Source organism: Mesorhizobium sp. WSM4906 (assembly GCF_029674625.1).
Taxonomy (GTDB): domain Bacteria; phylum Pseudomonadota; class Alphaproteobacteria; order Rhizobiales; family Rhizobiaceae; genus Mesorhizobium.
The window spans coordinates 4,417,655-4,474,107 of the sequence record NZ_CP121355.1; the positions used below are offsets into that span (position 1 = coordinate 4,417,655).

The window sequence follows — 56,453 nt, forward strand, 5'->3', positions numbered from 1 at the left end:
ATAGCGGCAGGCGAGGGCGCCGACATCATCGACATCAACATGGGCTGCCCGGCAAAGAAGGTGACGGGCGGCTATGCCGGCTCGGCGCTGATGCGCGATCTCGACCACGCGCTGTCGCTGATCGAGGCGGTGGTCGGCGCCGTTTCCGTGCCGGTGACGGTCAAGATGCGGCTCGGCTGGGACGAGGACGCGCTCAATGCGCCGATGCTGGCGCGACGGGCAGAACAGGCCGGCGTGAGGATGGTGACGGTGCATGGCCGCACGCGCTGCCAGTTCTATCAGGGCAAGGCCGACTGGCGCGCCATCGCGCGCGTCAAGCAGGCGGTCTCGATCCCGGTGGTCGCCAATGGCGATGTCGGCTCACCGGAGGAAGCGGCGGCAATCCTCGAACAATCCGGCGCTGACGCGGTGATGGTCGGCCGCGCCCACTACGGCGCGCCGTGGATCGCTGGCAGCATAGCTGCGGCCGCCGTTGGTATGTCTGCGCCAGGCATTCCCGCAACGCCGGACGCGCTCGCCGATTACGCCGTTGCACACTACGAGGACATGCTCTCGCTCTACGGAGTGGAAAGCGGGCTGCGTCAGGCGCGCAAGCATCTCGGCTGGTATCTGGATCGCCACGCCACCGGCGTTTCGGCGGAGCAGCGGAAGCGTATTCTGACCTCTTTCGAGCCGGCCGAAGTCATCCGTGGATTGCGCCAGGCCCTTGCCGACATTGGCATGTCGACTGAGATGCGGAGCGCGGCATGAAGGCGAGTGTCCCACAGGCGGCCGGCATGGAGGATGCCGCAAACATCGTGCTGAACACCATCCGCCGCCCGGTGATCATGGTCGACGCCGACGGCTTCATTACTTTCGCCAACGCGGATGCCGAGGACTTCTTCCGCTCCAGCGCGACCATGCTCGCGCGCAACACCTTGTCCAAGCTGGTGCCGTTCGGCAGCCCGTTGCTGACGCTGGTCGACCAGGTGCGCGAGCGCCACGCGCCGGTCAACGAGTATCGCGTCGACGTCTCATCGCCGCGCCTCGGCATCGAGAAGATGGTCGACCTTTATGTCGCACCGGTGCCGGAATTCCCAGGCTCGGTCGTCGTGATGTTCCAGGAGCGGTCGATGGCCGACAAGATCGACCGCCAGATGACGCATCGCGGCGCCGCGCGCTCGGTCACCGGCCTGGCGGCCATGCTGGCGCATGAGATCAAGAACCCGCTTTCCGGCATCCGCGGCGCGGCGCAACTGCTCGAACTGTCGGCCTCCGACGAGGACCGCGCGCTGACCCGGCTGATCACCGACGAGACCGACCGCATCGTCTCGCTGGTGGACCGTATGGAAGTGTTTTCCGACGAGCGGCCGATCGAGCGCTATCCGGTCAACATCCATGTCGTGCTCGATCATGTGAAGGCGATCGCCAAGAACGGTTTTGCCAAGCGTATCAAGATCTTGGAGGAATATGATCCATCGCTTCCTCCTGTCTATGCCAACCGCGATCAGCTGATCCAGGTGTTCCTCAACCTGGTGAAAAACGCAGCCGAGGCGATCGGCGCCGATCCGCAGGGCGAGATCGTGCTGTCGACGGCCTTCCGGCCCGGAATCCGCGTTTCCGTTCCGGGAACGCAGGACCGTGTTTCGCTGCCGCTGGAATTCTGCGTGCATGACAATGGCCCCGGCGTTTCCGAGGACATTCTGCCGATCCTCTTCGATCCGTTCATCACCACCAAGCCGAACGGCTCGGGCCTTGGCCTGGCGCTGGTCGCAAAGATCGTCGGCGAGCACGGCGGCATCATCGAATGCGATTCGACGCAGCGCGGAACCACCTTCCGCGTCCTGATGCCGGCCTGGAAGGAGACAACGCCCGGCGCCGGCGACGAAGCAGAAGGAGACCGCAAATGACCGTTCGCGGCAATATTCTCGTCGCCGACGACGATGCGGCCATCCGCACCGTGCTCAACCAGGCGCTGTCGCGCGTCGGCCACGAGGTGCGCGTGACCTCGAACGCCTCGACGCTGTGGCGCTGGGTGGCGGCCGGGGAGGGCGATCTCGTCATCACCGATGTGGTGATGCCGGACGAAAACGCCTTCGACATGCTGCCGCGCATCAAGAAGGCGCGGCCGGAACTGCCCGTCATCGTGATGAGCGCGCAGAACACCTTCATGACCGCCATCCGCGCTTCCGAGACCGGCGCCTACGAATACCTGCCGAAGCCCTTCGACCTCACCGAATTGCTCAACATCGTCAACCGGGCGCTGGCCGAGCCGAAGCGGCCGAAGCTCGACTCGCGTGCCGACGAGCAGCCGGAGACGATGCCGCTGGTCGGCCGCTCTGCCGCCATGCAGGACATCTACCGCATGCTGGCACGCATGATGCAGACCGACCTGACGGTGATGATTTCGGGCGAATCCGGAACCGGCAAGGAGCTGGTGGCGCGAGCGCTGCATGAATATGGCCGCCGGCGCGGCGGGCCGTTCGTGGCGATCAACATGGCCGCGATCCCGCGCGACCTGATCGAATCGGAGCTGTTCGGCCATGAGAAAGGCGCCTTCACCGGCGCCCAGAACCGCTCCACCGGCCGCTTCGAGCAGGCCGAAGGCGGCACGCTGTTCCTCGACGAGATCGGCGACATGCCGATGGAAGCACAGACGCGACTGCTGCGAGTGCTGCAGCAGGGTGAATACACGACCGTCGGCGGCCGCACGCCGATCAAGACAGACGTGCGCATCGTCGCTGCCACCAACAAGGACCTGAGGACGCTGATCAACCAGGGCCTGTTCCGCGAGGACCTGTTCTATCGCCTGAACGTCGTGCCGCTGCGGCTGCCGGCGTTGCGCGAGCGCTCCGAGGACATTCCAGACCTGGTGCGCCACTTCTTCAAGCAGGGCGCCAGCGAAGGCCTGCAGACCAAGCGCATTTCCGCGGGCGGCATCGAGCTGATGAAACGCTACCCCTGGCCGGGCAATGTGCGCGAGCTGGAAAACCTGGTGCGCCGGCTCGCCGCGCTCTATTCGCAGGACGAGATTTCGGCCGAGATCATCGAGGCCGAGCTCAAGACCGGCGAGAGGCCTGTCGTGCCGGACGGCGGCGCGCTGATCCCCGACGATCTGTCGATCGGACAGGCGGTCGAGCATTTCCTGCAGCGTTATTTTGCATCTTTTGCCGGCGATCTGCCCCCGTCCGGGCTCTACCAGCGCATCCTCGCCGAGGTCGAATATCCGCTGGTCCTGGCCTCGATGACGGCGACGCGCGGCAACCAGATCAAGGCGGCCGAGCTTTTGGGCCTCAACCGCAACACGCTGCGCAAGAAGATCCGCGAGCTCGGCGTCAACGTCTACAAGGCCTCAAGGCAGATCTAAAGCATGTCTCCCGAAAGTGGGAACCGGTTTCGGGGCAAAGACATGCGTAAAATCAAAAACCTAAAAGCGCGGGAGCGAATCTGAAAGATCGCGACGCGCTTTCGATGCCGGCCATTCTTTGCCGGCCGCCTCTTTGTTCCACCCGTCAGCAGACGGGTGGAACGCTTTGTTTCCACTTCATATAATTGGTTCAGAGATGGTCTCTGATAGTGTCCGCGATCATCACGTCAAGGCTGCTGGCCTTCACGCCGAGGAGACGCTCGGTATCGGAAGCATCGACCAGCAGCGGGCGATCGAAGAGATATTTCATTTCCGCGAGCTCATGCATGCCCAAGGCTTCCATCTCGGCGATGGAATAGCAACGCATTGGCGCAACCTCCCTTCCGAGCATCGTCGCGGTTCTGCGGATAAGATCGCGGGGCGAAGCGTATTGCGACGGGACATGGAAGGCTCGACCCCATTCACCCGTGTAGGAGGCTGACGCGACGAGCGTCCGGGCGACGTCCTTGATGAAAGCCCAGGCATGATCGGCGTCGAGGTCTCCCAAGAAGGCGACAGGCTTTCCTTCAACGATGGATGGCAGCGCGAGAAGCGAGAAGTAGGTGACCGCGCCGTGCCCCAGATAATCGCTGGAACGCACCTCGATAGCCGGCACGTTGGCGCGAGATACACGCTGCCACATTATCGTCCGAACAGTCCCCTTCCTCGATGTCGGGTCGAGAGGCAGGTCCGAGCGAAGGGGACTGTCGGCGTTTCCGCCGTAGCCGTAGAGGTTTCCGAGCAGGATGACCTTCGCGTCGACGGCCTCCGCCGCGCGCACCGTGCCGTCGACGATCGGAAAGAAGTCGGTCGGCCACCGGTGGTAAGGCGCCATGGCACACATGAAGATGGCATCCGCACCTCGGCTGATGCGTGAAAGTTCGGCGGCATCGGTAGCGTCCGCCTGCCTCGCGCGCACGCCGGGCAAGTCGATATCGCCGACACTCCTGCTTGTCAGGATGACGTCATGTCCTTGCTCACCGAGCAGGCGAGCCGTCTCACGCCCGACCGGGCCTGCTCCGACGACAACATAGTAACTCATATGAACCTCTTTGCGTTGGCAAACGAGGCGCAGGTCTAAAGGGCTTCGGCATTGAAAATCGCGCAGGAACCGCCAAATGTTGAACAGGTTCTGCCATGATTTTGAGGCTCGTTTCACATGGATCCGCAGTTCGCTTCGGCCCGGGCCTCGGCTGGCATATCAATCGCTTTCCGGCATGTTGAAGCAGGCACCTATCGACTGCCGCGGGCCGATCATCACCGCATCATGATCCATGCCAGCGCGACGACGCGCACCTATTGCAATGACGCCGGGCGATATTTCTTACGGCGAGCTGGTGACATTGATTTCGTACCCGCGGGACAGGAGGGCGGGTTCGAGGCTGAAACCTCATTCGAGACGAGGGAGGTTCGCCTGCCGCCCGCCATGCTCGAGGGTGTGGCGTCGGAGATTGAGGGCAGTGCAAGGGCGCGTCGTTTCGACATGCGGCACCTGCTTCGGGACGAACGTATCGAATACCTCGTCCGGGCACTGGAAACCGACCAAAACGCAGGCTCGGCAGGTGGGGCTCTGTTCGCCGAAAGTGTCGGCATCGCGCTTGCGGTCCGGCTGATTGGTCTCGACGATTTGGAGACGGATCGAACGGTTCGGCTGTCGGATGCGCAGTTCAAACGCATGCTGGACTATGTCGAGGCACATCTTTCCGAACCGCTCACGATCGATACGCTGAGCCGCATCGCCAGCGCCAGCAGCTCGCATCTCAGGACCTGGTTCAAAGCGGCGACCGGCATGACTCTTCACCGCTATGTGCTGCGGCGCCGGGTTGAGCGTGCCCGCTCCCTGATTCTTGGAAGTGACCTCAGCACCAGCGAGGTGGCCTATCTGACGGGCTTCGCGCATCAGTCGCACCTGGCGCATTGGATGCGCCGCGAGATCGGGCAAACGCCGCGCAGCTTGCGACGGACGCGACCGAAGCAGTGACGCGAGCCATCGCATCGCCGGGCCGCCTCGTTCGGCGGCAGTGGATCACCGGCATGGTTCCTTTTACGTGAGTGAGCCGGGGAAAGATTTCCGTCCTGGCCACACTTGTTGCATAATCGCCACAATGCGTTGCATACATCCGACGCAATGACCGACTCTAGACGGCGACATGGCTGCTGAGGCTCCAACACTGAACCAACCGGTTTTCAGCCGGGCCGACGTTCGCGACGGCCGCCGGCTGCTGGCGCTGCCTGGCGTGGTCGCGATCGTAGGCGCAATGATCACGGCAGCGATCTCGTTTGCCATTCTGGTCGGTGCGACGCCGATCGCACCCAACGCCAACACGACCTGGGCGCTGATCGCGCTCAATGCCGTCTTCGTGCTGTTCTTGATCGCGCTGGTCGCCCGCGAGGTGCGTCGCATCGTCATGGCACGGCGGCACGGCAGGGCCGCCTCGCGGCTGCATGTGCGCATCGTTGCCATGTTCGCGCTGGTCGCCGCCATTCCGGCGATCATGGTGGCGATCATCGCCTCGATCACGCTCGACATCGGCCTCGACCGCTGGTTCGAGATCCGCACCAAGACCATCGTCAATTCGTCGCTGTCGATCGCGGACGCCTACGTCCAGGAAAATGCGCGCAACTTGCAGGGCACGACGCTGTCGATGGCCTATGATCTCGACGCTTCGCGCACGCTCTATGGTCTCGACCGCACCGGGTTCCTCGACCTCATGAACAAGGAAGCTGTCGGCCGCGGGCTGGCGCATGCGGCGCTGATCAAGCCCGACGGCTCGTTCGTGATGAGCGCCAAGACCGATGCCGATTTCGCCATGCCGGAGCCGCCGCCAGGCGCTGTCGGCACGGCCGCCGACGGCAAGCCGGTGCTGATCGAGCCGCGCACCCGCAACATCATGGGCGCCATCGTCAAGCTGCGCGAGATCGAGGGTCTTTACCTCTATACGATCCGCCTGGTCGACCCCGAAGTGATCCGTGCGCGCCAAATCGTCAAATCCAACACCGACGAATACCGCAACCTCGAGGACAACCGCCGCACCTCCCAGGTGGCCTTCGCGCTGCCCTATCTGTCGCTGACGCTGATCATCATCTTATCGGCGATCTGGACCGGCATTGCGGTCGCCGACCGGCTGGTGCGGCCGATCCGCCAGTTGATCGGTGCGGCCGACGAGGTGGCGACCGGCAATCTCGACGTCGCCGTCCCCGTGCGCCAATCCGACGGCGACGTCGCCTCGCTCGGCGAAACCTTCAACAACATGATCCTCGAGCTCAAGTCGCAGCGAAACGAGCTTCTTTCCGCCAAGGATCTGATCGACGAGCGGCGGCGCTTCTCCGAAGCCGTGCTTGCCGGGGTCACCGCCGGCGTTATCGGTGTCGACTCTTACGGCATCATTACCATCGTCAACCGCTCCGCCGAGACCATGCTGGCGATCTCTGCGAGCGCGGCGCTCGGGCAGAACCTCTCGGCTATCCTGCCGCATGTCGGCCGCGTCTTCGAGATCGGGCGCCAGTCCGGCAAGCCGGTCTATCGCGAGCAGGTGACCTTCTTCCGCACCGGCATGGAACGGACCTTCAATGTCCAGATCACAGTCGAGGCGGACGACGAGGGCGCGGAAGAAAAATCCTATGTGGTCACTGTCGACGACATCACCGATCTGGTCCAGGCGCAGCGCTCGTCGGCCTGGGCGGACGTCGCGCGGCGCATTGCACATGAGATCAAGAATCCGTTGACGCCGATCCAGCTGTCGGCCGAGCGCATCAGGCGCCGCTACGGCAAGGTCATCACCGAGGACCGCGAGGTCTTCGATCAGTGCACCGATACCATCATCCGCCAGGTCGAGGACATCGGCCGCATGGTCGACGAATTCTCGGCCTTTGCCCGCATGCCGAAACCGGAGATGAAAGTCATCGATCTGCGCGAGTCGTTGCGTGAGGCGTCATTCCTGGTGGAAGTCAGCCGCTCCGACATTGCTTTCCAGCGCGATTTCGGCAACGAGCCGCTCAAGGGCACCTTCGACAGCCGTCTGATGGCGCAGGCCTTCGGCAACGTCATCAAGAATGCCGCCGAGGCCATTGACGGACTTGATGCGATAGATCGTTCCGACGGCACAATCCGGATTCAAGCCGGGCGCCAAGATGGCGCCATAAGAATCGACGTTATCGACAACGGCAGAGGGCTGCCGCGCGAGAATCGGCAGAGGTTGCTCGAGCCCTACATGACGACGCGCGAAAAAGGCACTGGCCTTGGCCTCGCTATCGTCAAGAAGATCGTGGAGGACCATGGCGGCCGGCTCGAGCTGCACGACGCGCCGCCGGATTTCCACGGCGGCCGGGGCGCGATGATCTCGATCATCCTGCCGCCGGCGGCGGTCGTTGCCGCGCCGCCACGCGGCGAAGGCCGCAACCAACACGAACGAGAAACTGAAAAGGTCGGTAATGGCGTCTGATATTCTCATCGTCGATGACGAGGAAGACATCCGCGAGCTCGTCGCCGGTATCCTGAGCGACGAAGGTCACGAAACCCGCACGGCACACGATGCCGACAGCGCGCTTGCAGCAATTGCCGATCGCGCCCCGCGGCTGATTTTCCTCGATATCTGGCTGCAGGGCTCGCGTCTCGACGGCCTGGCGCTGCTCGACGAGATCAAGACGATGCATCCGAACATGCCGGTGGTGATGATCTCCGGCCACGGCAACATCGAAACGGCGGTCTCGGCCATCCGGCGCGGCGCCTATGACTTCATCGAGAAGCCGTTCAAGGCCGACCGTCTCATCCTGGTTGCCGAACGCGCGCTGGAAACGTCCAAGTTGCGACGCGAGGTCTCCGACCTCAAGCTGCGCAGCGGCGAAACCTTCGACCTGATCGGCATGTCGTCGGCGATGAGCCAGTTGCGGCAGACCATAGAGCGCGTCGCGCCGACCAACAGCCGCATCATGATCGTCGGCCCGTCCGGCTCCGGCAAGGAACTGACGGCGCGCGCCATCCACGCGCTGTCGGCGCGCAAGACGGGGCCGTTCGTGACGCTGAGCGCCGCCACCATCACGCCGGAACGCATGGAGGTCGAGCTGTTCGGCACCGAATCGAACGGCACCGAGCGCAAGGTCGGCGCGCTGGAGGAGGCGCATCGCGGCATCCTCTACATCGATGAGGTGGCCGACATGCCGCGCGAGACGCAGAACAAGATCCTGCGTGTGCTGGTCGAGCAGCAGTTCGAGCGGGTAGGCGGCACCAAGCGGGTCAAGGTCGATGTCCGCATCATCTCCTCGACCTCGCAAAACCTGGAGGCGATGATCGCCGACGGCCGCTTCCGCGAGGACCTCTATCATCGCTTGGCGGTCGTTCCGGTCATGGTGCCGGGCCTGGCCGAGCGGCGCGAGGACATTCCGTACCTCGTAGACAATTTCATGAAGCAGATCGCGCGCCAGGCCGGCATCAGGCCACGCCGCATCGGCGACGACGCTTTGGCCGTGCTGCAGGCGCACAACTGGCCGGGCAACGTCCGCCAGCTCCGCAACAATGTCGAGCGGCTGATGATCCTGGCGCGTGGCGGCGACGTCGATGCGCCGATCACCGCCGACCTTCTGCCCTCGGAGATCGGCGACGTCATGCCGCGCACGCCGAACCAGTCGGACCAGCACATCATGGCGCTGCCGCTGCGCGAGGCGCGCGAGCAGTTCGAGAAGGACTATCTGATCGCCCAGATCAACCGCTTCGGCGGCAACATCTCGAAGACAGCCGAGTTCATCGGCATGGAGCGCTCGGCCTTGCACCGCAAGCTGAAGTCGCTGGGCGTATAGCTATCGCTTGGTCCACCCGATTGTTCATTACGGCAGCGGCGGAATCGCCTAAGAAAGCCGGACATTTCCCTGAGGTAGCTCATGCCGCGCATTGCCTATGTCAACGGGCGCTACGTCGCCCATGCTGAAGCCCGCGTCCATATCGAGGATCGCGGCTACCAGTTCGCCGACGGCGTCTACGAGGTCTGCGAGGTGGCGCGTGGCTATATAGTCGACATGCCGCGCCATCTTGCCCGGCTCAAGCGCTCGTTGAAGGAATTGTCGATCGCCTGGCCCGTCTCGGAGGGCGTGCTGCCGATGCTGCTGCGCGAGGTCGTGCGCCGCAACCGCGTCGCCACCGGCCTGGTCTATGTCCAGGTGACGCGCGGCGTCGCCAGCCGAGAATTCTTTTTCCCATCGGCCGACACCAAGTCGTCGCTGGTGATAACCGCCAGAAAGGCCGATCCCGCCGCGGCGGCCAAGCGGGTGGAGACCGGCATCAAGGTCATCACCGTGCCCGAGAATCGCTGGGACCGCGTCGACATCAAGAGCACCGGCCTCTTGCCCAATGTGCTCGCCAAGCAGAAGGCCAAGGAGGCCGGCGCCCAGGAGGCTTGGTTCGTCGACGCGGACGGCACCGTCAAGGAAGGTGGTTCGTCCAACGCATGGATCATCACCAGGGACGGCGTTCTGGTGACGCGGCCGGCCGAGCACGGCATCCTGCGCGGCATCACGCGCACGACGCTGTTCGACGTCGCCGCCAAGCTCGGTTTGAAGATCGAGGAACGCGGTTTTTCGGTCGCCGAGGCCAAGGCGGCGCGCGAGGCTTTCATCAGTTCCGCGACCACGATCGCCATGCCGGTGGTCGAAATCGACGGCGCGCCGATCGCAAACGGCCACCCCGGTTCCATGACACTTTCGTTGCGGCAGGCTTTTTTTGACATTGCGGAAAAAAGTCCAGCCTGATAACCGCAAAGGTGGAATGAACCTCAACTATCTCGTTCTGCTTGTCGTTTAGGCGGCAAGAGGGGGTTTGCGCGCTTGACAGTTGCCGCGTAATTTGGCGCATTGGCCCGCAGACCGAAGGGGATCGGCGAAAGACAAAAACAATGGCGGAACGATCGCAAAACCTTCAGGACCTGTTCCTGAATTCAGTTCGCAAGAGCAAAAATCCACTTACCATCTTCCTCATCAACGGTGTGAAGCTGACCGGCGTCGTCACTTCGTTCGACAATTTCTGTGTGTTGTTGCGGCGCGACGGGCATTCCCAGCTCGTCTACAAGCACGCCATTTCCACGATCATGCCGAGCCAGCCGGTTCAGATGTTCGATGGCGAGGAAAGCCAGGGCGCCTGATTGGCACGTGAGAAGGACGCGGACCGCAGCGTTCGCGGGAAACAAGGACATCAGCTCGGGCCGGAAGCCAAAGATCCGACCCGAGCGGTTGTCATTGTGCCGGTGCTTACGCGCCAGCCGCGCGGCGACGACGATTCGAGCCGTCCGCGTCTGAGTCGCTCGGCGGACGCCCGCCACGACGAGGCGGTCGGGCTCGCCAGCGCCATCGATCTCAATCCGGTCCACACGGCGGTGGTGACGGTCGCCGATCCGCGCCCGGCAACGCTGCTCGGCAGCGGCAAGGTGGCGGAGTTCGCCGACATCGTGAAGGAGCGCAAGGCGGAGCTGGTCATCGTCGACCATCCGCTGACGCCGGTGCAGCAGCGCAATCTCGAGAAGGAGCTGAACGCCAAGGTGCTCGACCGCACCGGCCTGATTCTCGAGATCTTCGGCGAGCGTGCCAGGACCAAGGAAGGCACCCTCCAGGTCGAGTTGGCGCATCTCAACTACCAGAAGGGCCGGCTGGTACGCAGCTGGACCCACCTCGAGCGGCAGCGCGGCGGCGCGGGTTTCCTCGGCGGTCCCGGCGAAACGCAGATCGAGTCGGACCGGCGCATCCTGCAGGACAAGATCACCAAGCTGAAGCACGAGCTGGAAACGGTTCGGCGCACGCGCGACCTCCATCGCGCCAAGCGCAAGAAAGTGCCATTTCCGGTTGTGGCGATCGTCGGCTACACCAATGCCGGGAAGTCGACGCTGTTCAACCGGCTGACCGGCGCAGGGGTGCTGGCCGAGGACATGCTGTTCGCCACGCTCGATCCGACATTGCGCCGCGTACGGCTGCCGCACGGCACGCCGATCATCCTGTCGGATACGGTCGGCTTCATCTCGGACCTGCCGACGCATCTGGTCGCGGCCTTCCGGGCGACGCTGGAAGAGGTCGTCGAGGCCGACCTGGTGCTGCATCTGCGCGACATTTCCGACCCCGACACTGCCGCCCAGGCCGAGGACGTCGAGCGCATTCTCGGCGATCTCGGCGTCGATGCCGCCGACACCAGCCGCGTGATCGAGGTGTGGAACAAGATCGACCTGCTCGACGAAGGCAATCGCGAGCGTCTGCTGGCCGAGAGCGCCGGCGGCAAGGCGCCGCCGATCGCGATATCGGCAGCGACCGGCGAGGGGATCGACGCGCTGAAGGCGCTCATCGAGACCAGGGTGTCGGGCGAGTTGGAAACCATGACGGTGACGTTGAGCCCCTCTGAGCTCGGCCAGGTCGACTGGCTCTACCGCAACGGCGACGTCGTTTCACGAAGCGACAATGAGGACGGCAGCGTCACCATCTCGCTGACGGCGACGCATAGCGCAAGGCAGGAAATCGAGAGCAGGCTGCACCGCAAGAACAGCGGCTGACGACGAGCAATTGCGGGAAAAGTGTGTAGCGGTTTTCCGTCCGGAATTGCGTAAACTTATCTTTCGCTTTTGGCCTGCTGCCAAAGCGCTTCCATCTCGTCCAGCGTCGCTTTCTCCAGCGAACGACCGGAAGCCTCCAGAGCCTGCTCCACATAATGGAAGCGCGAGCGGAATTTCTCATTGGTGCCGCCGAGCGAGGCTTCGGGATCGAGCTTGAGATGACGACCGAGATTGACGATGGCAAACAGCATGTCGCCGAACTCGTCCCTGATCGGCGCAGCGTCGCCCTTGGCAAGCGCCTCGCGCAATTCGCCGATCTCTTCCTCTATCTTGTCGAGGATGGGAGCTGCCTCGCTCCAGTCGAAGCCGACGCGAGCGGCCTTCTCCTGCAGCTTCAGGGCGCGGGTTAGGGCAGGGAGCGCAACCGGCACGCTGTCGAGATAGCCCTTGCCGTGATCTTCCGGATCGAGGCCGCGCGCGATGCGGGCATTGCGCTTGTCGGCCTTCTCCGCCGCCTTGATCTTCTCCCACATGCCCTTGGCCATGCCGGCGCTGCGCGCCTTCTCGTCGCCGAAGACATGCGGGTGGCGGCGGATCATCTTGGTGGTGATGGCCTCGACGACGTCGCCGAAGGCGAATTCGCCGGCCTCTTGCGCCATCTGCGCATGGTAGACGACCTGCAGCAGAAGGTCGCCCAGTTCCTCGCGCAGATCGTCCAAATCGCCCCGCGCGATGGCGTCGGCAACTTCATAGGCTTCCTCGATCGTGTAGGGCGCTATGGTGGAGAAATTCTGCTCGATGTCCCACGGGCAGCCGGTCTTTGGCGCTCTCAGCGCCGCCATGATCTCGATCAGCCGGGAAATGTCTTTCGAGGGTTTCATGCGACAAACCCTAGCGCGCGCGGCGGCGGGCGACCAATCCCGCCGGCTGGCAAAAGCCTATTGTCCACAGCCGCGCGGCTCTCAGTCGAGCACCGAGACGATCGCCTTGGCGAGGTCATCCATGCCGTCTTCCGGCAGGCCGGCCACGTTGATGCGGCTGTCGCCCACCATGTAGACGGCATGCTCGGCGCGCAGGCGCTCGACTTGGGCTTCCGTCAGCCCGAGGCGGGAAAACATGCCGCGATGGCTGGCGACGAAATCGAAGCGGTCGGAATTGGACTGCCGGCGCAACGCCTCGGCGAAGGCGACGCGAAGTCTCAGCATGCGCAGCCGCATCTCCTCGAGTTCCGTCTCCCAATCCTTCCTCAGGGCGGCGTCTTCGAGCACCATGCGCACCGCTGCCGCGCCATGGTCCGGCGGCATCGAATAGAGCGCGCGCGCCGCCGCCAGTATCTGGCTCATCGCCACGTCCGCCTGCGCGCCGTCCTTGGCCATGATCATCGCGGCGCCGACGCGGTCGCGGTAGACGGCAAAGTTCTTCGAGCAGCTCGAGGCGACCACCATCTCTGGAACCTTGCCGGCAAGCAGCCGCAGCCCGGCTGCATCGGCATCGAGGCCCTCGCCAAAGCCCTGATAAGCGATGTCGACGAAGGGCAGCAGGCCGCGCTCCAGCAGGACGTCGGCGACCTTGGCCCACTGGGCGGCATCGAGGTTGGCGCCGGTCGGGTTGTGGCAGCAGCCGTGCAGCAGCACGACATCGCCGCTGTTGGCCGTCTCGAGCGCCGCCAGCATCTCGTCGAAGCGGACGGCGCCGGAAGCGGCGTCGAAATAGGGATAGTCGCGCACCTGCAGGCCGGCCGCACGCATCACCGGCAGGTGGTTCGGCCACGTCGGGTCGGAGAGCCACACCGTCGCGCCGGGACGGGTCCGCTGCAGAAGCTCGGCCACCAGCCGGAGCGCGCCTGACCCGCCCGGCGCCTGCGCGGCGCGGATGCGTGAAAGGTCGGCTTTGTCGCCGAAGGCAAGCTTGATCATCGCGGCGTTGAAGCCGGTATCGCCGGCAAGGCCGAGATAGGTTTTGGTGTCCTGGCTCGCGAGCAACCGCTTCTCGGCCTCGCGCACGGCGTGCATCACTGGCGTCCTGCCGTCGCGGTCCCTATAGACGCCGACGCCAAGGTCGACTTTGCCAGGGCGCGTATCGGCGCGATAGAGGCCGATCAAGGCAAGGATCTTGTCGGCGGGCGCGGGCTGCAAGGTTTCGAACATCGATCAGGCTCCAATGGCGGCGGATTGATACGCAAATCGAGCGTATCGCGCCAGCGGTTTCCTCGGATGCCCGCTCGCTTGGGCAGGCCAGCCCGTCGGATCGCAAAAGAAACGGCGAGCAGGGATTAAAATCCCCACATGCTCCGTAAACAGGGGCATGAAACCGTCGATGGCACGCTTCGATATTGTCGGGCAGTTGGGCTCGCTGCGGCGCTATGCGCGCTCTCTGACGCGCGACAGCGCCGATGCCGAGGATCTGGTCCACGACGCGCTGGTGCGCGCCTATGAGCGGCGCGGCACTTTCCGTTCCGGCGGCAACCTGCGCGCCTGGCTGCTCGCGATCGTGCACAACATCTTCATCGACCGCATGCGCGCGCGCCGGTCGGAAGCAGCGCGCATCGAGCAGGCCGGCCGTCTCGCCGATCAAAGCGTGGCCGCGCCCCAGGACCATTCGGTGCGCCTTTCGCAGGTGAGGGACGCCTTCCTGGCTTTGCCAGAAGAGCAGCGCTCAGCCCTGCATCTCGTGGCCATCGAAGGGCTGAGCTACGCAGAGGCCGCCGAGGTTAGCGGCGTGCCGCTTGGAACCCTGATGTCGCGGATCGGCCGTGCTCGTGCGGCTCTGCGCGAAATGGAAGACAGCGCTTCGGCGCGCGGCAAAAACCATTTGAGGATCGTTGGGGGTGAGTCATGACCGCTATCGTCGATCCCGTGACCGATGCCGATCTCGACGCCTATATCGACGATCAGCTCGACGTCGCCCGCCGCATCGAGGTGGAAGCCTTTCTTTCAGCACGCCCGGTAGTGGCAGCGCGCGTGATGTCCGATCTCAGAACGCGCGACGAACTGCGTGTCGCGCTGGCCGGGCCAGGCGCAACCGCACGCCCAGCGACGACCGAAGCGGCGCGGCGGCTGGAGAGGGCGCTTGCCAGGGGTCGCGTCTTTTCCGTGCTGCAGCGGGCCGCGGCGGCGGCTGTGCTGGTGGCGGCAGGGTGGCTCGCGAATAGCGTCTTCGGGCCGATCGCCGTCACCAAGGTCGTCGCCTCGACGCAGCCACCCGCCTATGTCGAAGATGCGGTGAGCGCGCACCGGACGACGCTGGTGCGCGAGACGATGCCGTCGCAGGCGGAAGCGCCGAGCTACAATGCCGACGAAATCCGCGCCGCGACCGCGATCGTCATGCCGTCATTGCCTGATGGTTGGAGGATCCGCGACGTGCAAATCTATCCGTCGCGGTTCGGACCTAGCGTCGAGGTGGCACTCGAAACGAAGGACCTCGGGTTGGTGTCGCTGTTCGCGATCAGGCCCGGCACCTTCGACGTGGTGAAGCCGACCGTCGCGCCCTCGGGCGATATCTCGTCCGCCTATTTCCAGATCGGCGAGGTCGCATACGCCGTCGTCGGACGCGGCGATGCGGGCGATCTCGATCGCGCCGCCGAAAGGCTGGCCCGGACGCTCTACTGAACCCACAGCCGATCCAACCAAGGAGAACCCGAATGAACAGCCCTAATCTCGGCTATCGAATGGGCACCGGCGTCCAGGCCGGTGCTGTCTATGACGAGGGCCTGCGCCGCCACATGCTGCGCGTCTACAACTATATGGGCCTTGGCCTCGTCGTCACCGGCCTCGTCGCTTTCGCCGTGGCCTCGACGCCGGCGCTCTACGTGCCGATCTTCTCCAGCCCGCTGAAATGGGTGGTGATGCTGGCGCCGCTCGCCTTCGTCATGATCTTCTCGTTCAAGATGCAGACGATGTCGGCGGCTGGCGCGCAGGCGATGTTCTGGGCCTTCTGCGCCGTGATGGGCCTGTCGCTCGCCTCGGTGTTCCTGGTCTTCACCGGCACCAGCATCGCGCGCACCTTCTTCATCGCCGCGACGATGTTCGGCGCCACCAGCCTCTATGGCTACACGACCAGGCGCGACCTGACGCAGTTCTCGTCCTTCCTGATCATGGGCCTGATCGGCGTGGTGATCGCGAGCCTCGTCAACCTGTTCCTCGGCTCGACTGCGCTGCAGTTCGCCATCTCGGTGATCGGCATCGCCGTCTTCATCGGTCTGACCGCCTGGGACACACAGACGATCAAGGAGCAGTATGCCGAGAATTTCGACGCGGAATCGCAGCAGAAGCTCGCCCTCTTCGGCGCCTTCTCGCTCTATCTGAACTTCATCAACATCTTCCAGCTGCTGCTGAATTTCACCGGCGAGCGTGAGTAGTCCGAACCGTAGCAGGTAACATTCGAACAAAGCTGTGGCCGGAGGTTCCCCCCGGCCACAACTTCTTTTTGGGGCACCGCCATCGCCCTTCCGTTAGACGCGGCGCCACCCGCTTGCTCTTGAGTTCGCGCAGGGCCTTTTGCTAGCCTGCAAGCCGCACACGAGCCAGCCGCGAGGTCGCATGGAACAGGACAGCCTGACGCTTCGCGGTGACGGCATCTCGGCAACCATCGTCGGGCAGGGCGCGGAATTGGTTTCCCTGCGCGATGCCGACGGCACGGAGTTCTTGTGGCAGGCAGGCCCTGCCTGGCGGCGCCATTCTCCGGTCCTGTTTCCGATCGTCGGCCGATTGAAGGGCGATCAACTGCGCCATCGCGGCCAGAACTATCCGATGATGCAGCACGGTTTTGCTCGCGACAAGCGCTTTGCCTGGGCGGAGCAGGGGCCCGCCTCCTGCACGCTGGTCCTGACTGACGATGCTGAAACCCGCGCCCACTACCCATTCGCCTTTCGGCTGGCGATAGGCTACAGCCTCGCGCCCCGCCGGCTCGGTGTGACGTTCGAGATCACAAACACAGGCGACGAACCGCTACCGGCCTCGATCGGCGCTCACCCGGCCTTCAACTGGCCGCTGCTGCCGGAACTGCCCAAGGAAGCCTATCGGCTGACCTTTGCCGACAATGAGCTCGCGCCGATCCGCCGCCTGAAAGACGGGCTTTTGCTCCCGACGCCGCAGCCAACGCCCATCGAAGGCAAGGCGCTGGCGCTTTCCGAGCGGCTGTTCGATGACGACGCCGTCATTCTGGACCGGCCGGCCAGCACGAGCGTGCGTTACGCCGCCGAGCGGGGGCCGGCGATCGAAATGTCGTGGCGGGGGTTCAACGAGCTGGGCATCTGGTCCAAGCCCGGCGGCGCGCCGTTCCTGTGCATCGAGCCCTGGCACGGCCTCGCAAGTCCGATCGATTTCGACGGCGAATTCGCCGACAAGCCGGGCGTGATGCTGATCGAGCCAGGTGCGAAACGCAGGCTGACCTACGAGATCGTCCTCGGCCGGGAACCGTAAGGCATGGCCTTCGCGATCAAGGCCGAGGTCAAGGACCCGCGCGCGGAGACGTTCTCATTCGCCGCCCAGAAGACCATGTATGGCGGCAAGCATGTCGCCGAAGGCGACACGATCTTCGTGTTCGCCAGCGAGAACGAAGGCGGGCAGGGGCTTATCGCGCGCGGCGTCGTTACACTCTCCGAAGCCATCCCCCGAAGGCCCGACCTCGAACGCCAGACGCCGCGCGTCAGCATTTCGGTCCGGCACACCGCATCGGCTGCGCGGCGATTGGGCCGAGACGAGCTCAAGCGGTTCAAGGACTGGAAGGACGGTCGGCCCGAGACCGAGCTGAACTTCAAATTCTACCGCCAGGCGACGAACAAGATTGTCGGCATCTCGGATGAGACGGCGGCGTTTCTCGACGGGTTTTTCTAGGGCGCTACGGACAAATCGATCTCCTTCAATGGATCGCCGCCGTCGATGAAGAGCCGGCCATGCGGCTTCAGGGCCGCCTTGATGCGGGTCAGCGCCGCCCAGCCAGTCTCGGGGTGACGCCCGTCGAGCGCGCCGACCCGCATGGCAAAGGCGATATCGAAGAGGGTGTCGCCTGGCAGCAATGTGAAGTCCTCGATCGCTGCCTGCCTGAAATCAAGGCGGCCCGAAGCGATCCCATCTGCCGATCCCGCGCGCGCCAATCGAATTGCCTTTTCCGAGCGATCGATAGCCAGAATGAAGCCGTCGCCGATACGGCCAGCGACAGCGCGAGCGGCAACGCCGGGGCCGCATCCGATCTCCAGGACCCGCAGTCCCGGTTTCAACGGAAGGGCTTCGACGAAAGCGGAGATCCGCTCGGAGATTCCGACTGCCATGGCGTAAGTTATGCAATTCGGTTCGTGCTGCACGCAAGCGAGATGGCGCCGAGCGAAAGCTCGTAGGGCAGGGCTCGGGCAATTTGGCGGGTGAAGTCGAATTCTCGACGCGGTTCGTTGTAGACGTTCCGACCGACTGATTTGAAGGAGACGCAACATGGATCGGTTCACGGGCGGCTGCCTGTGCGGCAACGTCCGGATCGTGGCGTCGGGTCGGCCGTATCGGGTCGGCATCTGTCACTGTCTCGACTGCCGCAAGCATCACGGCGCGCTTTTTTATGCCGCGGCGATCTTCCCTCAGGACGCGGTGACGATCGAGGGCGAGACGCGCGACTATGCCGGTCGGTTCTTCTGCCCGCGCTGCGGCTCGTCCGTCTTCGCCCGCACCGCGGACGAGATCGAAGTGCATCTCGGCTCACTGGACGCTCCAGACCAGCTCACGCCGACTTATGAAAGCTGGATCATCCGTCGAGAGTCGTGGCTGCCGCCCTTTCCGGTTACGAAACGGTACGAGCGCGATCGTGAGGCCAAAAGCCGCGTCGAGGAATAGGCCGCACCGTTTGGCCGGCCTTCACTCCGGAAGACCGGCCTTGCGGAAGCCATCGACGAAATGGGCGAGCGTTGCGTCGTCGCGGAACGGTTCCGTTGCAACCCAGTAGCCGGTACTGAAATGCGGATTGCTGACGAGGAACAGGTCGACCTCCGCGCGCGCCTCGTCGAGCCGGCCGAGTTGCGCAAGGCTTGCCGCCAGGAAACGGCGTGAGCTGGTCCGGTACGTTTCGTCCCTGCGCAGCGTCTCGACGGCGCCTTCGTAGTCGCCGGCGGCATATTGCGCCTGGCCGAGCGTCAGATAGTACCAGCTTGGCGGAAACGGGTTCAGCCGGAACGCCTTGCGAATGTGCTCTAGGCTTTCGTTGACCCGCCCGGCCAGCACCTCGATGTCGGACATTGTCGCCCAGGTGTCGGCTTCGTTCGGGTCTAGCTCGATCGCTCTGGCGAACTCCGCGTCCGCCTCGTCGAAGCGGCGCTCATAGGCCAGCAGGTTGGCGAGCACCCAGCGGCAGCCGGCATCGTTGGGGTCGATCGTCACGGCTTTGTGCGCCAGCTCCAGAGCGATGCTGCGCGCGGGCTCGATAGGCTGGCCCCAGTGCACCCATCCCATCCAGTGGTTCATGGCAAGCCAGCGGTAGGCCTCGGCATAGTCCGGATCGAGCGAAACCGCGCGCGTCAGCATCAGATGCGCTTCCCGCGCCGTCTGCGGCGAATCGTCGATCAGTTTTCGCGCCCGCACGCACAGATCATAGGCTTCGAGATTTTTGGGCCGGTTGCGCGGCGGCGGCGCGCGCAGCCTGCCGAGCAATGCCTCCACGATCTTGGCTGTCACTTCGTCCTGGACGGTGAAGATATCTTCCAGGCTGCGATCGAAGCGTTCTGCCCACAGATGTTCGCCGCTTACCGCATCGACCAGCTGGGCATTGATGCGCACGCGCCCGGCCGCCCGTCTTGCGCTGCCTTCGAGCAGGTAGCGCACGCCAAGTTCCCGTGCGATATCGCGCACGTCCATCGCCTTTCCCTTGTAGGCAAAGGCAGAATTGCGGGCGATGACGAAAAGACCGGAAATCCTGGAGAGGTCGGTGGTGAGGTCTTCCGCCAGCCCGTCCGCGAAGGAATCCTGCTCGGGATCGTTGCTGAGATTGACGAAGGGCAGCACGGCTATCGATGGCTTGTCGGGCAGCGGCAAGGGCTTTCGCACCGCGCCGCCGAGCTGTTCGATGGCCCCCGTGAAGCGGTAGCCGACGCGCGGAACCGTGGCGATCCATTCGCCGCCGTCTGCTGCCGGACCAAGCAATTTCCTGAGCTGCGCGATCTGGACGGTGAGGTTGCCTTCCTCGACGGCCGTGCCCTGCCAAGCTGCATCCATCAGCTCGGTCTTGGTCAGGATTTCGCCGGGGCGTTCGACGAACGCGGCAAGCAGTTTTATCCCGCGATAGCCCGCGGAGACGGGAACATCGTTCCGCTGAAGCGTTCCCGCGGCTGAATCAAATACGTACGGACCAAAGGCAAAGCGCGATCCCTGCATGCGCCGCATCTATAGCCGATTTGGAAGTTTTGAGAACTATTTGGACGGGCTTAATTACGACGCGCTTCGCATCCTGCAGAATTCAACCTCTTTCAGGTCGAAGGCCTCCGGGCACTCAACCATCAGGAGGTTGCCATGAACGATATTTTTGCCTCGGCGCCGCATCAGGCAGTGTGCACGCGCACGGCCGCGAGGTCGGACGCGTCGTCTCGGCGCTACAGCCTGGCGACCCTGCGAAGCGCCATCGCGAGTTGGCGCGAACAGACGCACTTCCGCTGGGAACTCAAGCGCATATCGAGGGACAATCCGCATCTGATCGACGACATCGGTTTGACGCGACGGCAGGTCGAAGAAGAGATCGCCAAGCTGCCCTTCTGGCAACGATAGAGGCGAATGCCACAAGGACCATCGTTGCGCTTGCCGTATAGGGCAGGGAGGTTGCCCCTGCATCTCGATGCGGCCGTCCAGACGGCCACAATAGGAAACCCTGTGGCCGTCATATCAGGCTCGTTTTCAAACCTGCCGGACGACGGCGCCGATCACGTTGACGAGAAGCCGTGCGGCTGTCAGCGCCGACAGGCCGTCGATGTCAGCGGGAGAATAGAGCTCGACAAGGTCGAATCCCGCGATGCTGGCCCGTTTGCCGAGGCCCGAGATCAGGTCGATCGCCTGCGTGTAGGTGAGGCCGCCGGGCGTTCGCGCCGCAACGCCGGGCATGACGGAGGGATCGAGGCCGTCGCAGTCGAGGGTAACGACGACCCGCGCGCCTTCCGGTATATGGCGAAGAGCCGCCTCGACGCCCTCGGCGTGTATCTCGCGGGCTGTCACGAAGCGGCTGCCATAGCGCCGCGCCGCTTCGATTTCGCCGAGGCGTGCGCTGCCGACGCTGCGCAGGCCGACCTGCACCATGCCGGCGACATGGGTCATCTCGCTCGCCCGGCGCATCGGGCTCGAATAGCCGTAGCGCTCGCCATGCACCTCGTCGCGCCAGTCGATATGGGCGTCGATCTGCAGGATCCAGACCGGCCCGTGATCGGCAAAGCCACCAAGGAACGGGATGACCACGGAATCGTCGCCGCCAAGCAGGATCGGCACGGCCGGCAATGCCAGGATCTCGCGCGTCTTCGCCTCGATCCGGGCACGGTTGCCGACATTGTCATGCATGGCGGTCAAGATGTCGCCGGCGTCGACGCAGCAGGCCGGCTTGCCGTCGAACAGCGGACCGCCGAGATCGAAATCCCAGTGTTCGAGGAGAGGGGCGTCGTCCTGGCTCGCGGCGCGGATGGCTTCGGCGGCAAGGCCGTAGCCGCTGCTATCCTTGCCGGGATAGGTGCTGCCGTGACCGGCTCCGAAGATCACCGCACGGGGCACGCGGCCATCGGCGAGGTGGTCGGGAAAGCCGAGAAAGGTAGATGAGGCGGTCATTCTTCGATGGTCCTGAATCGGGGTTCCCAGCGCGACAGCGGCTCGGGCAGGCTAGTTGCTTCATCGGTTCGCTGCCATCCCGAAATCGCTGTGTAAGTCCGCAGCCACCTGGATGGCTAGTGATCTGGCCGCGAGAGCTGGCGGCCACGCGGACAACCTTGGCGGCAAAGGGCCTGATTCAAGCCTGATTGCGGTTCCGGTGCCGGATGCTCACAGCCTTCCGCGAACACACCCGAATAAGTCGCATAAGATAGATTATGGAACTATCGCATCGAGCCGGAACCGGGAATTGCTCCGATTTCGCGCTCGCACAGAAACGCGTGCGGTGCCCTGAGGAGACGGCGACCATCGTGGTCGATGTGCAATCCGTCTCCATCAAGAATGGCCGGGAGCCATGACGCCGTTTGTCAGCCAAGCGGGGCGCGCGTCCAGACCCGCGAGTCATCAGCAGCCATGTGAGAAAACATCTCTATCGTTCTGACTCGTAAGCGATTTCTATCGTCATGCCGTCATAGGCCGGTACCACATGCTCTGGTGTCTCGACCATCACCGTGGCGTAATCCAGCGGAACATGCATATGCGTCAAGACGGCGCTCTTCGGAGCCAGCTTCTCGATCCAGCCCAATGCTTGGCCAAGCGACAGATGGCTCGGATGCGTGTTGTACTGCAGCGCGTCGATCACCAGCACGTCAAGGCCTTGCAGCCGTTCCGCAGTGGCAGTCGGGAAGTCGCTGATATCCGGGCAATAGGCTAGCCCGCCGATTCGGAAGCCCAATGAGATGATGTCGCCATGGATCTGCGGCAGCGGCTCAAGGGCGAGGGGACCCCCCTCGCCTTCGACCACGACCGGCCTGGCATGGTCGATGAGATGCGGCTTCACGATCGGCGGATACGAGCTGCCGGGCGGCGTCTCGAAGCAATAGCCGAACGCCTGCCGCAGCCGTCCCATCGTCGGCTCGTCGGCATGAATGTCGATGCGGTGCCGCTGCTCGTGCACATAGCCGCGCAGGTCGTCGATGCCGTGGATGTGGTCGGCATGCGGATGGGTATAGACAACGGCGTCGATACGCCTGACCGAGGCCAGCAGCATCTGCTCGCGGAAATCCGGTCCGGTGTCGATGACGACCGTGGTGCGTCCGCCATTGGCAGCGATCCGCTCGACCAGGGCGGCCGTGCGCATGCGCCGGTTCCTCGGATTCTTGGGGTCGCAATTGCCCCAGTCACCGGTGATGCGCGGCGTACCGGGCGACGAGCCGCAGCCGAGAATGGTGAGGCGCAGCCGGTCGCTCATGTCTCAACCGGCCGCCATGTCCGGACGCGGCATCTTGGTGAACAGCCTGAAGACGTTCTCGGTGGTGATGTCGGCGATCTCCGCCTCGCTGACGCCGATGGTTTCGGCCAGCACCTTCGCCGTGTTCGCCACATAGGCGGGCTCGTTGCGTTTTCCCCGGTGCGGGATTGGCGCAAGGTAGGGCGCGTCGGTCTCGACCAGGAGCCGATCGCGCGGGACGTCCGCGGCGATGGCGCGCAACTCGGCCGAGTTCTTGAAGGTCAGGATGCCCGAGAAGGAGACATAACCGCCCAACGTCACGCCGACTTCCGCCAGCCTGCGCCCGGACGAAAAACAATGCAGAATGAAGGGGAAAGCGCCCTTCCCTGTTTCGTCCTCGAGGACCGCCGCCATGTCGTCGTCGGCGTCTCGCGAATGGATGACCAGCGGCAGGCCGGTCCGGCGCGCGGCGGCGATATGGGTGCGGAAGCCTTGCGCTTGCGCCTCGCGCGGCGCACGGTCGTAGAAATAGTCGAGCCCGGCTTCGCCGATCGCCACCACCTTGGGATGGCTGGAAAGCCGCACCAGCTCGTCGGCGGTGACATCGAGCTCTTCCGCCGCCTGATGCGGATGGGTGCCGACCGAGCAATAAACTTCATTGAAGGCTTCAGCGATTTCAAGAATTTGGTGAAAGCGCCTCACTCGCGTCGAGATCGTCACCATGCGGCCGACCCCCGCCGCCAGGGCACGGGCGACTATTGTCCCCCGCTCCTCGGCGAAGTCCGGAAAGTCGAGATGGCAATGGCTGTCGACAAGCATCACGCTTTGGTGTCCTGCTCGACGTAACGTGGAAACACGCCCTCGGGTGCCGGCAAGGCGGCGCCGGGCACAAGCGCATGCTCCGCATGGACATGCTTGAAGTTGCGTTTGTCCGCCGGCACGGCCAGGAGCTCGAGCAGCTTCGCCGCCGACCCCGGAATGAAGGGCTGGCAGAGCACCGTCACCCGCCGCACGACCTCGGCCGTCGTCCACAGCACCGTCTCCATGCGCTCAGGATCTGTCTTTCGCAACGCCCAGGGCTCCTGGGACGCGAAATAGCGGTCGGCTTCGGCCACCACGCCGAAGATCGCCGCCAGCGCCAGATGGATGCCCTGCTCCGCCATCGCCCTGCGCGCGACGACAAGCGCCTCAACCGCCTGGTCGAGGATCGCCCGGTCGGCTTCGGCCAACTCGCCGCGCCTCGGCACCGCGCCGCCGCAGTTCTTGGCGATCATCGACAGCGAGCGCTGTGCCAGATTGCCGAGCCCGTTGGCGAGATCGGCGTTGGTGCGGTTGACGATCGCTTCGTGGCTGTAGTTGCCGTCCTGACCGAACGGCACCTCGCGCAAGAAGAAATAGCGCACTTGGTCGACACCGTAATGCTCGGCCATGGTGAACGGGTCGATGACGTTGCCGACCGACTTCGACATCTTCTCGCCCCGGTTGAACAGGAAGCCGTGACCGAAGACACGCTTCGGCAGCGGGATTCCCGCCGACATCAGGAAGGCCGGCCAGTAGATGGCGTGAAAGCGCACGATGTCCTTGCCGATGATATGCGCATCGGCTGGCCAAAAACGCCATTTCTCAGCATTTTCATCGGGATAACCGACACCGGTGATGTAGTTGGTCAAGGCGTCGACCCACACATACATCACGTGCTTCTCGTCGCCAGGCACCGGCACGCCCCAGTCGAAGGTGGTGCGCGAGATCGACAGGTCCTTCAGGCCCGACTTGACGAACCTCATCACCTCGTTGCGGCGCTCGGCCGGGCCGATGAAATCGGGCTGGTTTTCGTAAAGCGCGATCAGCTTGTCCTGATAGGCCGACAGCCGGAAGAAATAGCTCTCTTCCTCGACCCACTCGACGGGCGTTCCCTGCGGCCCGTAGCGCACGTTGTCGTCGCGGACCTCGGTCTCTTCCTCGCCGTAATAGGCTTCGTCACGCACCGAATACCAGCCGGCATAGCCGCCCTTGTAGATGTCGCCATTGGCGGCCATCGCCTTCCAGATCGCCTGCGAGGAGGCGTAGTGCCGCTCTTCGGTAGTGCGGATGAAATCGTCGTTCGAGGCGTTGAGCGCGCTCGCCATGCGCTTGAACTCGGCTGCGTTGCGGTCGGCGAGCTCGCGCGGCGAAACACCTTCCTTCCGCGCCGTCTGCAGCATCTTGATACCGTGCTCGTCAGTGCCGGTCAGGAAGTAGACGTCCTTGCCGTCGAGCCGCTGGAAGCGGGCAAGCGCGTCGGTGGCGATCAGTTCGTAGGCATGGCCGATATGCGGCTTGCCGTTCGGGTAGGAGATCGCGGTTGTGATGTAGAATGTGTCGCGTGACATGAATGAACCGTCATGAATGTCTGAATGTGAGTTGTGGCGGTGGATAAACTATCGGCATGGCGATTGCCATCCCGAGGCCGATGCATGCCGCCCAAAAGTGGCCCCGGTTTTGGGCAACGGCATGCATCAAAACAAACCGTCACATTCGCATCACAGAATTCAGGCGGTCGATCATGGTCAGGGCGTGCTGCTTCTTGTCGAGATTGTAGGTCTCGGCCTCAGATATCGTGTTCAGGGCCTCGTGCCAAGCCTCGGACAGCGTTTTGGCCCTGGCGAGGTCGCCGGCCAAAGCCGCTTCGCTGGCCGCCGCCGACAGAAGGTCGAGCGCGCGGCGGTTGAAGATATCGAACTGGATCGCCTGGTCGCGCCCGGCCACGGCCTCGGCGAGGCGGTGGGCGCCGGCAATGTCGGGCTTCTGCGCCGCCACCAGGGCATCGAGCGCGCCGGCGATCTCCAGCCCGCCATATTGGGTCAGCAGGATCGCGTTGCGGGCGCTGCCCCCTGCCCGCTCGGCCAGCGCCGCGCGCGCCGCCGGGTCGTCCGGCGGTGGCGGCTCGACATTTTCCAGCACCGCCATCAGCTCGTCCGGCGCAAGCGGCGTCAGCCTCACCATCTGGCAGCGCGACCGGATCGTCGGCAAAAGGCTGCCCGGCGCATGCACGATCAGGATGAACAGGGTGCGCGCCGGCGGCTCCTCGAGATTCTTGAGCAAGGCATTGGCGGCATTGGTGTTCATGTCGTCGGCCGGATCGACGATGACGACGCGGTAGCTGCCGTCATGCGAGGTCATCGACAGGAAGCGGCTGACCTTGCGGATCTCGTCGACGGTGAGCACCGTCTTGAAGCTCTTGGTCTTGTCGTTGGCCGGACGCGTCAGATGCAGAACCGAAGGATGCGCACCGGTGGCGATCTGGCGAAACAGCGACGACGCCGGATCGGGAACCGCCAGCGCTTCTGGCGCTGCGGCAAAATCCGGATGCTTGAGAAGATGATGCGCCAGATGGAAGGCAAGCGTTGCCTTGCCGATACCGTGCGGCCCGGCCAGGATCAACGCATGCGGCAGCTTGCCGGCGCGGTAGGCTGCCGCAAGCATGCCTGCTGCCTGCGCATGGCCGACAAGGCGCGGCGTCTCCGACGGCTCGGGAACGCCGTCCAGCGTGTCATGCTGTTCGGGGGCGATGCGTTCGAAGATCATGCCGGCGCCGTCTGCTTCCTTTGCACCGGCATCCGCTTTTCCAGCACCGCGAACACGGCCGCCGTGATGACGTTTTCCACCGTTTCGGGATCGGCTGACGCATCGACGACGATGCAGCGATCCGGCTCCGCCTCGGCGATCGCCAGGTAAGCCTCGCGCCGGCGCTGGTGGATGGCTAAAGTCTCCTTCTCGAAGCGGTCGGCGCTATCGCCCGCGCCGCGACGTGCGGCGGCGCGTTTCAGGCCTTCGGCCGGATCGATGTCGAAGATCAGCGTCATGTCGGGAACCATGCCGTTGATCGCGACCGCTTCCAGCGCTTCCATGAAATCCGGGTCGAGCCCGCCGGTGACGCCCTGATAGACGCGGGAGGAATCGATGAAGCGGTCGCAGAGCACGATCGTGCCGCGTTCGACCGCCGGCCGGATCACCTGCTCGACATGGTCGGAGCGCGCGGCGGCGAAAAGGATCGCCTCCATCTTCGGGCCGAAGGGTTCGGCGGCGCCGGACAGAAGCACATGTCTCACCGCCTCGGCGCCCGGCGAGCCGCCCGGCTCGCGCGTCACCAGAACCTCATACTTCTTGGCGCGCATGCGCCGTGCCAGCCGCTCGATCTGCGTCGACTTGCCGGCTCCTTCGCCGCCTTCGAAGGTGATGAAAAATCCGCTCGCCAATCGAGAATGCCTTCGCCCGTGCTGGCCGCTGTCATAGCTCCCGTCCGACAAAAGGTCCACGAGCCTGCCCGATCACAAATGTTTCTGACGCAGCCAGCCGACAGCCAGTTCCTTGGCGGCATCAAGCGCACGCTGCGGCAGCGTGCCGACCTTCACCGACTCGGCGGCGAAAAGCGGCGTCTGCTGGCTGAGCGTGTCGCCTATCCAAACGCGCAACTCCCCGACCGGTTGCCCCTCCTCCACCGGCGCTGCCACCGGACCATTGTAAACGATCCTGGCCGTGAGCTTGTCGCGGTTGGTTATCGGCAAGAAGATGTCCACCGGCCCCTTGGCTTTCAAGGCCACGCCGGATTTGGCGCCCCCGAAAACCTCGGCTTCGCCGACAACCTCGCCCTTGGCGAAGATCTCCGTCTTCTGGAACGAACGCGATCCCCAGTCGAGCAGCTTGCGCGCCTCTTCGGAGCGTTCCCGGTCGCTCGCCAGCCCGCTGAGCACCGCGATCACGCGAATGCCGTTATGGCTGACCGTGCCGACGATGCCAAAGCCGGCGGTCTCGCTCGCCCCGGCGACAAAGCCGTCGGCATCGATGCCCATGGCCAAGAGCGGATTGCGGTTCCTCTGGGAGATCTTGTTCCAGGTGAAGTCGGGCTGCCCGTAATAGTGGAAGAACTCCGGATAGTCGCGCCAGATATGCAGCGCCAGCATCGTCAGTTCCCGCACCGTCGTCTGCTGGCCGTCTGCCGGCAGCCCCGTCGAATTGACGAAGGTCGACTTTTGCAGGCCGATCTCGCGGGCGCGCTCCGTCATCTGCGCGGCGAAATTCGCTTCCGAGCCGGCCATGCCTTCGGCAAGCACGATGCAACCGTCATTGGCTGCCTGCACGGTAACGCCCTGGATCAGATCCTCGACGCGGACCGCGGACTTGAGCTTGGCGAACATGGTCGAAGTTCCAGACGGCGCGCCGCCCGTGCGCCAGGCGTTTTCGCTGACCACGAAGGTGTCGTCGAGCGTGATCCGCTTCGATTTGACGGCGTTGAAGACCACCTCCATCGTCATCAGCTTGGCCATCGACGCCGGCGGAATAGGCTTGTCCGCATCCTTGGCGAAAAGCACCGTCCCGGTATCGGCATCGATCATGAAGGCCTGGGCCGCCTTGGTCTCGAAAAGCTGTGCGCTCGCCGGGCCAAGGCAAAGCAGCAAAAGGGCCAGTCCCAACGAACCGGCGAACGGCGAAAAGAAGCGCAATTGCATGAAGTCTCGACCCCCAAGCAATCCCAGGAAAAGTGCGCAGCAAGTTTCCGTCCGGAATTGCGCAAAAAATCGTCCGGCCAAGCTAGCAGGGTTTTTTCCGACGGATCAACCGAGCCTGCGAAACAGATCAGTTTCGCACAACTAACGCGTCCGGCGCCCCGTGCGACCATGCCGCCTGCAGCAGGTCGTCGATACTGCCATGGCCATTCGGATAGACGTTGACCGCATACCAGTCGTTGCCGTCGAGCTCGGTGCGCTGTATCTCGGTCCTGCCGAACGGCTCGAGCGCCGCCGCCACGCGCTTCGCCTCGGCGGCATCGTCGAAGGAGCCGGCGGCGACATAGTCCGAGGCCGGCGCCTGCCCCTGGGGGTTGGATTTCTTCCACGACTGCAGGATGTCGGCCGGCGACATGCCGCTGCCGTCGAGGGCGGCAAAGACGTCGGCGCGACTGACGCGCTCATCCGCATAGGACAGCGAGGCCATGGCGAAAGGCGAGTTCGGCGGCAGTCTGAACTCCGGCCGCAACCCCGGCCGCTCTGGCACGATCGGCCCGAAATCCGGCAAGGCGACATCGCTGGCGCCCGGCGCCTGCGCCGACATCGCCGGTTGCACGGTCGGCTGCTCCGACAGTCCTGGCTGCGCGGTGAAAGCCTGTCCCGAATTGGTCAACTGGCCGGGGAACGGAACGGCGGCCGGAGGCGCATCCGTCTGCATGCTGGGCGACGGGCCGTTCATGGCGACCATCACGCCGGTCGGCAGGCCGTCGGAGGGATCGGGCCGCCTGTTGCCGGGATGGTAGGAGGCCATCAGATACTGGTCGTCATTGCCGTCGAGCGGCGCCCGGCCGACATATTCGACCTTCACCCTTGCCGTGCCGACCTTGTCATAGTCGAGCATTTGCGCGGCACGCTGCGAGACGTCGATGATGCGGCCCTCATGATACGGGCCGCGATCGTTGACGCGCACGATGACCGAGCTGCCGGTGTCGAGATTGGTCACGCGGGCATAGCTCGGCAGCGGCATCGTCGGATGCGCCGCCGTCAGTTGCGCCGTGTCGTAGACTTCGCCATTGGCGGTCAGCCGGCCATGGAAGGCATCGCCGTACCAGGAAGCCAGGCCGACCTTGGCGTAGTGCCTGTCTTCCTTCGGATAATACCACTTGCCGCGCACCTGATAGGGCTTGCCGAGCTGGTCGCGGCCGCCGCCGCGCCGCATGAAGGCAACGCGCGGGCTCGCCTTCACGCCATATTCGGATTCGGCGAAATATTCCTTGGAGCGTGGCCGCTTGTCGACCATCCCTTTCGGTTGCGGCGTGGACGTGCAGCCGGCAAGCAGCACCGCCGACAGGGCGCACAGTGCGAAAGCAGGAGCGCGACGAAGACGCGGGCGCGCCGAAGTCTGCATGTTTTCGATTGTCCCCTAGTCTCGCCGCCACCGGTCGGAGCCAAGCGCCCGCCAATGCCAGCAACACCTTGATCCCCAATCCCTTTGTGCACAGGAATTGCTTATCACGATGTTAATCGATTATGGCCGCAACAGGGCGAGATTATGGCAGGCCCGTTCACAGGCCTGATCCGAGGCGACGCTGGGCATCGGCAAGGACTGCCGCCTTCAACGGCGCGGTTGACATGTCTTGTCGCCCCACACTAGAGCAGAGCACCCCGGTCTCCGCCGCCAATGCGGCCAGTTGCGACCGGGCATTGGAGGGATGGCCGAGCGGTTTAAGGCACCGGTCTTGAAAACCGGCGTGGGCGCAAGTTCACCGTGGGTTCGAATCCCACTCCCTCCGCCATACGCCGCCGATTGCCCGCTATGGTGCGATATTGCCGCCGATCGCCGCATTCCACCGGGTGAGATACGAAGCCACCAATTTTACGCTACAGCCCGATATATCTTGAGCGCAGCGACGGCAGTTTTCGACGCCATCTCGGTCATTTGCGAGCTTCTAAATCAATGGCAGCCTTTGGTCCAAAGCGGACGGTTCCTGACGACCGTCTTTGGCTCGCGGACGCGACTGCCGTCTGTTGGGGCGAAGGTTATGGCTGCTCTGCTCTCCATGCTGCTAAAGGCGAATCGTGGATGGACCGGTAAGCTTGCGCGATGTTGCGCCGCTGGTCTTTCCGGTTCCACGAATGCGGCGACCGTCTGCATTGTAATGTGGACATTCCGGGTCTCAGAGGCTCGAATAGGGCTTGGGCCATTGTCCGAAGTCCAACCTTGGCTCCGCTGAGTGTCATGGCGATGGATGGGGAGCATCGGCAGGAGCGTCTCCAGTCAACAGGGCAGTGCCCTCGCCCCTCTGGATCATTGCCGGCAGGGTCGCGTTTATCGATCGCAGGGAATTTGACGGTTCCGGCATAGCGGTGCACCGATGCGGTCACCGCTATTCCGTCTGCCGGGTCGAGCCGCTCGGCCACGAGGGACCTGCCGCTCATCCCCAGAGCCTCGATCTGCGCCGAGAGTTTTTCGGGACGGCGGGATGTTAGTATGAGGTCGTGGCCCTTGGCTGCGAAAGTGCGGGCCGTTTCGATGCGATGCCCGGACCGGCTCCGATCCAGAATTCGCCATGGTTCAGACCATTGTCGTGATGATGCGATCGAACATCCGATCGCTGAGGAGGCGGCGCAGCCGCAAGACCGTGCCAGCCATGTAGCCGGTGTGGTAGCGTGTTCTCGGCCTTGGCGCCGCAATGGCCTTGAGTATCGTGGTCGCCACCACTGACGGATCCGAGAGGCGCGAATTGGAATAGGTCGCTAGCATGCCGTCGGCTGCCTTGTTGGCCGCCGCCGCGTAGGCTCCCGTTCCCGAGGTCTTCTTCAGATTGTCTGCAGCGATATGCCCCCACTCGGTCTTGATGCCGCCAGGCTCGACGATTACGACGTCTATGCCAAACGGCTTGGCCTCGAGGCGAAGCGAGTCCGACCAGCCTTCGAGAGCGTGCTTGGTGGCGTGATACCAGCCGCCGAATGGGGTGTAGACCTTGCCGCCGATCGAAGTGATGTTGACGATCTTGCCGAATCGGTTCGCTCGCATTTTCGGCAGGACTAGCTGCGTCAGCCGGGCCAAGCCAAAGAGGTTGACCTCGAACTGCCGCCGCCCCTCATCGACCGGGACATCCTCAATGGCCCCGTAGGAGCCGTAGCCGGCGTTGTTGATGAGGATGTCGACCGCGCCGTGCTCAGAGACGATCCGGTCGACGGCTGTTACCATATCCTCGTCTTTGGTTAGATCGAGAGCGACCACTGTTGCTCCGGCCCGTGCGAGGTCCTGCATCTGCTCGACACGACGGGCGGCGGCGTAGACCGCGTAGCCCGCGTCGATCAGCTTGAGGGTTGTCGCCTTGCCGATGCCCGACGACGCGCCGGTAACGAGGGCGGCTTTCTTCCTTGAATTGGATGAGCGGGCCATGATGGCACCTCCCGTTGCTTGGGGTGGGTAGCCGGCCGAACCTATTGGCCCAGAGCCGGCTCAGGGTCAGTTGGCGAAGTCGGTGGCGTAGGCGACGGCCTTCTGGGAGGTTCCAGTGATGAGCCAATTTTTCGGAGACATGGAGCGTTCCTACTTCACGCAGCGCTCCCATCGAGCGCACCATAGAAGTAGGAGGATGTGTCCCGGCGTTCATTCACCGATGGCGACACTTAACTGGCAGATCGCGCCATTGTGCGAAGCTTCAGTGTACGCTTTCCTGCCGGGTCTGGCGCCACTGGCTTGGGGTGATGCCCTCCCATTCCCGGAACACCCGGTAGAATGAACTCGTATCCTGGTACCCCAGCATGTAGGCGATCTCGTCGATCTCGAACGAGGATCTGGCGAGCATATCCCGGCCCAGTTCCCGCCGCGCCTCCTCCAGCAGCTGCCGGTAGGTTGCGCCGTCCTCGGTGATGCGTCGCTGCAGGGTGCGTGCGCTCATTCCCAACTCCCGCGCCACATCGGCGATATCGGGACGGCCGCTCGCCATGCGGCGCTTCAGCACGACCCTGACCTGTTCACTGGTGGAACTGTTGGCAGTGATCTCCTCGAGCGACGACGCCAAGGCGGGCGTCAGCAGGTCGAGGAGTTCCGGGTTGTGGCCGGGGAACGGACGGTCGAGATCGGCCGAGCGGAGGTGCATGGCATCGCGCGTCGCGCCGAAACGGACCTCGCAGCCGAAATATTTGCGGTGCCGTCCGTTCTTGGGGTCCGGCTGCACCAAGTCCACGCGGACCGGTGCGATGGGGCGGCCAGAGCCCCGGCGCCCCAGTTCGAGGAGCGCCGCAAACGCCGAGTCGATGCAGATGGCCGGCGGCTGCTCGGTGGCAATGAGCCACGCTGGCACGATGCTCTCCATGTCGTCAGCCCGCAGGAAATCCAGCCTCTCCGGTCCGCACAGCTGTTTGAAGCGCGCGACGCGCAGCAAGCCGTCACGATAGTCCCGTGCGTAGAAGGCCATCAGTATCGGCGGCGGATTGAGTGCGGTAGGGGTCTTTTCGGCCAGGGTAATGCCGAGTGCGGGCTCGTCCGTGAGCGCCTCGACCGCACGCCAGAGCGCGAAGAACTCTCTGGTCGTTACGACGGCCTTTTCCTCGACGCGCAGCGTGGCCGGCAGCCGTGCCTGACGCAGCACTGCCGACGGCGATATGCCGTGGCTTTCCAATGCGCGCCACAGGGCGGGCGGCAATTTGCAGCGATCAGGACCATGGGACATAGCGACGCTCTTCCATATGCGCGACGCTCTTCCATATGCGCCGCTTAGGCTAGCACGCTAGTGCCGGGCGGGCATTGCCAATCGCGCCATATAAGTCGCAAGTCGCGCCAACCTGGCCACCATCGAGCGCCAAGTGTCGGTCGAGAGTCCGCTATCTGGCGCGAAGCGGCCGTTGCACGTTGGAGAGCCGCCCGGCCGCTAACCACCCCATTGCAGCCATTCGCTCGCGCCCCAATCCTAGAGAGGGCTATAGCGTAGACGTAGTTCTCTGTTTCGTCGCTCTCCGCCCGCCAAGTCAACAGTTGCCAATGCGCTTTTGGGCTTAGTTAGCAATTGCTGAAATCCGCAAGGTTGGCGCCAGCCAGCCGTGCTAGATGGCGGCGGTCATCCACCGGAGCACAGCCATGACCTCCCCCATTGGAAGCCAGCAGAACGCTGGCGCAGTGCAGCGTACCGCCAGACTTCCGGCATCACCCGAGGCGAGTTTTCCCGGCAAGAGCGCTGAGAGCGTCGGTCATCTGGCGAAAGCCTCCGTTTTGGAGACGGGCGACAGCGAGCCGGGCGCTCAAGGTCGGGCAGCATCGAGGATCGCTCGGATGGATGTCACGGTGCTCGCCCCGGCCGGCTCCGGCGATAGTCAAGTGTCCGACGCGGGGGCGGCCGATCAGGACGGAGGAGAGAACGCTATCGGCTGACGCGACACCAAAGGCAGTCGGCCTAAGTTGTGCCAAAGCAGGCATTTTTTAGATCCGTTGGGCTGCCCGGCGAAGTCGAATCACGAGCCGGTGAGCCCAATCCGGAACCGATCTCACAAGCGCGTGCGTTTGGTTGATTTCTCAGACAAAATATGCTGCTTCTCGCGCCCATGAAAAAGCTCTGCCTGATGGTTCTGGCGCCTCTGACGCTGGCCTGGCCGGCCAAGGCGATGGACAACGCGCTGCGCGCCGGCCTGCTGAAACTCGATCCGGAGACCCGTCTTGAACAGCGTTGCGACGCCGAGGTGCTCGACCGGATCAGCCACGACGACCACAAGTACAAAGCCGACCGCGTCGTCGCCTATGCCTTCGCCACGCCGCAGATGAGCGCCGATGCAATCAGGAGCCCCGGCGCCGCCTTTCGCAGCAAGGGTCAATGGTTCCGGCTGAAGTTCAAGTGCCAGACCGCGCCCGATCACATGCAGGTGCTGCAGTTCCGCTACAAGATCGGTGACGAAATCCCGGAAACCGACTGGGCAAAATACAATCTTTACGACTAGTCGGCCGCTTTTTCAGTGCCGCCGCGCCCGGCTGAAAATTCTTTGCGCCGGCCGCGGACGAAGTTGTTTTCCCGTCAGTCCTGAATCAGTGTCTTGACGCTGATACGGCGTGCCTTTAGGCCCCGTCTGGACAACTAAGGCATGTCTCCCGAAAGTGGGAACCGGTTTCGGGACAAAGACATGCGTAAAATCAAGGACCTAAAGCGCACAGAGCGAATCTGTAAAGATCGCGATGAGTTGTAGCGACGCTCGTTTGAGGCAAGGATTTCTAGTTTATGGAAATATTTACTGCCGCAGGCCTTTCAGCCCTTCTCCAAGTCGTCGCGATCGACCTCGCGCTCGCGGGTGACAACGCGATCGTGATCGGCCTTGCCGCAGCCGGCCTGCCGGCGGATCAGCGCAAGCGTGCGATCCTCGTCGGCATCGCGGCGGCTACCGTCCTTCGCATTCTCTTCGCTTTGATCACGCAATGGCTGCTGAGCATCGGGCCGATGCTGCTCATCGCGGGCGGCCTGCTGCTCTTGTGGGTGTGCTGGAAAATGTGGCGCGAGCTGCGCGTCAGCCCCGAAGACGAGCGCGACGCAACCGAAGCGCTGTCGAACGACGACTACAACAAGGATGGGAAGATCGCCGGCAACGGACCGCGCAAGACTTTCTCGCAGGCGGCATGGCAGATCGTCATCGCCGACGTCTCCATGTCGCTCGACAACGTTCTGGCCGTCGCCGGCGCCGCCATGAAGCACCCGACCGTGCTCGTCATCGGCTTGGCCTTGTCGATCGCGCTGATGGGCTTTGCCGCATCCTTCGTCGCGCGCCTGCTGCAGAAATACCGCTGGATTGCGTATGTTGGCCTGCTGATCATCCTTTACGTCGCGATCAATATGCTGCTCGAAGGCGCCGTGCAGCAGTTTCCCGACCACTTCGCCTTTCTGGCGCCCTGGTTCGGGCCGGACGGCCACTGAACCTCCTGGCGGCAGACCGCTTCGGATCGGCAACATGTAGCGCGGCCAATTGGCCGGTTTGCTTGATTGCCGAAGCGTGCTATTGCGCCGCGCGAATTGGCTCAGCCACGCGCCAAAGATCGATATGAAGGGGCTTCGGCCGGATCAGCGATCTAGTTTTCTTGGAAATTGCTAATGTCCGCCCCACGCGTCAGTTTCGTCAGTCTTGGTTGCCCGAAGGCGCTCGTCGATTCCGAGCGCATCATCACGCGGCTCCGCGCCGAGGGCTACGAGATCGCGCGCAAGCATGACGGCGCCGATCTCGTCGTCGTCAACACGTGCGGCTTCCTCGATTCGGCGCGTGACGAGTCGCTCAACGCCATCGGCTCCGCCCTTTCCGAAAACGGCCGCGTCATCGTCACCGGCTGCCTCGGCGCCGAGCCGGAGGTCATCCGCGAGAAACACCCCAATGTGCTGGCGATCACCGGCCCGCAGGCCTATGAGAGCGTGATGGCTGCGGTGCACGAGGCCGCTCCGCCGAGCCACGACCCGTACGTCGATCTTCTGCCGCCGCAGGGTGTGAAGCTCACGCCGCGCCATTACGCCTATCTGAAGATATCGGAGGGCTGCAACAACCGCTGCACCTTCTGCATCATCCCGGCGCTGCGCGGCGACCTCGTCTCCCGCCCGGCGGCGGACGTGCTGCGCGAGGCCGAAAAGCTCGCCAAGGCCGGCGTCAGGGAAATCCTCGTCATCTCGCAGGACACCAGCGCCTACGGCATCGACATCAAGTACCAGACGAGCCTGTTCGGCGATCGCGAGGTGCGGGCGAAATTCCTCGACCTCGCCGAGGAGCTTGGCCGGCTAGGCATCTGGATACGCATGCACTATGTCTACCCCTACCCCCATGTCGCCGACGTCATTCCGCTGATGGCGGAGGGAAAAATCCTTCCCTATCTCGACATCCCTTTTCAGCATGCCTCGCCGCAGGTGCTGAAGAACATGCGCCGTCCCGCCCATGGCGAAAAGACGCTGGAGCGCATTCGCGGCTGGCGCGAGATCTGCCCGGACCTTGCCATCCGTTCGACCTTCATCGTCGGCTTCCCCGGCGAGACCGAGGACGATTTCCAGATGCTGCTCGACTGGCTGGACGAGGCGAAAATCGACCGCGCCGGCTGCTTCAAATACGAACCGGTCAAGGGCGCTCGCTCCAATGAGCTCGGCCTCGAACAGGTGCCGCAGGAGATCAAGGAAGCGCGCTGGCACCGCTTCATGCAGCGCCAGCAGAAGATCTCGGCAACGCAGTTGGCCAAGAAGGTCGGCAAGCGCCTGCCGGTGCTGATCGACGAGGCGCACGGCACCTCGGCGAAGGGCCGCACCAAATACGACGCGCCCGAGATCGACGGCTCCGTGCACATCCAGTCGCGCCGGCCGCTGCGCGCCGGCGAGATCGTCACGGTCAAGATCGACCGCGCCGATGCTTACGACCTCTACGGCTCGGCGGTATGACAGCCGCGCGAGCGTAGCCATCCTCTCGTGAAAAAGGGCGCCTTCTGGCGCCCTTAAACTTAATGGCCCTCAATGGCCCTCGGCTTCAGCAGCCTCGTCAGAGCTTCGTAGCCTCGATCGCGGTCAGGGAACGGTCGATCGCCTGATCGAGAGTCTTATCGAGGCGCGTGCCCGTTGCGATCGCCGACAGCCGAGCCGCAAATCCCAGATGGAAGTCGACAAACCACTCGGGGTGCGGCTCCGGCTCCGGCGAAAACGGGCCCCACCACGGCGGAAGCTTCGGTATCTTCGGCCGCGTGGGGCACCAATCGTCAAGGTCGCTCAACACCGCCTTCATATCGAGCCCACCTCGCTCGGCCACCCAAGCGGAGCGGACAAACTCGTCGGCAACCGCGGCGCCCAGTTCATGCGGCGGGAGCGGCTGTGGATTGAGTGCGACGCGCACCCCACCTTGTGGTCCGTGCGGGATGACATCGTAGATGGCGGGAAAGCGTTTCCCGATAATCGCCAAAAGCTTTTTATTCAATTGCATAAGACCCCCTTCCGCGGGCGCATGTCACACCAGCCGATTTCGTCTGAGTTGCGCGGTCAGCATGGAAGTAAAAGTCGGCGGCGTATGTGAAAGCGGTTACGGAACATGCAAAATGTTGCTCAAATCTAGCAAAGGCGGCGAATTCATAAAATATGAAGCGAAGTTTATCTTGAATACTTGGCGCGCAAGGCGGTCGAACGATCTTTAGCCGACTGGCAAAGCCAGGGACAATTCCCGCCCAGAGGCGGAAAAATCTTGCCAATCGACCTTACAAACGAGAGAGGGCGCCACAAGGCGCCCTCTCCGGTTCGAAACGTTCGTCGCCGTTTACTGCGGCAGCTTGTCGTCGATACCCTTGACGTAGAAATTCATGCCGAGGAGCGTGCCGTCGTCGGCAACCTCGCCGTCCTTCAGCCAGGGCGAGCCGTCCTGCTTGGACACCGGACCGGTGAAGGGGTTCCAGCCGCCGGCGATCTTCTTCGTGGTCGCCTCGGCCATGGCCTTGACGTCGTCGGGCATGTTCGTGAAGGGCGCGAGCTTGACGGCGCCGTCCTTGATGCCGAGCCAGACATTATCCGGCTTCCAGGTGCCGTCGAGCGCCGCCTGCACGCGGCTGATATAGTACGGCCCCCACTCGTCGGTGAGCGAGGTCAAGGCCGCGTTCGGTGCGAACTTTATCATGTCCGACGACTGGCCGAACCCATGCAGCTTGCGCTCCTCGGCGACCTGCAGGGCGGCGGTCGAGTCGGTGTGCTGGACGATGATGTCGGCGCCCTGGTCGAACAGCGCCTTGGCGGCGTCCGCTTCCTTGCCCGGGTCGAACCAGGAATTGACCCATACGATCTTGACCTTGAAGTCGGGATTGATCGACTGCGCGCCGAGCATGAAGGAGTTGATGCCCATCACCACTTCCGGGATCGGGAAGGAAACGATGTAGCCGGCGAGGCCCTTCTTCGATTCCTTGGCCGCGATCTGGCCGAGCACGTAGCGGCCTTCATAGAAACGCGCGTTGTAGATGCCGAGATTGTCGCCGGTCTTGTAGCCGGTTGCATGCTCGAACATCACCTTCGGAAACTTCTTGGCGACCTTCACCTCGGCGTCCATGAAGCCGAACGAGGTGCCGAAGATGATCTTGCACTTCTCGCGCGCCAGGCGCTCGAAGGCGCGGTCGGCGTCGGGGCCTTCCGAGACGTTCTCGAGATAAGCGGTCTCGACCTTGTCGCCGAGCGCCTTTTCCACCTCGAGGCGGCCCTGGTCGTGTTGATAGGAATAGCCGAAGTCGCCGATCGGACCGGTATAGACCCAGCAGGCCTTCAGCTTGCCGGCCGCCTCGGCGGTCGCCGCCAGCGACAGGGCCGCGGCCGTGGTCATAAGCGCAATAAGCAGTTTTTTCATCGTGTTACCTCTCTGAGTTAAGCCTTGGAGCTTCCCGTCTTTTTGTTGTCGTCAACGATCCGGAACGAATGGCTGCCCCAACGAAGCCGGCGTGTTCATCATCGTTAGCCGCTTGTTGCGCGAGATTAGAACGAGAACCACGATGGTTGCCAGATAGGGCAGCGAAGAAAGAAACTGCGAAGGCACGGGAATGCCAAAAGCCTGTGCATGAAGCTGGCCGATCCACACGGCGCCGAAGATATAGGCGCCCGCCAGCACCCGCCACGGACGCCAGGACGCAAACACCACCAGCGCCAGCGCGATCCAGCCGCGGCCCGCGCTCATGTTCTCGACCCATTGCGGCGTGTAGACGAGCGACAGATGACCGCCGGCGAGACCAGCGCAGGCGCCGCCGAAGATCACCGCAAGATAGCGGTAGCGGATAACCTTGATGCCAAGCGCATGCGCCGAAGAGTGGCTGTCGCCGATCGAGCGGAGCGTAAGGCCGGTGCGCGTCTTGAACAGGAACCACATCACGGCGGCAGTAAGCGCGATCGATAGGTAGAACAGCGGATCCTGGCCGAAGATCAGCTTGCCGACGACCGGGATCGAGCTCAGGCCGGGGATGTCGAGGTTCGGCAGCCTGACGCCGGGCTGACCGACGAAGCTGGTGCCGATCATGCCGGAGAGGCCGAGGCCGAGCAGCGTCAGCGACAGGCCGGTCGCCACCTGGTTGGTGGCCAAGGACAGCGTCATGACGGCGAAGAGCAGCGAAAACAGCGCGCCGACGATGATCGCGGCAAGCAGCCCGATCCAGGGCGATCCGGTGAGATAGCCTGCGCCGAAGCCGCCGACCGCTCCCATGATCATCATGCCTTCGACGCCGAGGTTGAGCACGCCGGAGCGCTCCACCACCAGCTCGCCGATGGCAGCAATCAGCAGCGGCGTCGCGGCGGTCGCGATGGTCAAAAGGATGTTGACAGTGATGTCCATCAGCGTGCCTCCTCCAGCTTGGGCGCGGCCTCGAGTTTCGGCGCGGCAAAACCGATCAGACGAATGCGATAATGAATGAGCGTGTCGCAGCCGAGCACGAAGAACAGAAGCATGCCCTGGAACACCCGCGCCACCTTGTCGGAGATGCCGAGCGCGGTCTGCACCGCCTCGCCGCCGAGATAGGTCAGCGCCAGCACCAGGCCGGCGGCGACGATGCCCAGCGGATTGAGACGGCCGAGGAAGGCGACGATGATGGCGGTGAAGCCGTAGCCGGGCGAGATCACCGGCTGCAGCTGGCCGATGGCGCCGGACACTTCCGAGATGCCCGCCAGCCCCGCCAGCGCGCCGGACAGCAGGAAGGTGAAGAACACCATCTTGTTGAAGCCGAAGCCGGCGAAGCGCCCTGCCCTCGGGCTAGAGCCCAGCACGCGGACCTCGAAACCCTTCAGCATGCGGCTCATCATCAGCCAGATCGCTATCGCCGCGACCAGCGCGAAGACGAAGCCCCAATTGGCGCGGCCAGCATCCGGCATCAGCTCCGGCAGGACGGCCGCGTCGCCGAACTGGATGGTCTGCGGAAAGCCATGGCCCTGCGGATCGCGCCAGGGTCCGCGCACCAGCCAGTCGAGGAAGAGCTGCGCCACATAGACCAGCATCAGGCTGGTCAGGATCTCGTTGGTGCTGAAGCGGGTCTTGAGCAGCGCCGGGATAGCCGCGTAGAGCGCGCCGCCGACCATGCCGAGCAAGAGCATCAGCGGCAGCACCAGCGGACCTTCGAATTCGGGGAACAGCACCGGGATGATGGATCCGAAGATGCCGCCCAGGATGAACTGGCCTTCGGCGCCGATGTTCCAGATGTTGGCCTTGTAGCAGACCGACAGGCCGACCGCGATCAGGATCAGCGGCGCCGCCTTGATGGCCAACTCGTGCAGCTGCCAGACCTCGCTGACCGGCTCAATAAAGTAGACATTGAAGGCGTTGAACGGATTGACGCCGAGCAATGCGAACATGATGGCGCCGGCGACCATCGTCAGCGCGAAGGCGATGAAGGGCGACAGCACCGAAAACAGCGCCGAGCGTTGCGGACGTTTGACGAGTTCGAGGCGCATCATGCCGTCTCCAGCGTGTGTTCGGCGTGGCCGGGCTCGGCCCCGCCCATCAGCAGGCCGATCTTTTCGAATGTGGCCTCGGCAATCGGCAGCGGCGCGGACAGCTGGCCATTGTGCATGACCGCGATGGCATCCGACAGTTCGAACAATTCGTCGAGGTCCTGACTGATGACGAGAACCGCCGAGCCGCTGCGGGCAAGCTCGATGAGCGCCTGGCGGATATGGGCGGCGGCACCGGCATCAACGCCCCAGGTCGGCTGGTTGACGACGAGCACGCTCGGCTTGCGGTCGAGCTCGCGGCCGACGATGAATTTCTGCAGATTGCCGCCGGATAGCGCCGCGGCCTCCGGATCGGGCGCGCTCTTGCGCACGTCCATCGCGGTGATGATGCGCTGGGCGGCCCCGTAGACGGAAGTGTTCTTGACCATGCCGCCGGAGCCGACGAAGGACTTGCCGTCGGTGGCATGGCGCGAGAGCAAAAGGTTCTCCGAAAGCTTCATCCTGGGCGCCGCGCCGTGGCCGAGGCGCTCTTCCGGAACGAAGGCGGCACCCATCAGGCGCCTGCCGGTGATCGAGAGCCCGCCGGCGTCCTTGCCGCGGATGCGCACCGAACCGGCATCCTGCTGCAGCACCTCGCCGGAAACGGATTCGAAGAACTCGCCCTGGCCGTTGCCCGCGACGCCGGCGATGCCGATCACCTCGCCGGCACGCACGGAAAGATTGATGTTTTTGAGCGGGATGGCGAAAGGCGTCGCCGGCTTGCGGGTTAGCCCGCGGATCTCCAGCAGCGCCGGCGCGGTCTCGATGCCTTCCGCCGGCGCGCGTACCACCGCCTTGACCTCGTTGCCGACCATCATGCGGGCAAGCGACGCGGCCGTCTCCTGGCGGGGATTGCAATGGCCGACGACCTTGCCGTGGCGCAGCACGGTGGCGCGGTCGCAGATGCGTTTGACCTCTTCGAGCCGGTGCGAAATGTAGAGGATCGACTTGCCCTCCGAGCGCAGCCGCTCCAGCGTCTCGAATAGCTTGTCGGCCTCCTGCGGGGTCAGCACCGACGTCGGCTCGTCGAGGATGATGAGCTGCGGCGTCTGCAAGAGGCAGCGGATGATCTCGATGCGCTGGCGCTCGCCGACCGAGAGGTCGCCGACCAGCGATTCCGGATCGAGCGGTAGCCCGTAGCTGTAGGAGAGCGCCCTCGCCTTCGCGGCGATGGTGCTGATCGGTGAGCCGTCGTTGAGCGAAAGCGCGATGTTTTCGGCCGCCGTCAGCGCCTCGAACAGCGAGAAATGCTGGAAGACCATACCGATGCCGAGCTTCTTGGCGACGCCTGGGCTGGTGATCGTGACGGGCTTGCCGTCCCAGAATATCTCGCCCGAATTCGGCTCGAGCGATCCGAACAGCATCTTGACCAGCGTCGACTTGCCGGCGCCGTTCTCGCCGAGCAACGCGTGGATCTCGCCCTTCGCGATGTTGAGGTCGATGTGATCGCACGCCGTCAGCGTGCCGAAAATCTTCGTAAGGCCACGAACCTCGAGCAGGTTCGCCCTGTCATGATTTGCACTCACAGTGCCTCCCATCCAGTTACCCGGATATGTTCTGTGTTCCCGCTGGCATGGTATGCGCGGCCGGCTTCTGTCGGAAAGCGCCACCCAACTTGAAAGAGCTTCAAGAATTCCAGCGGAAACTCAAGGGGGTAAGATATACCTATTGAGGGTGCAGGAAAGGCTGGCTGGCTTTTCGGGCAAAGCGTGCCTTCACGCTTGGCAAGGCGCTGAAAAACAAGGCGGCCGGCTCAAAGCATGTCTTCCGAAAGTGGGAACCGGTTTCGGGATAAAGACATGCTTGAGATCAAAAACTAAAGCGCGTGGAGCGAATCTGAAAAGATCGCGACGCGCTTTAGGGAATGAGGACGGTCGTGCCCGTGGTCTTGCGGCCCTCGAGATCCGATTGCGCTCGTGCCGCATCCTTCAGCGCGTAGCGCTGGTTGATCTTGATCTCGACGGCGCCGCTCAGCACCACATCGAAGAGAGCCTCGGCCGATGCCACCAGATCCTCGCGCTTGGCGTTGTAGACGAAGATCGTCGGCCTGGTCGCATAGAGCGAGCCTTTTTGCGCCAGAAGCGACATCGAGAATGGCGGGATCGGTCCCGACGACTGGCCGAAGCTGACGAACATGCCGAGCGGTCTCAGGCAATCGAGCGAAGCGGGAAAAGTATCGTTACCGACGGAATCGTAGACGACATCGCATTTCTTGCCACCGGTGATGGCGGCGACGCCGGCGACGAAATCCTGCTCCTTGTAATTGATGACATGGTCGAAGCCATGCGCCTTGGCGAGCTCGATCTTGTCGCTGGAGCTTGCCGTGCCGATCACGGTCGCCCCGAGATGCTTTGCCCACTGGCCGAGGATAAGGCCGACACCGCCGGCAGCGGCATGGTAGAGGATCGTGTCGCCGGCCTTCACTTTATAGGTGCGGCGCAGCAGATACTCCGCCGTCATGCCCTTCAGCATCATGGCGGCCGCCTGCTCGTCGCTGATGCCGTCCGGCACCTTGACCACGCGATCCGCGGCGATCACCCGTTGCTCGCAATAGGCGCCGACATTGACCGCGTAGGCGACGCGGTCGCCGGGCTCCAGCCAGTCGACGCCGGCGCCGACGGCGAGCACCACGCCGGCCGCCTCGCTGCCCGGGACCAGCGGGAAGCCGCCCGGCGGCGGATAAAGGCCCGAACGGTGATAGACGTCGATGAAGTTGAGGCCGATCGCCGTATGCCTGATCAGGATCTGACCGGCGCCCGGCTGGCCGGGATCGGCATCCTCATAGACCAGAACCTCGGGGCCGCCATGGGCGTGAATGCGGATCGCTTTGGACATCGCTCAACTTTCTCGGGGCTCAACTTTCTCGGGAAGGATGGAAGCTAGATTTAGGGTCAGGATTTCTTGGCGCCAAGATTGGGGAACATCTGCATCACGCCCCCGATGCAGGCGAGATAGAGGCCGGTAATGGTGATGCCGATCTTGGTGAAGTCGCTGACCTGTTCACCCAGGACGCCGATCTGATTATAGAAGCTGGCGAGTGCGGCCTGTGCCAGCGCAAGCGCGCCGAAAGCGCACCACAAAAGGATCATGCCGAGATTGAGCGACCTGAGCCGGACCACCCGCACCGGATGGATGAAGTTGATCGGCAGGAAAGTGAGGATGCCGGCCACCACGACCACGGCGAAAGAAACCCACGGTCCCGGTTCGATGACGAAGAGGGTGAACACCACCATGTTCCAGACGACAGGAAATCCCTTGAAGAAGTTCTCCTTCGTCTTCATGCCGGTGTCGGCATAATAGATCGCGCTCGACACCACGATGATGGCCGCCGACAGGAATGAGAGGTTCTCGCCCATGAAGCCGCGCTGATAGAGCGCGAAGGCCGGGATGAGCACGTAGGTCACGTAGTCGATGATATTGTCGAGCATTTCCCCCGACCACGTCGGCAGGATTTCCTTGACTTCGAGCTTCCTGGCGATCGGGCCGTCGATCCCGTCGACGAAGAGAGCTAGCCCCAGCCACCAGAACATCGCCGTCCAGCGCTCCTCGCTGGCGGCGACCAGCGACAGGAAGGCGAGGAACGAGCCGGACGCGGTGAGCAGGTGCACCGAAAAAGCACGCGCCTGCGGCCACGTCACTTTCTTCTTCGGTCGCGGAATCCGCTCCGCGATTTTCTTGGCCGCCTTCCTGGCTGCTGTGTTCTTGCTCACGGGCCTCGCCAATCCAGCTTGCATATCTCGGCCGAACGGCCGGCGAAATTCCAGTTGCGGCCTAAGGCGCGCATCTTGCTCTTGTCGGACTTCGCCACGATGATTTCCGGCGCGATCCAGTATTCGGAATTGGTGATCACCGTATCCTTCTCGCGGTCCTTGCCGGGTATTGGCGTCACCGCGCCGTCGATGATCTTCGGTATCTGGAAGACGCGCGTCTTGTCACGCGTCTCGTAGGTGATCGGCACCTGCTCGACGCCGAGGAATTTTCCGACCAGGATCGACAGCAGCGACGTGGTCCCGCCGGCCTTGCCGGTGAATATCCTGGTCAGCGCCTTCACCGCATAGACCGAGGCGCGCTTGTCGATGAACAGGCCGGCGGTCCAGTTGCCGCGGCTCATATAGCCGGGGATTTCCATGACTAGGCCGAGATTGAGATCGGAGAGGTCGACCTCGCCGAAATGGCCGGCATCGATGCGGAAACCAGCCCAGGTCTGGCAATAGCCCTCGGTCGGCGGATGGCTGCCAAGAGACAGCACGCAAGGGCAAAAAACCGTGCAATTGCAGGAGAGTACCAGCTCTCCCTTCATCGCCCAGCTTTGATCCGTCATCGAATTCTCCCCTCACGCCGAAACTAATAGCAGGGCGGCAGCCCACACAAGCAGTATCGCACCGGCCACCTGGCTTGCCACCCTGCCGGTGGTCTGTTTTTCGATCACGGTGAACAGGCCTATCAGCGCCATCCAGAAGATGTTCATCGCACCAACGGCGAACATCACCAGCATCAGCGCCCAGCAGCAGCCAAGGCACCAGGCGCCCTGCTCCATCCCCAGGCGAAAGATACGCCCCGGTTTCGCGCTCCAGTTGGCGAACAGGATCGAGAACGGGTTGCGGCATTTCTTCAGGCATGCCTGCTTCGAGCCGCTGAACTGATAGAGGCCGGCGATCGCCAGGGCGGTGCCCCCGGCAAGCCCGACGACGGGATCGAGCACCTGCCCCGAGGCGGCGAAGCCGTAGACCGCGAGCGTCAGCGCGGCGAACGCCACCGAGGCGGCAAGCCAGGTCGCGAGGTATCCTGCCACCAGAACCAGCGGATGGACGACGGGCTCGCCCTTGATCCGAGCGGTGTCCGCAATCTCGCAATAGGTGCGGATCATCGGCGCCGCCGAAGGCAGCATCGCCGCCGCAGCCATCAGGAACCACATCAGGACGAGTGCCGACGCCTGCGCACCCGCGGCACCGGTGAGCGGTGCCGGCGCAAGGCACAGGGCGAAAAAGCGATCGAGGAAATCCGGCAACGGCAATCGCGGCAGGTCTTTGAGCAGGGAATCGCCCGGAGCGCCGCCGGCAAGGCGGCTTTCGGCGCCGCGAATCGCCATTGCCGCGAGAATGAACCAGGCAAGCACGATGCTCGCGCCGATGGTGATCGTCACCGCTAGGCGCGGGCTGCGCGCCAATCCCGCCGCAGCGCGGCCGGCGCGGTCGAGGTGGCTGAAATCGTGCTCCTGGCCGGTCATGGCAATCGAATGGGCCGAATCGCCGCGTTGATCAAGCCCGCCCACCTGCCCTATATCCGCATATAGGTCGGCAGACCGCCCATCATTCATGGAAGCCTGGCGTGGAGCAGAACGACAAAGCCCGCATATTGGTCGCCGGCAGCGGTCCGGCCGGCCTGATCGCGGCACTCGGCTTTGCCGAGGCAGGCTTTGCCGTGACGCTCGTTGGCCCGGAGGCCATCACCAGCGACGGCCGCACCACCGCCCTCATGAATCCTTCGCTGAAAGTCCTCGAGCGGTTCGGCGTGCTGGATGAGCTCAGACCGCAGGCAGCACCGTTGAAGGTGATGCGCATCGTCGATGCGACCCGAAGGCTGATCCGCAGCCCGACTGTGACCTTTCGCGCCAGCGAGATCGGCGAGGAGCAGTTCGGGCTCAACATGCCGAACAATGTCCTGATCCCGGTGCTCGCCAAGGCGGTTGCCGCTCACCCCGGCATCGAGTGGCGCAAGTCTATGGTCGAGACGTGGCGGCTCGATACCGACCGGGCGCATGCGAGCTTGGCCGACGGCAGCGAAGTCTCCGCGTCCCTGGCGGTTGCCGCCGACGGGCGCCTGTCGCCGGCGCGCGAAGCCGCCGGCATCAAGGCATCCGCGCGGCCCTATCCTCAGTCGGCGCTCGTTCTCAATTTCAGCCATCGCAGCGAGCACGGCTTCATCTCGACCGAGTTCCACACTGAAACCGGACCGTTCACGCAGGTGCCGCTGCCGGGCAGGCGCTCGAGCCTGGTCTGGGTGGTGAAGCCGGAAACGGCGAGCGAACTCGCGGCGCTCGACGATGCCACGCTCTCTGCCCGGGTCGAGGAGCAGATGCAGTCGATGCTCGGCCGCGTTTCGGTCGAGCCCGGCCGCCAGGTCTATCCGCTGTCGGCCGCCTCGCCCGGCCGCTTCGCGCAAAACCGTGTGGCGCTTGTCGGAGAAGCGGCGCATGTTTTCCCGCCGATCGGCGCGCAGGGCCTCAACCTTGGCATCAGGGACATTGACGACCTGATCGGAATCGCCAGCGAAAACCGCGACGATCCAGGATCGAGGCTGTGCCTCGCCGCTTATGACACACGGCGCCGTCCCGACGTCCTGGCGCGCAGTGGCGCGGTGAACCTGCTCAACATGTCGCTGCTCTCCGACATGCTGCCGGCGCAGCTTGCACGCAGTGCCGGTCTCACCATGCTGGGCAGCTTCGCGCCGCTGCGCGCCTTCTTCATGCGTGAAGGCCTGCGACCGGGCAGCGGTTTTCGGGCGCTCGCCGGCGGATTCAGGAAGCAGAGTGCGCGCTGAAGCAAGACATTTGGCCCGCCCGCTTCCGGCCCGAAACCACTGCGTGCCGATCCGTAGCTTGGCGTTGGTGGGCATTGAATTGATGCAGCGTCTGCGCCAAATGGTACCAAGTCGAAAGTCGGGGTCGATTTTTGGCTGCGTGCTATGTAAATTCAAGACCTTAGGCGCCCTGCGCGCGCGAGCCACTGACGGCGCCTCGGGACCAGCGCATGACCCCGAAAATCGAATTCGATTTTCGAAACGACGCGCGGCGCTGTAGGTGGTGAGTGCGATGAAAACGGCCAAATTCGCGATCGGACAAGTGGTTCGCCACCGGCTGTTTCCGTTCCGCGGCGTGATCTTCGACGTCGATCCGCAATTCGCCAACACGGAGGAATGGTACGAAGCCATTCCAGCGGACATGCGTCCGCGCAAGGACCAGCCTTTCTATCACCTTCTCGCCGAGAATTCCGAGACCGAGTACATCGCCTACGTGTCGGAGCAGAACCTGCTCGAGGACCAATCGGGCGAGCCGGTGCGGCATCCGCAGATCGGCGAGATGTTCGACAAGCTGCCCGACGGGCGCTACGAGCCGAAACGCCACTCGAAGCACTGAAGGCTCAGCCGACGGCAACAAAAAAGCGGGGCAAACGCCCCGCTTTTTTGTTCCGAAGAAACACTCCGGCGATCAGTTGGCGGTCTTCGCCTTGTCCTGCTCTTCCTTGAGCTTCTTGGCGAAGTCCTGGTTGTTCTTGGCGACGAAGTCCTGCAGCTTCTTCTGGCGGTCCTCGATGTCCGACTGCTGCAGCGGCGGGCCGTCATAGGCGCCGCTGAAGCCGGTCAGCGCGACCTTGATCGGGTTCGGCTGGTTCTGGAAGTTGATAGAAGTGAGGCTGATCGCTTGGCCCTTCTTGAAGGACGCGACAAGCTGGTCGCTCAGCGGCACTTCGGCCACGCAACGATCAGGGAAGCAGATCACATAGTCGAGCTTCTGCGCCTTGCCGCCGTCGATCTGCAAGCCGATGCCTGGGGGAATGAGGCGCCCGGTCGGCACCGTCACCTGGAACACCTTGCGGTTCACCTTGCCCTTGAGCTCGATCAGGCTGATGCCGGTGACGAGCTGGCCATTGCCGGCGGTGACGATGTTCTGCACGTTGCAGATATCGACGTCCTCCTGCTTGGTGCAAGCCTTGAACCAGCCTTGCGGAATCTGCGGCTGCTGCTGCGCCGAGGCGGTGAAAAGCCCGGCGCCCAGGACGCCGACCACGCCTGCGGCCAGCACCGAAAGGCGATACGCGTTGCTCGTCATATGGTGCACTTTCCTCTCAAATGATCCCGGGGACCGGCTTCTTCGCGCCGTGCGGTCCCGCTACCTGTTGCCCAAATGAGGCAACAGCATGACTTCGGAGCGCGTGTTACACTGCCAGCGGCGCCGAATCCAGCCCGGTTTCCGCGATTTCTTTTTGGTTTCGCGTCGCCTGAGGAATCCCCGAATGGCGATGGATTGGGTGAACCCAATTCCCACCGGTGCGCCGATTCAATCGGGAGGCGAAATGCTCTAGGGTGCGTGTCGAATCACAAAGCCGCCCGGCAAGGAGACGGTCATGGACCGCGTTCTCGTTCGGCTGATCGCCGCGACCTCGTTTCTGGCCCTCTCGCTTCTTCCGGCTTTATCCGAGCCGAAGCACGGCATCGCCATGCAGGGCGAGCCGGCGCTGCCTGGGGACTACACGCATTTCGACTACGTCAATCCCGATGCGCCGAAGGGCGGCAGCGTCACCTATTGCGTCGTCGGCAGTTTCGACAATCTCAATCCCTTCATCCTGAAGAGCTTGCGCACCACCGCGCGCGGCATGATCGACACGGTCTACGGCAACCTCGTCTTCGAGCCGCTGATGCAGCGCAACTACAACGAGCCATTCAGTCTCTACGGCCTGCTCGCCGACAGCGCCGACATGGATCCGGAGCGCAAGAGCATCGAGTTCCATCTCAATCCCGATGCCAAATGGTCTGACGGCCAGCCGGTGACGCCGGAGGATGTGCTGTTCACCTATGATGTCTTCACCGACAAGGGCCGCCCGCCCTACAGTGATCGCATGAGCATGATCGCCAAGCTGGAGAAGACCGGCGAACATAGCGTGAAGTTCACCTTCAACGACAAGGCCAATCGCGAATTTCCGCTGATCGTCGCGCTGACGCCGATCATCCCCAAGCATGCCTTCGACAAGGACACCTTCGACAAGACCACGTTGAAGCCGCTGATCGGCAGCGGCCCCTATACCGTGGACAAGGTGCAGCCCGGACAGCGCATCGTCTTCAAGCGCAATCCTGATTATTGGGGCAAGGATATCCCCTCGAAGCGCGGCTTCGACAATTTCGACCAGATCACCATCGAGTATTTCCTCAACGCCAATGCCAAGACGGAAGCGTTCAAAAAGGGCATCTGCGCCCTCGATGACGAGACCGATCCGGTCAAGCGCGACCGCGATGTCGACTTCCCGGCCTTTCGCAAGGGCGATGTGAAGCAGGAATATTTCGACACCGGCATACCGCCGGTGGTTACCGGCTTCCTGTTCAACACCAGGCTGCCGAAGTTTTCCAATCCGGTCGTGCGGCGCGCGCTCGGCATGCTCTATGATTTCGAGTGGGCGAACAAGAACCTGTTCGCCGGCAAGTTCAACCGCACCATGAGCTTTTGGCAGAACTCCGAGCTGTCAGCGCTCGGCCATCCGGCCGACGACCGGGAGAAGGCGCTGCTTGCCCCCTATCCCGGCAAGGTACCCGCCGAGGTGATGGACGGCACCTGGCGGCCGCCGGTCACCGACGGCTCCGGCCAGGACCGCAAGGTGCTGCGAGCGGCGTTCGAACTGCTGAAAGGCGCCGGCTATCACGTGGAGGACGGCCGGATGCTCGATCACCAGGGAAATCCTTTCGGCTTCGAGATCATGACCTCATCGCAGGATGAGGAGCGGCTTGCGGCCCTTTATCAGCGCACGCTGGAGAAGATTGGCATCGACGTCACCATCCGCAGCCTCGACGGCGACCAGATCCAGTCGCGCAAGCAGCGGTTCGACTTCGAGGTTCTAATCGGCACTAGCGGCTTCAACAATTCGCTGTCGCCCGGCAGCGAGCAGGTTGGGCGCTGGGGATCTATCGCGGCCAAGCAGGAGGGCTCGTTCAACCTGGCGGGCGTCGCCGACCCTGCGGTCGACGCGGCGATCAACGCGATGCTGAACGCACGCACCAAGGAAGACTATGTCGCCGCTGTGCGCGTCCTCGATCGGCTGCTGATCTCCGGCAACTACATCGTGCCGATGCAGTACAACACGCAGCAGTGGCTTGCTTACTGGAACTACCTGGAACACCCGCAAAAGACTCCCATATTCGGCTATCAGCTGCCGACGTGGTGGCGAAAGCCCAATTGACCTCTCGACCAATCAGGAGACGAGCATGAGCGCCGAGAACTCGATCACCGTCGATGTGGTGTCCGATGTCGTCTGCCCCTGGTGCTTCATCGGTCAGAAGCGGCTGGACAAGGCGATTGCCGCTGTCGGCGATGTCGGGGTGCACGTCCGCTGGCGGCCGTTCCAGCTCGATCCGACCATTCCGCAAGCAGGCGTGGATCGCCGCGAATACTTGCTGGGCAAATTCGGCAGCGACGAGCGCATTCGTCAGATCCATGCGCGCATAGAGCCGCTCGGCGAAGCGGAAGGCATCCATTTCGCCTTCGCCGCCATCAAGGTCGCGCCCAACACACTGGACGCGCACCGCGTCATCCGTTGGGCGGGCGCTGCCGGCGAGGACGCGCAGAACCGGCTGGTGCGCCGCCTCTTCCAGCTGAATTTCGAGGAAGGCGCCAATCTCGGCGACCATGCCGTGCTGGCCGAAGCCGCCCGCGAGGCCGGCATGGACGCTTCCGTGGTCGAGACGCTGCTGCCCACGGACGCCGATATCGACGCTGTGCGCAACGAGATCGCCACAGCCTCGCGCATGGGCATCACCGGCGTGCCCTGCTTCCTGCTCGAAGGCAAATATGCCGTGATGGGCGCGCAGGACGCCGACACGCTTGCCGACGCCATTCGCCAGATCGCTCAGGCCAAGGCGCGTGGCGAGTTGGAAACAGCGGGCTAAGCCGACGTCATTTTGCCGACGCAGCTCGGCTCGACGCAGGAGGCAGGAAAGCTCCGGGCGGCTGTTTTTTCGACCTTGCGGTCGCCTCCCCGGTCGCGAAACCACGTCATTTCCGTTCACAAAACCGTGTTTTTGCTTTCCCTAACGGAAAGTCGGCGTTGCCTCGGATCCTTACCCCAACCCGCTGGAATAAAACATAAAATCGGCACCAGGAGCGCTTGGCCGACGAGGCTCCTCTGTTGCCCTCGCGCCACGACGGGTAACCCTGTTCACATTCGGGGGCAGAAAATTAATGGAAAATGATCAATTGGTGTTACCATGTGTAACAAAACAAGAAAGGTTTGGGCGGGATCGTGATTCGGGTCGGCAGACCGCGACGTGCAATACCGGAGCAAACATCCAGCGAGGCGGCAAAGCCCTCGCGCCTGACGCCGGTATCGTCGATGCGTACATTCTGGGGGCTGATGCGAGCCTACTGGTTCTCCGACCGCTGGAAGGAAGCCTGGACCCTCACTCTCGTCATCGCATTGCTTACGGCGCTCTCCAGCAAGGCCGGTGTGTGGTTTGCCATGGCATCGGGCGAGCTGGTGAATTCGATCGCCTTCTTCCACGACGCCGCCAACACCAATCCGCTCCAGACGCTTCTGACCAATGCCGGCATATTGATGCTGCTGGTGGTACTCAAGGACGCCGGCTTCACCGGCGTGCGCAATCTCGTCTCCGCCACGCTGCACCGCAAATGGCGCGGATGGCTGAACAACCAATTCAACCAGGCGCTGCTCGACGGCAACCATACCCATTTCCATGCCCAGCATGGCTCGGTCGCCGGCGGTATCGTCGCTCCCGACAACATCGACCAGCGCATCCAGGAATCGATCAAGGACATGACTGGCGGCGCTATCGGCCTCGCCATGGGCGTGCTGGGCGTGGCGACCTCGCTTTATTTCGTCGGCGAGAATTTGATCGGGGCTTCCGTTGAGGTCAAAGGGCTGGGGTTCCTCGGCAGCTATGGCAGCGCCGTGCTCGCCTTCCTCGCGGTCGCCACCTACGTGCCGCTCAACACCTGGATTGCGGTGAAGCTCGGCGGCATGCTCGAGCGCCTCAACATCCGCATGCAGCAGGCCGAGGGCAGCTATCGCGGCGAACTGACGACCTTCCTGCGCCGCAGCTTCCATGTCGCCGCCTCGCATGGCGAGGATGTGCAGAAGACGATGCACGACAAGCTCTATGTCGACATCGACAAGACCTGGGGGCGGCTGAACGTCGTCAACACCAGCTACATGTCGTTCGAGCTGATCTACAATTTCATCGGCGCCCGCATCGTCTCCTACGGACCCGGTCTGGTGCCGTTCATCCACAATGGCTTCGACCTGAAGGGCTACATAACCGGTTCCGAAATGGTCGCCCAGCTGATCAGCCAATGTTCGTGGTTCATCCATGTCATGCCGGCGATTGCGACGCTGCGAGCCAACAGCCAGCGCGTTACCGAGCTCGCCAGCGCCATCGAGAACGTCCAGCAACCGCAAGAATTCTATCGCCAGACCGGCCGTTCGGATTTCAGCTTTGCCACCCAGAACCCGGTGTTCGGCCTGACCATTCAGAAGCTCGAGCTGGCGCACCAAGGCGAGGATGCAACGCCCTTCCTCAGCGCCGCCAACCTGCGCTTCCGCCGTGGCGAATGGACCTTCCTCAAGGGCGAGTCCGGATGCGGCAAGACCTCGCTGATCAAGGCGATCAACGGCCTGTGGCCCTATGGCCGCGGCACCGTCGTGTTCCCTGAAGGGGTGACGAAGTTCTACGCCGCCCAGGAGGTCAAGCTGCAGCAGGTCTCGCTGAAGCAGCTCGTCTGCCTGCCGGGCTCGGAAAACGATCACAGCGACACGCAGGTGGCTGCCGCGCTCCACAAGGCAGGCCTTGGCGAATTCATCGGGCACCTTGCCGATGAGAGCCGCGAGGGCAAGATCTGGGATCAGGTTCTGTCGGGCGGCCAGAAGCAGAAGCTGGTGGTCGCCCGCATCATCCTGCAGCAGCCGGGCCTATTGTTCCTCGACGAAGCGACCGGCGCGCTCGATCCCGAAGGCAAGACCGCTTTCCACGAGGCGATCAAGGCCAACTGCCCCGATGTCACGGTGATCAGCGTGATGCACGAAGCCATACCGCCGCGGTCGCTGTCCGGAGAAGAATTCTACCACAGCATCGTCGCGATCAACGACGGCGTCGCGACCAAGAAGCCGCTCGCGCCCACCCTGCCGCGCGAACTCACGACCATCCTCGTGCAGCCTAGGCCGGCCGAGGACAAATGGCTGCGCTTCCGGCGGCTGAAGCAGAAATAAGCAGTCATACCAAGCCTTTGTTCGGTAGCTCGGCGCGGCAACAGCCGTGATCGATCACAGTCTCGCGATCCGACGCGGCTTCGCTCATTTTCCGCCCTCCTCGCGATTGACTCGGCAAGACGCGCTCCTATGTTGCGCCGGCTCGCAGATTTCCAACCCGAACCCCGCGAGCAGAAAGGTCAACCCGCCATGCCTGGCGACAGTCACAGTCGAACGCAACCGCCGTCCGCCTTGACGTGACCTGACGGCTCACGTCCTGCCGGACGGCAAGGAGTGAGCCATGAACGAATTCGCACCCGTATTGGACGACGAAGCCGTCGCCGTTGCCCGTGTTCTTGCCAACGATCACGTGGCCGATGTCGTCGAAGCCCTCAACCATGAGCCCCGTGAGACGGCCATAGAGCTGCTCTGCGCGGTGCCGTTCGAGCGGCTGGTCGAAATCTTCGACCAGCCGGAACTCGAAAGCGCGCCGGAGCTCGCCGAAGCCCTGCCGCGCGCCAAGGCGAGCAAGCTGTTGACCGCTATGTCGGTCGACCGCGCTGCCGACATCCTGCGCGAGCTGGACGAGCCGGCCCGTTCCGAGCTGCTTGGCGCGCTCGCCCCGCCACTGCGCGCAACGCTGCTTTCCATCCTCGGCTATCCGGAGGATAGCGCCGCCTCGATCATGACGACGGAGTTCGTCAGCGTGCCTTCGGACTGGACCGTCGGCCGCACGCTGGACTACATCCGCAAGGTCGAGCGGACGCGCGAGACCGTCTATGCGATCTACATCGTCGATCCCGAGACGCAGTTGCTGCTGCGCGCGACCGGGCTGCGCCGTCTGATCACCGGGGAGCCTGAAGATACGATCCTGTCGGTGGCGCCGGATCGCGCGCCGGTGACGGTGACGCCGCTCACCGATCGCGAAACGCTGGCGCAGACGATTTCCAAATACGACCTGCTTGCCCTGCCGGTCGTCGACCACGGCAAGATCCTCGGCATCGTCACCATCGACGACATCATCGATACGATGGTCGAGGAAACGACCGAGGACGTGCATCGTTTCGGCGGCATGGAGGCGCTGGACGAGCCCTATATGAAGATGAGCTTCCTCGCCATGATCCAGAAGCGGGCGGGCTGGCTCTGCGCGCTGTTCCTCAGTGAGATGCTGACGGCCAACGCCATGCAGAGCTATGAAGGCGAGCTGGAGAAGGCGATCGTGCTCACCCTCTTCATCCCGTTGATCATGAGCTCAGGCGGCAATTCCGGCTCGCAGGCGACCTCGCTCGTCATCCGCGCGCTGGCATTGCGCGAGATCGGCCTGCGCGACTGGTGGCGGGTAGCGCTCCGCGAGCTGCCTACCGGACTGGTGCTCGGCTCGATCCTTGGCATCGTCGGCATCTGCCGCATCGCGCTCTGGCAGTATCTCGGCCTCTACGATTACGGCCAGCACTGGGTGCTGATCGCGGCTACCGTGGGTGCCGCGCTGATCGGCATCGTCACCTTCGGCTCGCTGTCGGGATCGATGCTGCCTTTCGCGCTGAAGCGTATCGGCTTCGACCCGGCGAGCGCCTCGGCGCCGTTCGTCGCGACGCTGGTCGACGTCACCGGGCTGGTCATCTACTTCTCGGTGGCGCTGGTGATCCTGCGCGGCACCTTGCTTTGAACCCGGACTTCAGCGTCGCCCGCTGGAGCAATTCCAGGAAAAGTGCGTAGCGGTTTTCCATCCGGAATTGCGTGAAAACAAATATTTAGAGCGGGTCAGCGATCCTACGGAAAACTGAACCGCTCTACCCGGCGGCGGCCTCGCCTGCTTCAGACACCGTAGATCGCGTCGCGCACCGCGTCCGGGAAGTCACCGGCCATGCCTGCGATGGCGGTGTTGGTCAACGCCACCACCGTGAGTTCCGCCGACGAATCCACGAACCAGGAGTGGCCATAGACGCCGCCCCAGCGCCACGTGCCGACAGCCTGCGGCGTCTGCGCGACGGCAGGGTCGCGGAGAAGGGCAAATCCCAATCCCCAGCCCCAGCCAGGCCTTGTCGTGTCGATGCCCATGATGGAATCGGTGGTCATCGCCCGAGTGGTTTCAGGGCGAAGGACGGGCCCTCCCCCCGTTCGCACTGCTTCGAGGAGTTTCAGCACGTCGCCGGCAGTGCCGTTCATGCCGGTGCCGCCTGAAGGGAAGGACGCTGGATCGAACGCTCGTGCCGGTGCGAAGGAGATCAGGCCGTCACCAAACGGCACGAGATGATGCTCGCCCATTCTGACCGGCCCGGACAGCCCGTCCGCGTAAGGGGTCACCAGACGCCTTTCATCCCGCACGACAAAGGCGCTGTCGCTCATGCCGAGCGGCTGGGCGATCAGGCGGTCGACCAAATCGGGCAGCGGAGCGCCGGCCGCCCTGGCCATGACCTCGCCAAGTACGTCCATCGCCACCGAATAGCCCCAGCGCGTCCCCGGCGCATAGGAGAGCGGCACCGACGCGATGCGCGCGAGGTTGTCGGCCATCGACAGCCCCGGCTGGTCGAGCCCATCCGATACGCGAAAGCGCTCATAGGCGTTGCCGGCGGGCTGGGCGAAGCCGTAAGCGAGACCCGCCGTATGCGTCAGCAACTGCCTGA

General features: G+C 63.6%; 52 protein-coding genes and 1 tRNA gene (2 of these 53 running past the window's edge). 27 read left to right on the forward strand and 26 right to left on the reverse strand.

Translation table 11 applies throughout. The features are described from left to right. The 3 genes in view from dusB to ntrC are tightly spaced (each overlapping or abutting the next) and all read left to right on the forward strand, a layout consistent with a single transcriptional unit that may run on beyond the window. Window positions 1-750, forward strand: the 3' portion of a protein-coding gene (gene dusB, locus QAZ22_RS21190) for a tRNA dihydrouridine synthase DusB (protein WP_278202650.1). It extends 279 nt beyond the left edge of the window; 750 of the gene's 1,029 nt are visible here — the last part of the coding sequence; its start codon lies beyond the left edge, outside the window; the stop codon is at window positions 748-750. Continuing rightward, a complete protein-coding gene (locus tag QAZ22_RS21195) occupies window positions 747-1,889 on the forward strand; it encodes a nitrogen regulation protein NR(II) (RefSeq protein WP_278202651.1) in 1,143 nt (380 codons plus the stop codon). The genes dusB and QAZ22_RS21195 overlap by 4 nt, the downstream gene beginning before the upstream one ends. Next, a complete protein-coding gene (gene ntrC, locus QAZ22_RS21200; RefSeq protein WP_278202652.1) occupies window positions 1,886-3,346 on the forward strand; it encodes a nitrogen regulation protein NR(I) in 1,461 nt (486 codons plus the stop codon). The genes QAZ22_RS21195 and ntrC overlap by 4 nt, the downstream gene beginning before the upstream one ends. A gap of 190 nt (window positions 3,347-3,536) precedes the next feature. Here ntrC and QAZ22_RS21205 read toward each other — a convergent pair whose 3' ends face one another. Further along, the gene (locus QAZ22_RS21205; RefSeq protein WP_278207900.1) at window positions 3,537-4,427 is read right to left on the reverse strand and encodes an NAD-dependent epimerase/dehydratase family protein; all 891 of its coding nucleotides are present in this window, start codon (window positions 4,425-4,427) and stop codon (window positions 3,537-3,539) included. Between the two features lie 117 nt (window positions 4,428-4,544). Here QAZ22_RS21205 and QAZ22_RS21210 point away from each other — a divergent pair, with 117 nt between their 5' ends. From QAZ22_RS21210 to hflX, 6 genes are all read left to right on the forward strand, one after another. Then, window positions 4,545-5,366 (forward strand): AraC family transcriptional regulator, encoded by an 822-nt coding sequence (locus QAZ22_RS21210; protein ID WP_278202653.1) that lies wholly within the window; start codon window positions 4,545-4,547, stop codon window positions 5,364-5,366. A 169-nt stretch (window positions 5,367-5,535) separates the two neighbouring features. Beyond that, window positions 5,536-7,827 (forward strand): PAS domain-containing sensor histidine kinase, encoded by a 2,292-nt coding sequence (locus QAZ22_RS21215; protein ID WP_278202654.1) that lies wholly within the window; start codon window positions 5,536-5,538, stop codon window positions 7,825-7,827. Beyond that, the gene (locus tag QAZ22_RS21220) at window positions 7,817-9,178 is read left to right on the forward strand and encodes a sigma-54 dependent transcriptional regulator (protein WP_278202655.1); all 1,362 of its coding nucleotides are present in this window, start codon (window positions 7,817-7,819) and stop codon (window positions 9,176-9,178) included. Before QAZ22_RS21215 ends, QAZ22_RS21220 begins: the two co-directional genes overlap by 11 nt. A gap of 81 nt (window positions 9,179-9,259) precedes the next feature. Further along, complete coding sequence (locus QAZ22_RS21225; protein WP_278202656.1) at window positions 9,260-10,123, forward strand: D-amino-acid transaminase; 864 nt, start codon at window positions 9,260-9,262, stop codon at window positions 10,121-10,123. Window positions 10,124-10,266: 143 nt separating this feature from the next. Beyond that, window positions 10,267-10,512 (forward strand): RNA chaperone Hfq, encoded by a 246-nt coding sequence (gene hfq, locus QAZ22_RS21230; protein WP_006202172.1) that lies wholly within the window; start codon window positions 10,267-10,269, stop codon window positions 10,510-10,512. Further along, on the forward strand, window positions 10,513-11,901 hold the full coding sequence (hflX, locus tag QAZ22_RS21235) for a GTPase HflX (protein WP_278202657.1): 1,389 nt from the start codon (window positions 10,513-10,515) through the stop codon (window positions 11,899-11,901). 56 nt (window positions 11,902-11,957) lie between these two features. Here the strand turns inward: hflX and mazG are convergent, their stop codons facing one another. Continuing rightward, window positions 11,958-12,782, reverse strand: a complete 825-nt coding sequence (gene mazG, locus QAZ22_RS21240; protein WP_278202658.1) for a nucleoside triphosphate pyrophosphohydrolase — start codon at window positions 12,780-12,782, stop codon at window positions 11,958-11,960. Window positions 12,783-12,863: 81 nt separating this feature from the next. After that, complete coding sequence (locus QAZ22_RS21245) at window positions 12,864-14,048, reverse strand: amino acid aminotransferase (RefSeq protein WP_278202659.1); 1,185 nt, start codon at window positions 14,046-14,048, stop codon at window positions 12,864-12,866. Between the two features lie 169 nt (window positions 14,049-14,217). Between QAZ22_RS21245 and QAZ22_RS21250 the strand changes: the two genes are divergently transcribed. The 5 genes from QAZ22_RS21250 (at window position 14,218) to QAZ22_RS21270 (ending at window position 17,735) form a co-directional block, all read left to right on the forward strand. Then, entirely contained in the window at window positions 14,218-14,739 is a 522-nt protein-coding gene (locus tag QAZ22_RS21250; RefSeq protein ID WP_278202660.1) for a sigma-70 family RNA polymerase sigma factor, read from the forward strand. Next, complete coding sequence (locus tag QAZ22_RS21255) at window positions 14,736-15,509, forward strand: anti-sigma factor (RefSeq protein ID WP_278202661.1); 774 nt, start codon at window positions 14,736-14,738, stop codon at window positions 15,507-15,509. Before QAZ22_RS21250 ends, QAZ22_RS21255 begins: the two co-directional genes overlap by 4 nt. Window positions 15,510-15,541: 32 nt before the next feature. After that, window positions 15,542-16,258, forward strand: a complete 717-nt coding sequence (locus QAZ22_RS21260) for a Bax inhibitor-1/YccA family protein (protein WP_278202662.1) — start codon at window positions 15,542-15,544, stop codon at window positions 16,256-16,258. A gap of 181 nt (window positions 16,259-16,439) precedes the next feature. Beyond that, a complete protein-coding gene (locus QAZ22_RS21265; protein ID WP_278202663.1) occupies window positions 16,440-17,321 on the forward strand; it encodes an aldose 1-epimerase family protein in 882 nt (293 codons plus the stop codon). Window positions 17,322-17,324: 3 nt separating this feature from the next. Further along, the gene (locus QAZ22_RS21270; RefSeq protein ID WP_278202664.1) at window positions 17,325-17,735 is read left to right on the forward strand and encodes a hypothetical protein; all 411 of its coding nucleotides are present in this window, start codon (window positions 17,325-17,327) and stop codon (window positions 17,733-17,735) included. Here the strand turns inward: QAZ22_RS21270 and QAZ22_RS21275 are convergent. Beyond that, window positions 17,732-18,169, reverse strand: coding sequence for a class I SAM-dependent methyltransferase (locus tag QAZ22_RS21275; RefSeq protein ID WP_278202665.1), 438 nt, complete (start codon window positions 18,167-18,169; stop codon window positions 17,732-17,734). The two genes, QAZ22_RS21270 and QAZ22_RS21275, sit on opposite strands and share 4 nt — an antisense overlap. A gap of 157 nt (window positions 18,170-18,326) precedes the next feature. On the opposite strand from QAZ22_RS21275, the gene QAZ22_RS21280 reads away from it, so the two are divergent. Beyond that, window positions 18,327-18,719, forward strand: a complete 393-nt coding sequence (locus QAZ22_RS21280; protein WP_278202666.1) for a GFA family protein — start codon at window positions 18,327-18,329, stop codon at window positions 18,717-18,719. 21 nt (window positions 18,720-18,740) lie between these two features. Here QAZ22_RS21280 and QAZ22_RS21285 read toward each other — a convergent pair whose 3' ends face one another. Beyond that, complete coding sequence (locus QAZ22_RS21285) at window positions 18,741-20,258, reverse strand: winged helix-turn-helix domain-containing tetratricopeptide repeat protein (protein ID WP_278202667.1); 1,518 nt, start codon at window positions 20,256-20,258, stop codon at window positions 18,741-18,743. Window positions 20,259-20,384: 126 nt separating this feature from the next. On the opposite strand from QAZ22_RS21285, the gene QAZ22_RS21290 reads away from it, so the two are divergent. Further along, entirely contained in the window at window positions 20,385-20,636 is a 252-nt protein-coding gene (locus QAZ22_RS21290; RefSeq protein ID WP_278202668.1) for a DUF1127 domain-containing protein, read from the forward strand. A 126-nt stretch (window positions 20,637-20,762) separates the two neighbouring features. Here QAZ22_RS21290 and QAZ22_RS21295 read toward each other — a convergent pair whose 3' ends face one another. The 8 genes from QAZ22_RS21295 to QAZ22_RS21330 form a co-directional block, all read right to left on the reverse strand. Beyond that, window positions 20,763-21,674 (reverse strand): agmatinase, encoded by a 912-nt coding sequence (locus tag QAZ22_RS21295; RefSeq protein WP_278202669.1) that lies wholly within the window; start codon window positions 21,672-21,674, stop codon window positions 20,763-20,765. A gap of 469 nt (window positions 21,675-22,143) precedes the next feature. Next, a complete protein-coding gene (locus tag QAZ22_RS21300) occupies window positions 22,144-22,965 on the reverse strand; it encodes an MBL fold metallo-hydrolase (RefSeq protein ID WP_278202670.1) in 822 nt (273 codons plus the stop codon). A gap of 3 nt (window positions 22,966-22,968) precedes the next feature. Then, the gene (locus QAZ22_RS21305; protein WP_278207901.1) at window positions 22,969-23,763 is read right to left on the reverse strand and encodes a TatD family hydrolase; all 795 of its coding nucleotides are present in this window, start codon (window positions 23,761-23,763) and stop codon (window positions 22,969-22,971) included. Beyond that, the gene (metG, locus tag QAZ22_RS21310; RefSeq protein WP_278202671.1) at window positions 23,763-25,313 is read right to left on the reverse strand and encodes a methionine--tRNA ligase; all 1,551 of its coding nucleotides are present in this window, start codon (window positions 25,311-25,313) and stop codon (window positions 23,763-23,765) included. Before metG ends, QAZ22_RS21305 begins: the two co-directional genes overlap by 1 nt. A 139-nt stretch (window positions 25,314-25,452) precedes the next feature. Continuing rightward, window positions 25,453-26,508 (reverse strand): DNA polymerase III subunit delta', encoded by a 1,056-nt coding sequence (locus QAZ22_RS21315; RefSeq protein WP_278202672.1) that lies wholly within the window; start codon window positions 26,506-26,508, stop codon window positions 25,453-25,455. Continuing rightward, a complete protein-coding gene (gene tmk / locus QAZ22_RS21320) occupies window positions 26,505-27,179 on the reverse strand; it encodes a dTMP kinase (protein ID WP_278202673.1) in 675 nt (224 codons plus the stop codon). The genes QAZ22_RS21315 and tmk overlap by 4 nt, the downstream gene beginning before the upstream one ends. 72 nt (window positions 27,180-27,251) lie before the next feature. Next, the gene (locus QAZ22_RS21325; protein WP_278202674.1) at window positions 27,252-28,430 is read right to left on the reverse strand and encodes a D-alanyl-D-alanine carboxypeptidase family protein; all 1,179 of its coding nucleotides are present in this window, start codon (window positions 28,428-28,430) and stop codon (window positions 27,252-27,254) included. 127 nt (window positions 28,431-28,557) lie between these two features. Next, complete coding sequence (locus tag QAZ22_RS21330; protein ID WP_278202675.1) at window positions 28,558-29,835, reverse strand: septal ring lytic transglycosylase RlpA family protein; 1,278 nt, start codon at window positions 29,833-29,835, stop codon at window positions 28,558-28,560. Between the two features lie 298 nt (window positions 29,836-30,133). Between QAZ22_RS21330 and QAZ22_RS21335 the strand changes: the two genes are divergently transcribed. Continuing rightward, a tRNA-Ser gene (locus QAZ22_RS21335) sits at window positions 30,134-30,223 on the forward strand. Window positions 30,224-31,002: 779 nt separating this feature from the next. Here the strand turns inward: QAZ22_RS21335 and QAZ22_RS21340 are convergent. Both QAZ22_RS21340 and QAZ22_RS21345 read right to left on the reverse strand, forming a co-directional pair. Next, window positions 31,003-31,839, reverse strand: a complete 837-nt coding sequence (locus tag QAZ22_RS21340) for an oxidoreductase (RefSeq protein ID WP_278202676.1) — start codon at window positions 31,837-31,839, stop codon at window positions 31,003-31,005. A 262-nt stretch (window positions 31,840-32,101) separates the two neighbouring features. Next, a complete protein-coding gene (locus QAZ22_RS21345) occupies window positions 32,102-33,115 on the reverse strand; it encodes an AraC family transcriptional regulator (protein WP_278202677.1) in 1,014 nt (337 codons plus the stop codon). A 404-nt stretch (window positions 33,116-33,519) separates the two neighbouring features. On the opposite strand from QAZ22_RS21345, the gene QAZ22_RS21350 reads away from it, so the two are divergent. The 4 genes from QAZ22_RS21350 (at window position 33,520) to rimO (ending at window position 36,820) form a co-directional block, all read left to right on the forward strand. After that, complete coding sequence (locus QAZ22_RS21350; RefSeq protein WP_278202678.1) at window positions 33,520-33,810, forward strand: hypothetical protein; 291 nt, start codon at window positions 33,520-33,522, stop codon at window positions 33,808-33,810. A 152-nt stretch (window positions 33,811-33,962) separates the two neighbouring features. Next, window positions 33,963-34,370 (forward strand): DUF930 domain-containing protein, encoded by a 408-nt coding sequence (locus tag QAZ22_RS21355; protein WP_278202679.1) that lies wholly within the window; start codon window positions 33,963-33,965, stop codon window positions 34,368-34,370. 275 nt (window positions 34,371-34,645) lie between these two features. Then, the gene (locus QAZ22_RS21360; RefSeq protein WP_278202680.1) at window positions 34,646-35,332 is read left to right on the forward strand and encodes a TerC family protein; all 687 of its coding nucleotides are present in this window, start codon (window positions 34,646-34,648) and stop codon (window positions 35,330-35,332) included. A 174-nt stretch (window positions 35,333-35,506) separates the two neighbouring features. Next, window positions 35,507-36,820 (forward strand): 30S ribosomal protein S12 methylthiotransferase RimO, encoded by a 1,314-nt coding sequence (gene rimO, locus QAZ22_RS21365; protein WP_278202681.1) that lies wholly within the window; start codon window positions 35,507-35,509, stop codon window positions 36,818-36,820. A 97-nt stretch (window positions 36,821-36,917) separates the two neighbouring features. Here rimO and QAZ22_RS21370 read toward each other — a convergent pair whose 3' ends face one another. The 9 genes from QAZ22_RS21370 to QAZ22_RS21410 all read right to left on the reverse strand — a co-directional run bounded on the left by QAZ22_RS21370 (window position 36,918) and on the right by QAZ22_RS21410 (window position 46,094). After that, window positions 36,918-37,352 carry a hypothetical protein gene (locus QAZ22_RS21370; RefSeq protein WP_278202682.1) on the reverse strand — a complete coding sequence of 145 codons (435 nt, stop codon included), beginning with the start codon at window positions 37,350-37,352 and terminating at the stop codon, window positions 36,918-36,920. A gap of 327 nt (window positions 37,353-37,679) precedes the next feature. Continuing rightward, window positions 37,680-38,747: a BMP family ABC transporter substrate-binding protein gene (locus tag QAZ22_RS21375; protein ID WP_278202683.1), complete on the reverse strand. Its 1,068-nt coding sequence runs from the start codon at window positions 38,745-38,747 to the stop codon at window positions 37,680-37,682. Between the two features lie 51 nt (window positions 38,748-38,798). After that, on the reverse strand, window positions 38,799-39,719 hold the full coding sequence (locus tag QAZ22_RS21380) for an ABC transporter permease (RefSeq protein WP_040971178.1): 921 nt from the start codon (window positions 39,717-39,719) through the stop codon (window positions 38,799-38,801). Further along, entirely contained in the window at window positions 39,719-40,831 is a 1,113-nt protein-coding gene (locus QAZ22_RS21385; protein ID WP_278202684.1) for an ABC transporter permease, read from the reverse strand. The genes QAZ22_RS21380 and QAZ22_RS21385 overlap by 1 nt, the downstream gene beginning before the upstream one ends. Further along, window positions 40,828-42,405 (reverse strand): ABC transporter ATP-binding protein, encoded by a 1,578-nt coding sequence (locus QAZ22_RS21390; RefSeq protein ID WP_278202685.1) that lies wholly within the window; start codon window positions 42,403-42,405, stop codon window positions 40,828-40,830. The genes QAZ22_RS21385 and QAZ22_RS21390 overlap by 4 nt, the downstream gene beginning before the upstream one ends. A gap of 319 nt (window positions 42,406-42,724) precedes the next feature. Beyond that, window positions 42,725-43,702, reverse strand: a complete 978-nt coding sequence (locus QAZ22_RS21395) for a quinone oxidoreductase (RefSeq protein ID WP_278202686.1) — start codon at window positions 43,700-43,702, stop codon at window positions 42,725-42,727. 56 nt (window positions 43,703-43,758) lie between these two features. Continuing rightward, on the reverse strand, window positions 43,759-44,577 hold the full coding sequence (gene pcsA / locus QAZ22_RS21400) for a phosphatidylcholine synthase (protein WP_278074327.1): 819 nt from the start codon (window positions 44,575-44,577) through the stop codon (window positions 43,759-43,761). Further along, the gene (locus QAZ22_RS21405; RefSeq protein WP_278202687.1) at window positions 44,574-45,188 is read right to left on the reverse strand and encodes a DUF1326 domain-containing protein; all 615 of its coding nucleotides are present in this window, start codon (window positions 45,186-45,188) and stop codon (window positions 44,574-44,576) included. The genes pcsA and QAZ22_RS21405 overlap by 4 nt, the downstream gene beginning before the upstream one ends. 12 nt (window positions 45,189-45,200) lie before the next feature. After that, window positions 45,201-46,094, reverse strand: coding sequence for a DUF2182 domain-containing protein (locus tag QAZ22_RS21410; protein ID WP_278207902.1), 894 nt, complete (start codon window positions 46,092-46,094; stop codon window positions 45,201-45,203). A 101-nt stretch (window positions 46,095-46,195) separates the two neighbouring features. On the opposite strand from QAZ22_RS21410, the gene QAZ22_RS21415 reads away from it, so the two are divergent. Together QAZ22_RS21415 and hspQ are read left to right on the forward strand one after the other, a co-directional pair. Beyond that, entirely contained in the window at window positions 46,196-47,407 is a 1,212-nt protein-coding gene (locus tag QAZ22_RS21415) for a UbiH/UbiF family hydroxylase (RefSeq protein ID WP_278202688.1), read from the forward strand. Window positions 47,408-47,678: 271 nt separating this feature from the next. Then, complete coding sequence (gene hspQ, locus QAZ22_RS21420) at window positions 47,679-48,002, forward strand: heat shock protein HspQ (RefSeq protein WP_278074323.1); 324 nt, start codon at window positions 47,679-47,681, stop codon at window positions 48,000-48,002. A gap of 72 nt (window positions 48,003-48,074) precedes the next feature. Here hspQ and QAZ22_RS21425 read toward each other — a convergent pair whose 3' ends face one another. Further along, the gene (locus tag QAZ22_RS21425) at window positions 48,075-48,704 is read right to left on the reverse strand and encodes an invasion associated locus B family protein (RefSeq protein WP_278074322.1); all 630 of its coding nucleotides are present in this window, start codon (window positions 48,702-48,704) and stop codon (window positions 48,075-48,077) included. A 286-nt stretch (window positions 48,705-48,990) separates the two neighbouring features. Between QAZ22_RS21425 and QAZ22_RS21430 the strand changes: the two genes are divergently transcribed. From QAZ22_RS21430 to mgtE, 4 genes are all read left to right on the forward strand, one after another. Next, window positions 48,991-50,811 carry an extracellular solute-binding protein gene (locus QAZ22_RS21430; protein WP_278202689.1) on the forward strand — a complete coding sequence of 607 codons (1,821 nt, stop codon included), beginning with the start codon at window positions 48,991-48,993 and terminating at the stop codon, window positions 50,809-50,811. A 25-nt stretch (window positions 50,812-50,836) separates the two neighbouring features. After that, window positions 50,837-51,517, forward strand: coding sequence for a DsbA family protein (locus tag QAZ22_RS21435; RefSeq protein WP_278202690.1), 681 nt, complete (start codon window positions 50,837-50,839; stop codon window positions 51,515-51,517). Window positions 51,518-51,960: 443 nt separating this feature from the next. After that, entirely contained in the window at window positions 51,961-53,850 is a 1,890-nt protein-coding gene (locus QAZ22_RS21440) for an ABC transporter ATP-binding protein/permease (protein WP_278202691.1), read from the forward strand. A gap of 280 nt (window positions 53,851-54,130) precedes the next feature. After that, window positions 54,131-55,495: a magnesium transporter gene (mgtE, locus tag QAZ22_RS21445; RefSeq protein ID WP_278202692.1), complete on the forward strand. Its 1,365-nt coding sequence runs from the start codon at window positions 54,131-54,133 to the stop codon at window positions 55,493-55,495. Between the two features lie 149 nt (window positions 55,496-55,644). Here mgtE and QAZ22_RS21450 read toward each other — a convergent pair whose 3' ends face one another. Beyond that, window positions 55,645-56,453: the 3' portion of a serine hydrolase domain-containing protein gene (locus tag QAZ22_RS21450; RefSeq protein WP_278202693.1), read on the reverse strand. Its footprint extends 340 nt past the window's final position; only the last 809 of its 1,149 coding nucleotides appear in the window; its start codon lies off the right edge, out of view; its stop codon occupies window positions 55,645-55,647.

Bases quoted from the DNA above. Each gene is read 5' to 3' on its own strand.
- QAZ22_RS21395 (WP_278202686.1), bottom strand. From the start codon at position 43,702: ATGTCCAAAGCGATCCGCATTCACGCCCATGGCGGCCCCGAGGTTCTG.
- QAZ22_RS21265 (WP_278202663.1), top strand. From the start codon at position 16,440: ATGGAACAGGACAGCCTGACGCTTCGCGGTGACGGCATCTCGGCAACC.
- QAZ22_RS21440 (WP_278202691.1), top strand. From the start codon at position 51,961: ATGCGTACATTCTGGGGGCTGATGCGAGCCTACTGGTTCTCCGACCGC.
- QAZ22_RS21385 (WP_278202684.1), bottom strand. From the start codon at position 40,831: ATGATGCGCCTCGAACTCGTCAAACGTCCGCAACGCTCGGCGCTGTTT.
- QAZ22_RS21405 (WP_278202687.1), bottom strand. From the start codon at position 45,188: ATGACGGATCAAAGCTGGGCGATGAAGGGAGAGCTGGTACTCTCCTGC.
- QAZ22_RS21435 (WP_278202690.1), top strand. From the start codon at position 50,837: ATGAGCGCCGAGAACTCGATCACCGTCGATGTGGTGTCCGATGTCGTC.
- metG (WP_278202671.1), bottom strand. From the start codon at position 25,313: ATGTCACGCGACACATTCTACATCACAACCGCGATCTCCTACCCGAAC.
- QAZ22_RS21195 (WP_278202651.1), top strand. From the start codon at position 747: ATGAAGGCGAGTGTCCCACAGGCGGCCGGCATGGAGGATGCCGCAAAC.
- QAZ22_RS21300 (WP_278202670.1), bottom strand. From the start codon at position 22,965: ATGAGCGACCGGCTGCGCCTCACCATTCTCGGCTGCGGCTCGTCGCCC.
- QAZ22_RS21215 (WP_278202654.1), top strand. From the start codon at position 5,536: ATGGCTGCTGAGGCTCCAACACTGAACCAACCGGTTTTCAGCCGGGCC.
- rimO (WP_278202681.1), top strand. From the start codon at position 35,507: ATGTCCGCCCCACGCGTCAGTTTCGTCAGTCTTGGTTGCCCGAAGGCG.
- QAZ22_RS21375 (WP_278202683.1), bottom strand. From the start codon at position 38,747: ATGAAAAAACTGCTTATTGCGCTTATGACCACGGCCGCGGCCCTGTCG.
- QAZ22_RS21295 (WP_278202669.1), bottom strand. From the start codon at position 21,674: ATGACCGCCTCATCTACCTTTCTCGGCTTTCCCGACCACCTCGCCGAT.
- QAZ22_RS21325 (WP_278202674.1), bottom strand. From the start codon at position 28,430: ATGCAATTGCGCTTCTTTTCGCCGTTCGCCGGTTCGTTGGGACTGGCC.
- QAZ22_RS21220 (WP_278202655.1), top strand. From the start codon at position 7,817: ATGGCGTCTGATATTCTCATCGTCGATGACGAGGAAGACATCCGCGAG.
- QAZ22_RS21225 (WP_278202656.1), top strand. From the start codon at position 9,260: ATGCCGCGCATTGCCTATGTCAACGGGCGCTACGTCGCCCATGCTGAA.
- mgtE (WP_278202692.1), top strand. From the start codon at position 54,131: ATGAACGAATTCGCACCCGTATTGGACGACGAAGCCGTCGCCGTTGCC.
- QAZ22_RS21250 (WP_278202660.1), top strand. From the start codon at position 14,218: ATGGCACGCTTCGATATTGTCGGGCAGTTGGGCTCGCTGCGGCGCTAT.
- QAZ22_RS21280 (WP_278202666.1), top strand. From the start codon at position 18,327: ATGGATCGGTTCACGGGCGGCTGCCTGTGCGGCAACGTCCGGATCGTG.
- QAZ22_RS21355 (WP_278202679.1), top strand. From the start codon at position 33,963: ATGCTGCTTCTCGCGCCCATGAAAAAGCTCTGCCTGATGGTTCTGGCG.
- QAZ22_RS21270 (WP_278202664.1), top strand. From the start codon at position 17,325: ATGGCCTTCGCGATCAAGGCCGAGGTCAAGGACCCGCGCGCGGAGACG.
- QAZ22_RS21275 (WP_278202665.1), bottom strand. From the start codon at position 18,169: ATGGCAGTCGGAATCTCCGAGCGGATCTCCGCTTTCGTCGAAGCCCTT.
- hspQ (WP_278074323.1), top strand. From the start codon at position 47,679: ATGAAAACGGCCAAATTCGCGATCGGACAAGTGGTTCGCCACCGGCTG.
- QAZ22_RS21345 (WP_278202677.1), bottom strand. From the start codon at position 33,115: ATGTCCCATGGTCCTGATCGCTGCAAATTGCCGCCCGCCCTGTGGCGC.
- QAZ22_RS21260 (WP_278202662.1), top strand. From the start codon at position 15,542: ATGAACAGCCCTAATCTCGGCTATCGAATGGGCACCGGCGTCCAGGCC.
- QAZ22_RS21305 (WP_278207901.1), bottom strand. From the start codon at position 23,763: ATGCTTGTCGACAGCCATTGCCATCTCGACTTTCCGGACTTCGCCGAG.
- QAZ22_RS21350 (WP_278202678.1), top strand. From the start codon at position 33,520: ATGACCTCCCCCATTGGAAGCCAGCAGAACGCTGGCGCAGTGCAGCGT.
- QAZ22_RS21390 (WP_278202685.1), bottom strand. From the start codon at position 42,405: ATGGGAGGCACTGTGAGTGCAAATCATGACAGGGCGAACCTGCTCGAG.
- hfq (WP_006202172.1), top strand. From the start codon at position 10,267: ATGGCGGAACGATCGCAAAACCTTCAGGACCTGTTCCTGAATTCAGTT.
- QAZ22_RS21340 (WP_278202676.1), bottom strand. From the start codon at position 31,839: ATGGCCCGCTCATCCAATTCAAGGAAGAAAGCCGCCCTCGTTACCGGC.
- mazG (WP_278202658.1), bottom strand. From the start codon at position 12,782: ATGAAACCCTCGAAAGACATTTCCCGGCTGATCGAGATCATGGCGGCG.
- QAZ22_RS21330 (WP_278202675.1), bottom strand. From the start codon at position 29,835: ATGCAGACTTCGGCGCGCCCGCGTCTTCGTCGCGCTCCTGCTTTCGCA.
- QAZ22_RS21315 (WP_278202672.1), bottom strand. From the start codon at position 26,508: ATGATCTTCGAACGCATCGCCCCCGAACAGCATGACACGCTGGACGGC.
- QAZ22_RS21380 (WP_040971178.1), bottom strand. From the start codon at position 39,719: ATGGACATCACTGTCAACATCCTTTTGACCATCGCGACCGCCGCGACG.
- QAZ22_RS21290 (WP_278202668.1), top strand. From the start codon at position 20,385: ATGAACGATATTTTTGCCTCGGCGCCGCATCAGGCAGTGTGCACGCGC.
- QAZ22_RS21245 (WP_278202659.1), bottom strand. From the start codon at position 14,048: ATGTTCGAAACCTTGCAGCCCGCGCCCGCCGACAAGATCCTTGCCTTG.
- QAZ22_RS21255 (WP_278202661.1), top strand. From the start codon at position 14,736: ATGACCGCTATCGTCGATCCCGTGACCGATGCCGATCTCGACGCCTAT.
- QAZ22_RS21210 (WP_278202653.1), top strand. From the start codon at position 4,545: ATGGATCCGCAGTTCGCTTCGGCCCGGGCCTCGGCTGGCATATCAATC.
- QAZ22_RS21370 (WP_278202682.1), bottom strand. From the start codon at position 37,352: ATGCAATTGAATAAAAAGCTTTTGGCGATTATCGGGAAACGCTTTCCC.
- QAZ22_RS21205 (WP_278207900.1), bottom strand. From the start codon at position 4,427: ATGAGTTACTATGTTGTCGTCGGAGCAGGCCCGGTCGGGCGTGAGACG.
- QAZ22_RS21410 (WP_278207902.1), bottom strand. From the start codon at position 46,094: ATGACCGGCCAGGAGCACGATTTCAGCCACCTCGACCGCGCCGGCCGC.
- QAZ22_RS21285 (WP_278202667.1), bottom strand. From the start codon at position 20,258: ATGCGGCGCATGCAGGGATCGCGCTTTGCCTTTGGTCCGTACGTATTT.
- QAZ22_RS21430 (WP_278202689.1), top strand. From the start codon at position 48,991: ATGGACCGCGTTCTCGTTCGGCTGATCGCCGCGACCTCGTTTCTGGCC.
- ntrC (WP_278202652.1), top strand. From the start codon at position 1,886: ATGACCGTTCGCGGCAATATTCTCGTCGCCGACGACGATGCGGCCATC.
- QAZ22_RS21360 (WP_278202680.1), top strand. From the start codon at position 34,646: ATGGAAATATTTACTGCCGCAGGCCTTTCAGCCCTTCTCCAAGTCGTC.